The organism is Shewanella sp. SM69 (assembly GCF_025653985.1).
Classification (GTDB): Bacteria; Pseudomonadota; Gammaproteobacteria; order Enterobacterales; family Shewanellaceae; genus Shewanella; species Shewanella oncorhynchi.
Window position 1 is genome coordinate 1 of record NZ_JAKKRV010000007.1, and the last position, 57,671, is coordinate 57,671.

Annotated in this window: 41 protein-coding genes, 1 rRNA gene and 1 pseudogene (1 of these 43 running past the window's edge); 18 read left to right on the forward strand and 25 right to left on the reverse strand. The window is 45.3% G+C overall.

All coding sequences use genetic code 11. From position 1 onward, the window contains the following. Window positions 1–223, reverse strand: a 16S ribosomal RNA gene (locus L5M37_RS11055); the annotation flags it as partial. A gap of 644 nt (window positions 224–867) precedes the next feature. Next, window positions 868–1,416, reverse strand: coding sequence for a D-glycero-beta-D-manno-heptose 1,7-bisphosphate 7-phosphatase (gene gmhB, locus L5M37_RS11060; RefSeq protein WP_263166084.1), 549 nt, complete (start codon window positions 1,414–1,416; stop codon window positions 868–870). Between the two features lie 477 nt (window positions 1,417–1,893). Here gmhB and L5M37_RS11065 point away from each other — a divergent pair, with 477 nt between their 5' ends. Beyond that, entirely contained in the window at window positions 1,894–2,565 is a 672-nt protein-coding gene (locus L5M37_RS11065; RefSeq protein ID WP_028760950.1) for a GntR family transcriptional regulator, read from the forward strand. 91 nt (window positions 2,566–2,656) lie between these two features. Next, window positions 2,657–3,724 (forward strand): ketoacyl-ACP synthase III, encoded by a 1,068-nt coding sequence (locus tag L5M37_RS11070; protein WP_028760951.1) that lies wholly within the window; start codon window positions 2,657–2,659, stop codon window positions 3,722–3,724. 88 nt (window positions 3,725–3,812) lie between these two features. Here L5M37_RS11070 and L5M37_RS11075 read toward each other — a convergent pair whose 3' ends face one another. From L5M37_RS11075 to L5M37_RS11130, 12 genes are all read right to left on the reverse strand, one after another. Continuing rightward, a complete protein-coding gene (locus L5M37_RS11075; protein WP_263200595.1) occupies window positions 3,813–4,406 on the reverse strand; it encodes a lecithin retinol acyltransferase family protein in 594 nt (197 codons plus the stop codon). A gap of 203 nt (window positions 4,407–4,609) precedes the next feature. Further along, window positions 4,610–5,296, reverse strand: coding sequence for an exonuclease domain-containing protein (locus tag L5M37_RS11080; protein ID WP_263200490.1), 687 nt, complete (start codon window positions 5,294–5,296; stop codon window positions 4,610–4,612). Between the two features lies 1 nt (window position 5,297). Continuing rightward, complete coding sequence (locus L5M37_RS11085) at window positions 5,298–7,145, reverse strand: DUF294 nucleotidyltransferase-like domain-containing protein (RefSeq protein ID WP_173244173.1); 1,848 nt, start codon at window positions 7,143–7,145, stop codon at window positions 5,298–5,300. 199 nt (window positions 7,146–7,344) lie between these two features. After that, on the reverse strand, window positions 7,345–9,081 hold the full coding sequence (locus L5M37_RS11090) for a sodium:solute symporter family protein (protein ID WP_028760955.1): 1,737 nt from the start codon (window positions 9,079–9,081) through the stop codon (window positions 7,345–7,347). An 11-nt stretch (window positions 9,082–9,092) separates the two neighbouring features. After that, window positions 9,093–9,359, reverse strand: a complete 267-nt coding sequence (locus L5M37_RS11095; protein ID WP_006082142.1) for a DUF4212 domain-containing protein — start codon at window positions 9,357–9,359, stop codon at window positions 9,093–9,095. 629 nt (window positions 9,360–9,988) lie between these two features. Further along, window positions 9,989–10,609 carry a thiol:disulfide interchange protein DsbA/DsbL gene (locus tag L5M37_RS11100; RefSeq protein ID WP_263200491.1) on the reverse strand — a complete coding sequence of 207 codons (621 nt, stop codon included), beginning with the start codon at window positions 10,607–10,609 and terminating at the stop codon, window positions 9,989–9,991. 121 nt (window positions 10,610–10,730) lie between these two features. Continuing rightward, the gene (locus L5M37_RS11105; protein ID WP_263200493.1) at window positions 10,731–11,594 is read right to left on the reverse strand and encodes an NAD(P)-binding domain-containing protein; all 864 of its coding nucleotides are present in this window, start codon (window positions 11,592–11,594) and stop codon (window positions 10,731–10,733) included. A gap of 56 nt (window positions 11,595–11,650) precedes the next feature. Next, window positions 11,651–12,856, reverse strand: a complete 1,206-nt coding sequence (locus L5M37_RS11110; protein ID WP_263200494.1) for an HD-GYP domain-containing protein — start codon at window positions 12,854–12,856, stop codon at window positions 11,651–11,653. Window positions 12,857–13,078: 222 nt separating this feature from the next. Next, entirely contained in the window at window positions 13,079–13,564 is a 486-nt protein-coding gene (locus tag L5M37_RS11115) for a DUF2919 domain-containing protein (RefSeq protein WP_131523553.1), read from the reverse strand. A gap of 248 nt (window positions 13,565–13,812) precedes the next feature. Beyond that, the gene (ligA, locus tag L5M37_RS11120) at window positions 13,813–15,870 is read right to left on the reverse strand and encodes an NAD-dependent DNA ligase LigA (protein WP_263200496.1); all 2,058 of its coding nucleotides are present in this window, start codon (window positions 15,868–15,870) and stop codon (window positions 13,813–13,815) included. Window positions 15,871–15,973: 103 nt separating this feature from the next. Next, the gene (gene zipA / locus L5M37_RS11125) at window positions 15,974–17,047 is read right to left on the reverse strand and encodes a cell division protein ZipA (RefSeq protein ID WP_263200498.1); all 1,074 of its coding nucleotides are present in this window, start codon (window positions 17,045–17,047) and stop codon (window positions 15,974–15,976) included. Window positions 17,048–17,070: 23 nt separating this feature from the next. Then, window positions 17,071–20,487, reverse strand: coding sequence for a chromosome segregation protein SMC (locus tag L5M37_RS11130; protein ID WP_263200501.1), 3,417 nt, complete (start codon window positions 20,485–20,487; stop codon window positions 17,071–17,073). A gap of 197 nt (window positions 20,488–20,684) precedes the next feature. Here L5M37_RS11130 and cysZ point away from each other — a divergent pair, with 197 nt between their 5' ends. Beyond that, window positions 20,685–21,464: a sulfate transporter CysZ gene (gene cysZ / locus L5M37_RS11135; RefSeq protein ID WP_219234392.1), complete on the forward strand. Its 780-nt coding sequence runs from the start codon at window positions 20,685–20,687 to the stop codon at window positions 21,462–21,464. 144 nt (window positions 21,465–21,608) lie between these two features. Beyond that, window positions 21,609–24,050 carry a carbohydrate binding family 9 domain-containing protein gene (locus L5M37_RS11140; protein ID WP_263200502.1) on the forward strand — a complete coding sequence of 814 codons (2,442 nt, stop codon included), beginning with the start codon at window positions 21,609–21,611 and terminating at the stop codon, window positions 24,048–24,050. A gap of 99 nt (window positions 24,051–24,149) precedes the next feature. On the opposite strand, the gene L5M37_RS11145 is transcribed toward L5M37_RS11140, so the two are convergent. After that, window positions 24,150–25,271 carry a beta-ketoacyl-ACP synthase III gene (locus L5M37_RS11145; protein ID WP_105252150.1) on the reverse strand — a complete coding sequence of 374 codons (1,122 nt, stop codon included), beginning with the start codon at window positions 25,269–25,271 and terminating at the stop codon, window positions 24,150–24,152. Next, window positions 25,268–26,467 (reverse strand): RDD family protein, encoded by a 1,200-nt coding sequence (locus tag L5M37_RS11150; RefSeq protein WP_173497361.1) that lies wholly within the window; start codon window positions 26,465–26,467, stop codon window positions 25,268–25,270. The genes L5M37_RS11145 and L5M37_RS11150 overlap by 4 nt, the downstream gene beginning before the upstream one ends. 250 nt (window positions 26,468–26,717) lie before the next feature. Here L5M37_RS11150 and cysK point away from each other — a divergent pair, with 250 nt between their 5' ends. The 4 genes from cysK (at window position 26,718) to L5M37_RS11170 (ending at window position 33,521) form a co-directional block, all read left to right on the forward strand. Then, a complete protein-coding gene (gene cysK / locus L5M37_RS11155) occupies window positions 26,718–27,686 on the forward strand; it encodes a cysteine synthase A (protein WP_113940761.1) in 969 nt (322 codons plus the stop codon). Between the two features lie 202 nt (window positions 27,687–27,888). Then, window positions 27,889–28,962: a methyltransferase gene (locus L5M37_RS11160; RefSeq protein ID WP_173497362.1), complete on the forward strand. Its 1,074-nt coding sequence runs from the start codon at window positions 27,889–27,891 to the stop codon at window positions 28,960–28,962. 152 nt (window positions 28,963–29,114) lie between these two features. After that, on the forward strand, window positions 29,115–30,113 hold the full coding sequence (locus L5M37_RS11165; protein WP_263200505.1) for a TDT family transporter: 999 nt from the start codon (window positions 29,115–29,117) through the stop codon (window positions 30,111–30,113). 693 nt (window positions 30,114–30,806) lie between these two features. Then, complete coding sequence (locus L5M37_RS11170) at window positions 30,807–33,521, forward strand: TonB-dependent receptor plug domain-containing protein (RefSeq protein ID WP_113940758.1); 2,715 nt, start codon at window positions 30,807–30,809, stop codon at window positions 33,519–33,521. Window positions 33,522–33,699: 178 nt separating this feature from the next. Here the strand turns inward: L5M37_RS11170 and focA are convergent, their stop codons facing one another. Further along, window positions 33,700–34,695, reverse strand: a complete 996-nt coding sequence (gene focA, locus L5M37_RS11175) for a formate transporter FocA (protein WP_263163338.1) — start codon at window positions 34,693–34,695, stop codon at window positions 33,700–33,702. Between the two features lie 1,213 nt (window positions 34,696–35,908). Between focA and pflB the strand changes: the two genes are divergently transcribed. Next, window positions 35,909–38,191, forward strand: a complete 2,283-nt coding sequence (gene pflB, locus L5M37_RS11180; RefSeq protein ID WP_263200507.1) for a formate C-acetyltransferase — start codon at window positions 35,909–35,911, stop codon at window positions 38,189–38,191. Between the two features lie 63 nt (window positions 38,192–38,254). Beyond that, complete coding sequence (gene pflA / locus L5M37_RS11185) at window positions 38,255–38,995, forward strand: pyruvate formate lyase 1-activating protein (protein WP_105252135.1); 741 nt, start codon at window positions 38,255–38,257, stop codon at window positions 38,993–38,995. Between the two features lie 44 nt (window positions 38,996–39,039). Here the strand turns inward: pflA and yfbV are convergent, their stop codons facing one another. Further along, window positions 39,040–39,483, reverse strand: a complete 444-nt coding sequence (gene yfbV, locus L5M37_RS11190; RefSeq protein WP_081729091.1) for a terminus macrodomain insulation protein YfbV — start codon at window positions 39,481–39,483, stop codon at window positions 39,040–39,042. A 141-nt stretch (window positions 39,484–39,624) separates the two neighbouring features. Here yfbV and ackA point away from each other — a divergent pair, with 141 nt between their 5' ends. The 3 genes from ackA (at window position 39,625) to L5M37_RS11205 (ending at window position 44,002) form a co-directional block, all read left to right on the forward strand. Then, complete coding sequence (ackA, locus tag L5M37_RS11195; protein WP_105252134.1) at window positions 39,625–40,824, forward strand: acetate kinase; 1,200 nt, start codon at window positions 39,625–39,627, stop codon at window positions 40,822–40,824. 111 nt (window positions 40,825–40,935) lie between these two features. Further along, entirely contained in the window at window positions 40,936–43,089 is a 2,154-nt protein-coding gene (pta, locus tag L5M37_RS11200; RefSeq protein ID WP_263183528.1) for a phosphate acetyltransferase, read from the forward strand. A gap of 478 nt (window positions 43,090–43,567) precedes the next feature. Further along, window positions 43,568–44,002, forward strand: coding sequence for a hypothetical protein (locus L5M37_RS11205; RefSeq protein WP_028760977.1), 435 nt, complete (start codon window positions 43,568–43,570; stop codon window positions 44,000–44,002). Window positions 44,003–44,802: 800 nt separating this feature from the next. Here L5M37_RS11205 and L5M37_RS11210 read toward each other — a convergent pair. Beyond that, a complete protein-coding gene (locus tag L5M37_RS11210) occupies window positions 44,803–45,720 on the reverse strand; it encodes a class I SAM-dependent methyltransferase (protein ID WP_131523541.1) in 918 nt (305 codons plus the stop codon). Window positions 45,721–45,726: 6 nt separating this feature from the next. Continuing rightward, window positions 45,727–46,836, reverse strand: a complete 1,110-nt coding sequence (locus L5M37_RS11215; protein ID WP_219234382.1) for an AI-2E family transporter — start codon at window positions 46,834–46,836, stop codon at window positions 45,727–45,729. Window positions 46,837–46,934: 98 nt separating this feature from the next. On the opposite strand from L5M37_RS11215, the gene folX reads away from it, so the two are divergent. From folX to gltS, 3 genes and pseudogenes are all read left to right on the forward strand, one after another. Further along, window positions 46,935–47,297 (forward strand): dihydroneopterin triphosphate 2'-epimerase, encoded by a 363-nt coding sequence (gene folX, locus L5M37_RS11220; protein WP_006082167.1) that lies wholly within the window; start codon window positions 46,935–46,937, stop codon window positions 47,295–47,297. A gap of 87 nt (window positions 47,298–47,384) precedes the next feature. Further along, window positions 47,385–48,278, forward strand: a complete 894-nt coding sequence (locus L5M37_RS11225; RefSeq protein WP_263200510.1) for a TIGR01777 family oxidoreductase — start codon at window positions 47,385–47,387, stop codon at window positions 48,276–48,278. 533 nt (window positions 48,279–48,811) lie between these two features. Continuing rightward, a pseudogene (gene gltS / locus L5M37_RS11230) lies at window positions 48,812–50,035 on the forward strand (sodium/glutamate symporter). 75 nt (window positions 50,036–50,110) lie between these two features. Here gltS and lepB read toward each other — a convergent pair. The 3 genes from lepB to L5M37_RS11245 all read right to left on the reverse strand — a co-directional run bounded on the left by lepB (window position 50,111) and on the right by L5M37_RS11245 (window position 54,266). Beyond that, entirely contained in the window at window positions 50,111–50,773 is a 663-nt protein-coding gene (gene lepB / locus L5M37_RS11235; RefSeq protein WP_263200511.1) for a signal peptidase I, read from the reverse strand. Window positions 50,774–51,039: 266 nt separating this feature from the next. Next, the gene (locus L5M37_RS11240) at window positions 51,040–53,535 is read right to left on the reverse strand and encodes an ABC transporter permease (protein ID WP_263200513.1); all 2,496 of its coding nucleotides are present in this window, start codon (window positions 53,533–53,535) and stop codon (window positions 51,040–51,042) included. A 2-nt stretch (window positions 53,536–53,537) separates the two neighbouring features. Further along, a complete protein-coding gene (locus tag L5M37_RS11245) occupies window positions 53,538–54,266 on the reverse strand; it encodes an ABC transporter ATP-binding protein (RefSeq protein WP_263139018.1) in 729 nt (242 codons plus the stop codon). A gap of 52 nt (window positions 54,267–54,318) precedes the next feature. On the opposite strand from L5M37_RS11245, the gene L5M37_RS11250 reads away from it, so the two are divergent. Then, window positions 54,319–54,918, forward strand: coding sequence for an arylesterase (locus tag L5M37_RS11250; RefSeq protein ID WP_028760985.1), 600 nt, complete (start codon window positions 54,319–54,321; stop codon window positions 54,916–54,918). A 145-nt stretch (window positions 54,919–55,063) separates the two neighbouring features. Continuing rightward, a complete protein-coding gene (locus L5M37_RS11255) occupies window positions 55,064–56,131 on the forward strand; it encodes a DUF3083 family protein (protein WP_028760986.1) in 1,068 nt (355 codons plus the stop codon). Window positions 56,132–56,218: 87 nt separating this feature from the next. Here L5M37_RS11255 and sohB read toward each other — a convergent pair whose 3' ends face one another. After that, a complete protein-coding gene (sohB, locus tag L5M37_RS11260; RefSeq protein ID WP_105252126.1) occupies window positions 56,219–57,235 on the reverse strand; it encodes a protease SohB in 1,017 nt (338 codons plus the stop codon). 111 nt (window positions 57,236–57,346) lie between these two features. Beyond that, window positions 57,347–57,671, reverse strand: the final stretch of a protein-coding gene (locus L5M37_RS11265) for a VolA/Pla-1 family phospholipase (protein WP_263200514.1). Its footprint extends 2,159 nt past the window's final position; the window shows 325 of its 2,484 coding nt (coding positions 2,160–2,484); its start codon lies beyond the right edge, outside the window — the gene reads right to left on this strand; its stop codon occupies window positions 57,347–57,349.

The following is a 57,671-nucleotide window of genomic DNA, read 5'->3' on the forward strand; positions in this document are numbered from 1 at the left end:
TCGCGGAAGGCCCGAAGGTCCCCTCCTTTCCCCCGTAGGGCGTATGCGGTATTAGCAGTCGTTTCCAACTGTTATCCCCCTCGACTGGGCAGATCCCTAGGCATTACTCACCCGTCCGCCGCTCGCCACCTCAGGAGTAAACTCCCTTGTGCTGCCGCTCGACTTGCATGTGTTAGGCCTGCCGCCAGCGTTCAATCTGAGCCATGATCAAACTCTTCAATTAAAGTTTTGTTGCTTCCGTCTTGCGACTTCAGCGGCTCAATGAATTCTACTGTTTTGATTCGCTTTGCTCACTAAAAAGCATCACGTTTCAATTCATACATTACTGTATGTACATATTACTATGAACACTCAATCACGCTTCTCGTTGAGGAGAATGACTTGAAAACATTGATTTAAATTTTTTACTGCCAACCCGAAGGCTAAGCAGTTTCGATTAACTCAACACCTGTGAGTGTCCACACAGATTTGCTTGATAAATTGTTAAAGAGCGTGGTTATCAGCTTATTCAGCGTTTAACCCTTGACCCCGCTGGGTCAGTGGATGCGCATTATAGGGATGTCAGATTTTACCGCAACCCCTTTGGCGCGAATAATTACGAAAAAACGATTCAAGCGCACACTTTTTGAACTAAAAGTGTGTTTTTACGCCAATATTATCGAATTTGTGCCGGATTAAGGCAAAAGATGAGGTTAACTCAGCGCTAGAAATGACAAGAGCCAACCTATTGGTTAGCTCTTTATCTCATGCGAGATAGCTTTACTTCTGATTTCTATCGAACAAGAGCGACAGCTGGCACAGCTTATATCGCAACCTTGGTTGACGAATCAGCCCATGATGAACTGATTATAAGTAGTAGAACTCCAACTAACCCACGCTTTTTAAGTAAGCTGGCACATCGGCAATACTGTCGAGTACCACTGTGGCATCACTGTCATCGGCAATAACCTTACCACTGCGCACTAATATACGAGTAGTCACGCCCGCCGCTTTCGCAGCCTGCATATCTTCGGCTTTGTCGCCAACCATGACTGAGTGCGCTAAGTCGATTTTTAAGAATTGCGCCGCATCATTAAGCATACCCGGCTTAGGTTTGCGGCAATCACAATCGACCTTATATTCCCCTATACCTTTTTCGGCATGATGCGGGCAATAGTAAATACCATCGAGCTCGACCCCTTTGTCGGCAAAGTTCCAATCCATCCACTCCGTTAAGCTGTGGAATTGGTCTTCAGTATACATGCCACGGGCAATACCAGATTGATTAGTAACAACAACTAACTTGTAGCCCATTTCCTTTAAAGAGAGGCAAGATTCAAACACACCGTCAATATATTCGAAGTCATCCACTAGGTGGACATAACCATGGTCTTTGTTAATAACACCATCACGGTCTAAAAATACTGCTCGACTCACTGTAATACTCCCAAATCGCCTAAGGCGTTATAGCGCTATTATTCCATTCATTATCAGAAATTGCACCGCGAAGTTATGCTTTTAGCGCTAAATTGCGCGTTAGTGATATTTCGTGGCTGTACAGGCAAATCTCTATGCACAGCTTGTGTCTATGCGAGATAGCAATTGTCCCACCAAATTAGAGTCCCAAAAATCCAGCAGTGAAATGTGTAATTGCACTATTTTAATCAAAATACTCAATTGAAGAAGCTGAACAGCGTTTTTACAAATAATTGCCACCGTTGCCATCGAAGCCATCGAAGCCACTCGCAAGTAATGCGCTTCAAATCGTAAGAGAAAACCACAAATAAACCCCGTCTTTTGGGCATTGTTAGTCTCTTAGGTACTGCACTCAATCAAGCATTTCCCTTTATTTGTGGTGTTTTTAACGGTAATCTTGGGCAAATAACGAGAAAATACCCGAAATAGACGGAAATAATGAGTCGAACTACGCCTATCGTTCACAAAACCCGCACTCAGTTAGTTGTGGAAGTGCTCAGAGAGAGAATTCTTTCAGGTGACATAGCCGCAGGAGAACCCCTCAGACAAAGTGCCTTGGCTGAAGCGTTAAATGTCAGCCGTATTCCGGTGAGAGAAGCGTTATTGCAACTCGAAGCCGAAGGACTCGTTAAGTTTGAGCCCCATAAAGGTGCGACTGCGACCGTGTTATCCGTCGAACAAGTCACCGAACTTTTTGAATTACGTGCAATGATCGAAACCGATCTGCTTGCGAAAGCGATCCCACGACTTCAAGAGGCTGATTTAGAAAAAGCAGAACGTGTACTCGAACAATTGGAGTCGGCCTTCAAACATGAAGATGCCGTCGCCAGTTGGAGCGAGTTGAATACGCAATTTCACACTTGCTTATATCAGGCGGCTAATCGCCCACACACCCTTGAGGTTGTTCACGGCCTCAATACTAATTGTGATAGATACATTCGTTTGCAGTTATTGCTCGCGGGGGGAATTCCTGCCGCAGAGCATGAGCACAGGGCTTTGCTCAACCACTGCAAACTGAGAGAAACAGAAAAAGCGACGGCGCTACTGCGTCATCATATTCTGCATGCCGCAATGACAATTCGAGATCTCGTCGCCAAACAGGTGGTCTAGATCACGGACGGCCATTAGAGTTGCCGATAAGCTTTGTTGTCGATTCAAGGCAGCGCTCAGGTTCTGCCTTTTTTATTTGAGAGAAACCACCATGCAGTACGCCACTATCACAGGTTGGGGCAAATGTGTTCCACCAGCCACGCTGACCAACGATGATCTTGCTACCTTTATCGAGACATCCGACGAATGGATTAAATCTCGCACAGGGATCAGCCAACGCCATATCAGTCATGTAAATACCTCTGAACTTGCTTCAGTTGCAGCACAACGTGCGCTCGCAGCAGCGGGTATTGATGGCAGTGAAATCGACATGATCATTCTGGCCAGTGCCAGCCCAGACACTTTGATCCCAAATATTGCATCCACTGTACAAGCTAATATTGGCGCCAGTTGTGCCGCATTCGATATCAATGCTGCCTGCAGTGGCTTCTTATATGGATTAGGTTTAGCCAGCTCACAAATCAAGAGTGGCCAGAGCAAGAAAGTATTAGTCATTGGTGCTGAACGTTTATCTTTCTATTTAGATTGGTCGCGCCGCGAAACTGCAGTGCTATTTGGTGATGGTGCGGGTGCCGTTGTGGTTGAAGCGACAGATGTTGCCGGTGGCGTGCTCGGTTATGAGCTAAATAACGATCCTGAAGGTCGTGATATTCTGAAAGCAGGCTTTGGCACGGCGATGGACAGATTCTCAGCCGACTCATTGGACTTTTTCATTGAATTCGATGGCCAAGAAATCTTCAAGCGTGCGATTAACGGAATGAATAAATTGAGCACTAAAGTGCTTGAAAAATGTGGTGTTGATAAGGATGAAGTGGATCTCGTGATCCCGCATCAAGCCAACGAACGTATTATTGATACCTTAGTTAGCCGAATGAAAATCCCGAAAGAAAAAGCCTTCGTGAACATCGCTAATTATGGCAATACCTCGGCGGCAACGATTCCAATTGCCATTTGTGATGCGTTAGAACAAGGCATTATCAAGCCGAATCAAACCATACTCTCTTGTGCCTTTGGCGCAGGCTTAACCTCTGCCGCACTCTTGCTACAATGGGGAAATCGCGTCACACCTATCAATATCAGTGATGCCGAGTTACCGCCTTGCGATAAAACAGGCATAGAGTTAGTCAAACGCGCTGTAGATTATTTTTGTAAGCCGTAAACGGTTTCTGCAAAACGATTACATAGTGTTTCACTAAAACATAAAAGCCATCTTAATCGATGGCTTTTTTAGTATATGACTACAGAACTTATTCATTCAGCTTGCTAATGATCATCTCATCCCAATAGATAGCTTGATTAAAATGTTCGGCGAGTTTTTGATTTAACTCGTTAAAGCCTTTAACCACGCCTTCGCTGCCACTAATACAAGACCAGACAAATCGATGGCAATTATTGTCGAATAAATCATATTCCCGATACTGATAAATCGCCTGTTCAGCGCGGGGCAACACAGAGTCGGCAATAAGAGGCTGATGTTGGTGATTACAGGCAAGATAGATTTGGCTACCGGTCCGTCCCGCTAAAAAACGCTTTACCGATACAGCCCGCACCAGCCCTGAGCCATGTAACTCTACGAGGCAATCATCACCAAGCCAAATGCCAGTATGCTCAATCACGCCAAAAACATAACAACAGACGATACTGCCAGGAATTGGCGATACTTGTTTTAATCCCTTTTGCCATTGACTCGGCGGTGCCACCATAGCGCGATTGGCAACGGGGTACTTAGGGGCCTTACCGAGTAATCTGTCACGCTCAAGCTGTTGACGCTGCTCGCGCTCATCGGCCAGCAAAACCGCACCGATTACGGCACCACCCACCCAAAGTAAAGGTAACGGCATCATATTCTCCTACACTCTCAACTTAGTAGAGTGAAGTACAAGTTGGTTGGATTGCCAAGTTAACGGCAGGTTGAATTTGAACAGAGGATTAAATGTCAACTGAGTTTAGCTTGTCAGTGATTAACCTAAGATGAAATCAAAGTGAAATCAATCCATCTCAAATGGATTCACTCACCACAAAGAGTGATTTCTGTTAACACTGACTAAGTCGATTTTTGCAGTAAATCAGCCACAGTAAGCTTTGCTGCACCGCCCATGGCGGCCATTTGCGCGAGTAATAATTCCCCACAAGCTAAGGCATCGGTCAGCGCGCTATGGGCCGCATAAATAGGTAAACCATAACGCTCGCGACAAGCGCCAAGGCTCAAACTCCCCTCTTTAATCACTGAGTGCTCCCGTAGTAAACGGTGCTTTTCAACCATTAAAGTATCAATTGCAGGTAAAACAATGGCTTGATGATAAATCGTCAATAAATCCTGCTGTAAAAAACGACAATCTAAAGGGGCATGATGTGCCACCAGCACGCGTCCATAGGTTTGATTGATAAACCAGCCCATGGCTTCCTCAATGGTGACGGCTTGTACCAAATGATTATCAAGAATGCCGTGGATCGTCGCACTTTGGCCTACACTACCGCGAATTTGCACTAACTTTTGCTCGGCGCGTGCCAACGGGATCTCACCGCGCTCAATCGGCACCAATCCAATGCTGAGAATTTGGTCTTGCTGTGGATTGAGCCCTGTCATCTCCAAATCCATCGCCGTTAACGGCGCTTCGGATAACGGCATTGCCGGCAGAGGCAACAGCGACTGATAATAGCCTTTAAATAAATGATGTTGGCAACGCAGCGCCCGCCAATTGAGCTGAGTTTTCAGCAACAATGTATTCATATCAAAAGCTTCGCATAAATTTCATCTTCATCCCCGCCTGCGCCTCATGTACGACTTTAAAAGCGTCACGTAACTGATGACGAACCAGCGAAGATAAATGCCCAGGCAGCAAATAATTACTCACCTCTACCCCTTGATTATGTTGATAACCTTGGTTCGATAACCGCATATGGGCGATAAACTCGTGGGCATCAGCCAAATTGAGCGCATCTTGTCGATTAAGAATATTCGCATCCATCAAGGCACGAATACGTTTTGCAGTATTCACTTCTTTAATGCCCGCAGACAAGGCATAAACACGGGCAATATCGTTAATCAAAGCATTACCTTTATGCTTCAAATCTATGCCTTTAACTTCGCTACCATCCCGCTCGAGTACAAATTTGCGGAAAAATCCAAGCGGCGGTGACTCCAGCAGCGAATTGCCAGTCATACCCGCGAGGAAAATATCGTTATCGCGGGTTTGAGCTAAGACTTTATCCTGTAAGGCATCAAAAAGGGTTTGTGGACCGTAAACCGATCGCATATCGAAGAAGATGCTGGCGTGCATTAACGCCTTAGGCTCAGGCGTTATGACCCATTTTTCAAATACCTGTTGCCACTGTTTGAGTGACATCCGCCATTGGGGATTTTGCGCCATAATATTGCCGGGACAAAATTCATAACCGCATTGGTCAAGCCCTGCGCACACGGCATGGGTTAAGGCATCAAAATAACCTTTAGCAAAATCATCCATCTCTTCTGCGACTAACAAGCCATTATCTTGATCTGAACACGCAGCCTGATCTTGTCGTCCCTGCGAGCCAAATGCCAACCAGCAAAAGGCCATGGGCGGTTCACCGAGTAATTGCTGATTGAGCACAATTAATCGCCGCGTCAGCGCATCGGTGACAGAGGTTAACACTCGGCCAATTTCTTCAGCTCTGGCATCGGCACTAATAAGATTTTGCAGCAATAGGGGAATTTGCTTACTGACGCCAATTAAACTGGCAAGATCCTGCTGCCGTTCAATCTCACCAATCAACAGTAGCGGTTGTGAGCCCTGCCCGCGCAAGATGTCAGTACTGGTCACCATACCGATAGCTTTATCTTGATCGATAATAGGTAAGTGATGAATGTTATGCTCGCTCATCAGCAGCATAGCTTCAAAAATCAATGCATTGGAGGAAATCGAGATAGGTGAAACCGTCATGGCTTGATGCACAGCAACGCCGCCATCAAGCCCTGCTGCTAACACGCGATTACGCAAATCCTTATCGGTTAAGATGCCAACCAATTTATGATTATCCGTCACCAATAAGGACGATACTCGGCGATTTCGCATCAAGAGTGCCGCCTGAGTCACGCTAGCTTTGGCATCAATAACGATGGGAGTGGAAGACATTAACGTGCTGATCCGACTTGTGGTCGTCAGATCCTTTGCCTTAAAGCGGGCCTCATGGCGTAAACGCTTTGCGAAGGCGCGGGTAAAAAACTTATCGAAGTGACGACTCTCACTCCTAAGACTATCAAATAAGGCTTGGGGCAGATGATAAACTAGACCATCTTCAAGAATAGCGACTTTATTAACGACTTTTTCCCCTGATAACAAAGTAGAAAAGCCAAAAAACTCACCCTCGCCCACTCTATCCACCAACACGCCGTCAGGATCGCGCACTTCAAAGGCGCCGCTTCGCACCATATACAACTTAGGCGAATTCGCGTCGAAATTAACATAACCAGAGGCCTTGCTGTAATACCCAACAGTAACAGCCTTAGCGCAGCGCACAACTACATCCTCAGGTAGAGCATCAAAGGGCACAAGTCCCTGTAGAAATTGCACTACGGGTTGTAACTCACTGGCATTCATAGGCAACACCTTCTTTAGGCGAATTTTTACTGAGATGTCATCACTATAGCCTGCATTGTCGCTACGCTACATTCGACTAAAGTCAGCCGCAAGCATAATAAAGTGACTCCCCACAGAATCATAAAGGCTGGCCAAAAGAGCCATAAAAAAGAGCGCCGAAGCGCTCTCTTGTGTTGGTACTCACCATTACGCAGTAAGGTTAGTGGCCGCTTGCTTCACCCGAACCTTTAGGGAAACGAATCGATTCAACCATCTCCTGAACATGCAGTGGTGTTGCCGCAGTGACTCGACTCACTATCGCTGCCACACCGAAGTTCACTAACATGCCTACCATACCAATACCTTCTGGTGAAATACCCAGGAACCAGTTAGCAGCTATGTTAGCCGTTGGATCAACAAACTTGAAGTAGATGATATAACCAGCAGTAAACAGCAGACCCGTTAACATACCAGCAATCGCACCTTCTTTATTCATTGTCTTAGAGAAAATACCCATAACAATGGCAGGGAACAGTGAGGAAGCCGCTAATCCGAAGGCGAATGCCACCACTGCCGCCACGAAACCAGGAGGGTTCACCCCAAAGTAACCCGCAATCACAATGCCAATACCTGCCGCCAAGCGAGCATATAGCAGCTCTTTTTTATCGGAAAGGTTAGGCATTAAATTCTTTTTCAATAGGTCGTGTGAAACCGACGTTGAAATCACCAATAGCAAGCCTGCAGATGTTGATAACGCAGCTGCTAAACCACCCGCCGCCACAAGGGCGATAACCCAAGCTGGTAAATTAGCGATTTCTGGCGTAGCAAGTACGATAATATCGTTATCAATCTTCATTTCATTTTTGCTAGCGGGATCTTCAATCTTACCTGACGAATAGTAAATTTTACCGTCGCCATTTTTGTCATCCCACTTAATCAAACCGGTTTTTTCCCAGTTCTTAATCCAATCTGGTGCAGACTCATAAGCCACACCTTTAGAATCGGGACCGTTAATAGTTTCAATCATGTTCACGCGGGAGAACGCTGCTAACGCAGGCACTGTGGTGTACATAATCGCAATAAAAACAAGCGACCATCCTGCAGTGATACGTGCATCTTTCACCTTAGGTACAGTGAAGAAACGCACGATAACATGGGGTAAACCCGCAGTACCCACCATCAAGGCACCCGTAATACAGAACACATCTATCATGCTCTTAGAACCGTCGGTGTAAGGTGCAAAGCCGAGCTCAACCGAAACGTTATTGAGTTTTTCTAACAAATACACACCGCTATTATTGCCAGCGGCATCCAGTAACTCAGCACCAAAACCAATTTGCGGAACTAAGTGGCCTGTCATCATCACTGAAAGGAAAATAGCCGGAACCATAAAGGCGAAAATCAGTACGCAGTATTGGGCAACCTGAGTGTAGGTAATCCCTTTCATACCACCGAGTACCGCGTAGAAGAACACGACCGCCATACCGATATATACGCCAGTATCCACCTCCACTTCAAGGAAGCGCGAGAACACAACACCCACACCGCGCATTTGCCCTGCAATATACGTAAAGCAAATAAAGATGGCACAGATAACCGCTACAGTACGTGCCGCCTGTGAGTAATAACGCTCACCGACGAAATCTGGCACAGTAAACTTACCAAATTTACGTAAATACGGTGCCATACAAAGGGCAAGCAATACGTAGCCGCCCGTCCAGCCCATCAAGTACACGCTACCATCGTAACCGACGAAAGACACAATACCCGCTAACGAAATAAATGACGCCGCTGACATCCAATCTGCCGCCGTTGCCATACCGTTCACCACAGGGTGAACACCGCCGCCAGCAACATAGAACTCTTTGGTTGAACCCGCACGGGTCCAGATTGCAATCCCAATGTAGAGCGCAAATGAGAGCCCTACGATAATATATGTGAGTGTTTGAACATCCATCTCAAAGCTCCTTAGTCTTCTTGTACGTTATATTTTTTATCTAAGGCGTTGGCTTTTGCCGCGTAGACAAAGATAAGCGCAACGAATACATACATAGATCCCTGTTGTGCAAACCAGAAACCTAATTTGAATCCCATGAAATGGACTTCATTGAGTACATCAACCAATAAAATGCCGCATCCAAAAGAAACTGCCGCCCAAATGGCTAATAAGCTCAGTACGAGACGAATATTCTCGCGCCAATAACCCTTTGCCTTGTCGTTGTTTTCAAAACCCATAGTGACTCCCCTATGCTGTTTTAATTTTAAGTCATGTTTAATCTAGCAACAGCTGGTGTGAGCACAATCACGACTTTCGTCTAACCCGTGATTCAAAACACTGTCTGCAAATAGCGAATAGAAACAAATTCAAAGAGTTAACAATGATATTACATTTTGATGCGGTTTTAACTTTTTTAACAGGTTAGACCAATGTCGAACATGAATGAGTGGGATGTGAATGGAGAAAGAGGATTTACAACCCATAAATAGAAATAACTTATTGTCTGAACTAGGGAAATTAGAAATTTAAATGACCTTTAATACGGCTCTAGACTGGTTAAAAATCAGATAATTGAGATTTTTAGCCTAGATTATTGAGAGTTTTAATCATGAGTTTCTCAATTAATTAGAGACGTTTCATTTCATCAAACCTAGGTCAGGTCAATTGCTTACCGTTTCATTTCCTCATGTTATTTCGTCAAAATGTTAGGGTTTGACTCACTGCCTCCTTGCAGGTTTACAACAAAAAATAACCCAGCCTATGCTGGGTTACTCAATCTACCTTGAGGAAACGTGACTAAGCGTTACTCGCAAAAAGCTACTTTCATCGCATGGTACATCGCGTGCCGTCCGTCTATAAAATGCCGTTACTTCGCAGCTAAAAACCTCACTAACGCCGCCAATTCTTCTGCGGTATGTGCGGTTGAGGTCAGCATATAACGGCCATTAACCAGTAATGACGGTACCCCCTTGATCCCAGCAAGCTCAGCTTGAGAGTCATAATTCATTAGGGTAAATTTAGCATCGACGGAATTCATCGCGGCATCGACATCATCCACCCTAGCGCCTTGGGCAAGGAAAAAGGCTTTTACTTGCCCAAGGGTGGTAAATTGCTCACCTTTCTCATGAATTTGCTTAAAAATGGCACCATGGGTTTGCTTAGTCATCTTTAATTTTTGCGCCATATAATAGGCAAACTGGCTCAATTCCCAAGCGGGACGACCTGCACCAACGGGTGTACGCTCAAAGGCCACATCTTTGCCAAGCAGCTTTACTGTCGACTCGATGAGCGGTTCTTGCTTATAACAATGTGTGCAGTTATAAGAAAAAAACTCCCGCAGCACTGGCTTTTGTGCTTCGGTAATGCCCGCCACAGTGACGTAATCCTTGCCTTCTTCGAAACTTGCAGCCTGCAGGGCAAAGCTGGCACTCAGCATTAATCCGCACGCAAATACTGCTATAGGTCGAACTCGATTAAACACGCTCATTATATTGTCTCTTTTTATTCGTCATTTGTTTAAATAAGGATTACACATTTGCTCAAGCAAATTTGGAACTCAAAGATAACCTAAAAGTTCAACTTTTACCTTTTACAGTAATGAACCTTTCTCAACATGCCGCTAGCATATCCAGCGGCGAAACATACTGATATCGAAAGCCTAAATCCGTGACAATCGCGTCAGCTTGGATGACTTTACTCGGCATAGATTGTTGATTAAATTCTGGCGCGACTAAACCTATAGATTCAGCAGCAGCTTGATAAAACTCAGCTTTAGTCGGATGTGAAGGTGCGCAAAGATTATAAATCGGCGCCACTGATAATCCAGAATGAGTTGCCGCGAGAATGGCGCTAACGGCGCGCACACAGTCGCTAAGATGGACTAAATTTACCGCGACATTCGCTCCACTCACATCGGTTTTTCCAGCAAGAAAACGCCCAGGATGACGTTTAGGACCGACGAGTCCAGCAAAACGAACGATACAGGTATGGGGCAATGCTTGAAATAAAGCTTCAGCATCTAACAGCACTTGGCTATCGCTTGATTCTGCCATCGCATCGGCTTCTGTCATCAATTTATCTTGGGTCGGATATACGCCCGTAGTGCTGATAAACACAATCCGCTGATATTGCCAGCCTTGAGTTAATGCGATGAGTTGTTGTAATTCTTCAAGATAAGCGGCATTACCACGCTTTAGCCGTGGAGGAATATTGACCACCAGATAATCAGTCTGAAATAAACCGCTTAACGCCTGAGCATCGGGGGCAGATGATGCTTCGTGGCCCAATTGCAGCGGATAGGCTTCAATCCCGACTTCAGTTAATACCGATAATTCTTCGGCACTGCGCTTACAGCCAGTGACTCGATAGCCTTCATGGACAAGTTGCTTTGCCAAAGCAAAACCAAACCAACCACAACCGACCAAAGCAACACTGGATTTTACTGCGCTGTTTTCTGCTTTTACATTCGCCATATTAGCCCTAAGGGAATCACATCAGCGGATAGAATACGGAACTTAGCGCATAAGATTCAAGCTTGTAGCGAACTAAAATAAAAACTAATCCCTTTATCGACTTGTAAGGTACGAATAGCACCCTCGGACAACTCTTCCGCCTTGATGGCTTTTTGTACTGTCACGCCTTCATTACTTAAAAAACGCAGCGATGGCTCACTACCATCCTCTTTGCAGGCCCACACTTGGGGTTGACTCACATCTTTAGTCGTCATCATGACTTTTGCGATACAGCCATCGGAGAGTTTCACTATGGTTCCTGGTGGATAAATACCGAGAATTTTAACCAAAATAGCGATTAAAGATTCAGCATGTTTAGTGGCCCGATTCTTAAACAAATAACCTAAAGCGACTTGAGGGGAAGATATTTGTTGACCACTGAGCTGTTGATCGTAGTCATTTGCCAAACTCACGATCTGCGTAATGATAGGAATTTTATGGTCAGTTAACCCATCAGGGAAACCTGAACCGTCAATAAACTCATGGTGGTGTAGCACAATGTGTAGTACTTCTTTAGGGAATAATCCGGAACGATTGAGCATGTCATAGGCGAAATTAGGGTGCATTTGCAGATAATTTGACTCATGAGGTGTTAAGGCTCCGCGCTTACGGCGAATAACATCAGGTACCTTAAGTTTACCAATATCATGTAACAAACTACCAAGAGCAATATCACGCAATTCCCTTGGGCTTAAATCCAGCGCATGGCCCATCATCATTGCCAACACTGCCACAGACACCCCGTGCTGGGTCACACTGACATCGTTATCATCCATTCCAACCAAAGTGAGGAAAGGTTTTTCAACTTCCTGTAGATGGCTGAGCAAGTCTTCTACCAATGACGCCGACAATCGATAGGCACCTTCGGGATCACTGGCTATCTTGCCAAATACATTTCTGCAGTTATTTACGTTCTCAAGGAAACGTTTTTGGCTTAAACGTATCGCCTTACGGGTATCGGCCTTAAGATCTCGCTCAGGTGGAACTTCAATTTCATCTTCAACATCCTTATCTTCCCTAACTGTCTCCGATCCGCGATTCAATTCAGATAACAAAAAAACATAGGGAACACCTAAGCCACGGATCATTTCGATTTGAGCGGCACTGCTAATATCAACACGGTTAAATAAAAAAGGGTGGTTCGTCCATGACAAAGGCAACTTGACTCTCATGCCAAGTTGAATTTCTGACAGTAACAACTTTTTTTGAGGTACTTTTGCCACGCAATATGACTCCTTTCAAATGTAATGTGGATATAAACAGATGGCCTCATCTGCGTATCCAACAGGGCACATTTAAGCTAAGTACATATAACTATAGATGATTCAAAGCATTCAATGGAGAAATAAGGTAAAAATCCTTATCAAACTGAGGGATAGAACACATCGTCATGCGCCCCACCGCTCAGATCTAAATAAAGTTATTATATAACAATACGATAAAAACTAAGGCTGAAGTTCTTTAGCTTCTTCTTTTGGCCAATCACGGAGGTAATAACTGAGTCGCTTCGATTTAATAAGATAAATACTCGACCAAAATAACATTAAAGCATCTAAAGCAAGACTCCAATGAAACAGAAATTGGCCATGGATCAATCGCTGACCCAACAAAACGCCATCAATAATCAACAGCAACCACAACCCCCATTTTAAATGCACAAAAATCGGTCTTAACCATTGGGGCGAACGTCGACGTTCAGCTATCACCACAAGATAAATCAAAACCGCGCCAAGTCCCGCCCCGAGTGCTAGCAAAAAATCTGACTTTTCAGGGTAAAAAATCCGCACTAACTCAGAACGATCACCCATCTGAGTCAGCGAGGCGATAAAAATACACCAACCACGCGCGAGATAAGCCAAAAGCGCATATAAAAAGATGGGCGGTTTAATGTGGCCTTTATCATCGAGCCAAGTGATGTGACTAAAATTCAAATAGGTTTCCAATCAGCAAAATCTAAAACAGCATATCAAGGAGATGGTGCCAATCGCGGTTAATTCAATAGCCAAAGCAGATAATCTTTCCGCACCTTGATTATTTTCAGACAAAAAAATAGCGCCTTGGGCCAGGCACTATTTAATATCGGCTATTCGGCGGTATTTCCCCCTTGATACAAGGCTGCAGCCGCTACAGCCAGCATTGAATCAACATCAAGCCAACGCCCTCTCTGAAATGACGCCAATCAAGCGTTGGCCGCGAGAAGGGCTAACAACTCATCTTCATCCATCACTTTAACACCAAGCTCCTGCGCTTTAGCCAGTTTTGAACCTGCCGCCTCTCCTGCCACTAAACAATCGGTATTTTTGGAGACACTGCCTGCCACTTTCGCCCCCAGCGCCTGCAACTGAGCTTTAGCATCATTGCGATTGAGCTGATTTAAGGTGCCAGTCAATACCCAAGTTTGGCCTTTAAGCGGCTGAGCATCTGCACTAGGTGCTTGAATGGCGGGCCAATGAACACCAGCAGCAACTAAAGCATCAATAACTTCAAGGTTATGGGGCTGGGCAAAAAAATGGGCCACATGCTGTGCAACAACAGCACCAACATCTTCCACTTCAGTTAACTGCTCCACAGTTGCCACCCGCAGCGCATCTAGACTGGCAAAGTGTGCCGCCAGGTTTGCTGCCGTCGCCTCGCCCACTTCGCGAATACCTAAGCCATATAAGAAACGCGCAAGAGTGGTCGTTTTGGCCGCTTCAATCGCGGCAGCTAAATTGGTTGCCGACTTCATCCCCATGCGGTCAAGCATAGTCATCATGGAAGCGGTGAGCTTAAACAGATCCGCAGGACTTTGAACTAACTCTTTATCAATTAATTGCTCAACGACTTTGTCGCCCATGCCATCGATATCTAAAGCCTTGCGGGATGCAAAATGCTTAATCGCTTCTTTACGCTGCGCCTCACAAAACAAACCGCCGCTGCAGCGAGCCACAGCCTCACCTTCTAGGCGCTCGACTAAACTGCCACACACAGGGCAATTATGCGGAAATACAATGTCTGTCGCCGTTTTAGGGCGTCTTTCGGGCACTATGGCAACAATTTGTGGGATCACATCGCCAGCGCGGCGGATGATCACAGTGTCACCGACTTTAATGCCTAAGCGGGCAATTTCATCGGCATTGTGCAGCGTCGCATTTGATACCGTCACGCCGCCAACAAACACTGGCTTTAAGCGTGCTACTGGTGTCACGGCACCTGTGCGCCCTACTTGAAAATCAACGCCTTCGAGCAGAGTCATTTCTTCCTGTGCAGGGAATTTATAGGCAATCGCCCAGCGGGGAGATTTAGCCACAAAACCTAAACGTTGCTGCTGGGCAATATCGTTAACTTTCATCACTACCCCATCAATTTCAAAGGCTAAATCGCCGCGACGAGTAAGAATGTCTTTGTAGTAATCATAGACTTGGCTTAGTTCAGCGCAGACTTTGATTTCACTACTAACGGGTAAGCCCCACGACTTAAGCTGTTGCAACTGTTCAAAATGGGTTTTAGCTAACGGATGGGAATCCGGCTCCACCACACCGAGCGCATAGGCATAAAAAGCCAATGAACGGGCAGCAGTAATTTTACTGTCGAGTTGACGTAGGCTACCGGCTGCTGCGTTACGCGGATTAACAAAGAGTTTTTCATCCTTGGCGCGTGCTCTATCGTTCAAAGCCTCAAAAGCGGCTTTTGGCATAAAAGCCTCGCCGCGTACTTCAACGAGTTCAGGGAAGTCATTACCACGTAATTTAAGCGGGATCGATTTAATGGTTTTAACATTTTCAGTGATGTCTTCACCCACTGAACCATCGCCGCGCGTCGCCGCACGCTCGAGCACACCATGGCGATACAAGATACTCACGGCAAGGCCATCGAGTTTAGGCTCACAACAAAAGCTCACCTCACCCACTTTATCGGTGACACGCTTATGGAAAGCACTGAAATCCGCCTCATCGAAGGCGTTATCTAGGCTTAACATAGGCTTAAGGTGCGTGATTTGATCAAATTTGGCGAGCGCTAATCCGCCCACCCTTTGAGTCGGTGAATCAGCGACAATCAAATGGGGATACAAGGCTTCTAACTTGAGTAAACGCTGCATCAACCTGTCGTACTCAGAATCGGTAATGCTCGGTGCATCGTCTACATAGTAACGAATGTTGTGCTCGTTCAGCGATTGGCTGAGCGCCTGCATCACCTGCGATGCGTTTTCTGGGGTGACGTCTTTAGACAGAAGTGTATCGAGTTGAATGTCTTGCATATTCTTTATCCAGAATTCTTTAGAACACAAAAAGTAGATCACAAAAAATGAGGCCGCAATCGCGGCCTCATCAATGTATTAACCGCCAAGTTGCGGTGTCGGCTTAAGCGTTAGCGCGAATGCGGTGTAAATAATCTTGCTTAGTGAACTCACCCCAAGGTTGACGTTGTCCGTCAAGCACGACCGCATCGATATCATCCGCGAGTTGACGCGCCGAGTTAAGCATAATCGAAAAGTTCATTAGGGCGTCACCGTAACAAGGCAAAGTCATGAAAAACACCACGCCTTGGGTACTGAACTGCTCCATATTATCCGGATCAAACACACCAGGCTTTAGCATATTCGCTATCGAGAACAATACTTTACCATTGCCAGCATTATCCACATGGCGATGGAAAATATTCATATCACCATATTTAAAATTCAAAGTTAAGAAACAAGGCAGCAATTCGGCGCCGTTAAGCTGTAGGCCATCTTTAGCGACCACGTGTAATACCAGTACGTCGCGTGGTTCACCTAACTCATCTTCAGCGGCTTGTTCGGCAACCTCTTCTTGATAGCTATCTTCTTTATATTCATTTTCGTCAAACAAGGCCGTTTGCTGCGGAGCTGCACTACGTAACGCATGTTCCTGCTCAGCCGCTTTTTGCGCGACGATAGCCGCATGGGATTGACCCATTGGCGGAGTTTGCGTGCTCGCTTGAGTGTTCAAGACGGGCTCTTGACGCGAGACTTTCGGGCCACGGTGTTGCTCTTTTGCCACGGGTGGCTGCAAGCTAAAATCAGGCTGAGCTGTCACTGGCTCGTGTTTAGGGCCAACTTTCAACTCTGGTTTAAATTCTGTTGATTTAAACTCTTGTGGTTTAAATTCAGGCTTAGGTTCTAGCTTTACTTCCTGCTTCAAATAAGGGTTGGCCGCAGGAGTTTCGTTGTTAGGTGCAAGTTCACCGGCTTTGCGCACGCGTACGGCGCCAATACCATCGGCATCAAACCCTTCTGAATCGATCCGCTTCGGACTCGTCTCACCTTTCTCAGCCTGTTTCTTATAAAAGTTGCTCATTGGGCTATCTTTCAATGATTTAGGCTGTTGTCTTCTGATAGACCAAAATCCATGCACCAGCACAGCAACTATGGCTATGGCGCCTAAAACGAACAATACTAGTTGCAAATCTTCCATTGGTTACCCTGTCTTTCTTCTAGTTATCCAGCGTCAGCCATCGCCACCGCTTGCTCTATGTCTACCGCAACTATACGAGACACACCTGGCTCGTGCATAGTCACGCCAATAAGTTGATCCGCCATTTCCATGGTTATTTTGTTATGGCTGATATAAATAAACTGTACGCTCTGTGACATTTCTTTTAGCAATCGACAGAAACGTTCTACGTTGGCATCGTCTAATGGCGCATCCACTTCATCTAACATACAGAAGGGAGCAGGATTCAGCCTAAAAATGGCGAATACCAATGATAAAGCGGTTAAGGCTTTTTCACCACCCGAAAGAAGATGGATTGTGCTGTTCTTCTTCCCCGGTGGTTGGGCCATGATAGTCACGCCCGTTTCTAGCAAATCGTCGTCAGTTAACGCTAAATAAGCTCGGCCGCCACCAAACACTTTCGGAAATAAGCGTCCGAGATCTTCGTTGACTGAATCAAATGTCGTCTTAAAGCGGCTTCGGGTTTCCTTATCTATTTTACGGATCGCTTCCTCTAAGGTTGCAAGCCCTTTATTTAAATCGTCATCTTGATGATCAAGATAAGATTTTCGCTCACTTTGCTGTTCAAATTCTTCGATCGCCGCAAGGTTAATGGCACCTAAACGAACAATTTTCTGCCGTATTTGATCTAAATCACTCTGCCACTTGTCTGGCATCCCCTCTGCGGGCAAGTTTCCAAGGATTTCAGACAGAATGATTTGCTGTTCCTGTAAGGCTTCCAGCTGACTATTCGCTTGGCCTTTTATTCCTTCACGACGTAACTTTAACGTGCTCAGGCTTTGAGTCAAGTCCTCAAGCTTACCAAGCTCTTGTTTTTGCTTTATTCCTATACGGTTTAATGTGTCTGTGAGCACACTTTGCTGCTGACGAACCTCTTTTAAGCCCTGTTGTTGCTCATGTTGTTGCTTTAGTAACTGCGTTAACTGCTCAGTCAGTTGCACACTATTTTGCACCCCACTCAATTGGGCAACTTTGGCAAGTTCTGTTAACACAGACTCGCGGGAGTGGATGAGTTCATTGACACGCACTTGCTGTAATTCAATTTGCTCCGTGCTCACGGCCATGCGCATAGTCACGGCTTGCAAACCCGTCGCAGTGGCTGATAATTGACGTTCTACCTCAGTAATACGCCCTTTTAATGCTTGATGGCGCACACTATCGGCCTGTGTGTCTTGGATGAGTTGCCGCTGAATATCTTCACTAGCCTGCAGCGTCTCATCGAGCTCCATTTCTTGTTCTGCTAATAATTCGCATTGCTCGCTTAAGCGTTCAATATCAATCAAACTCGTACTTAAAGCCGCGTCGAGTTTACTTTGCTGTTCGACGCGCGCCTTCACTTGCTCGATTAAACCACTAAGCTGCATCGACTTAGTCGCTTTGTCTAACTGCAATTGATGCAATTTTTGTGCGCCATCAGTCAGTTGCAGTCTTTGTTGCTGCAAAATAGCCGCAAGATCTGTCATCTTGTCTTGCCGAATCTGCAGGGATTGTTGCAAATCGAGGATATTTTGCGCTAACTGAGCTTGCTCTTTACTGAGTTGCACCAGTGACTGGGCGCCCTCTGTTTTCGTGATTAAAAAACCTTGTCCCAGTAGATAACCGTCGGCAGTGACAATCCGTTGATCGGATGTTAGCTGTGGCAGCAGTTCTTTCGCTGCATGGATATCCTTTGCCCACTTAAGCCCCGCTAACCAAGGGGCGAGATTCACCTTAGCCTGTAAAAATTCACTTTGGCTTGATTGTGACGCTAAGGCTTGAAACCCCATTTCAGTTTCAGTGACGCCAACGGGCAAGGTCAACAAGCCATTAAGGGCGAGTTCCGCCGCAGTTTCCCAACCATTTTCAACGGTTAAACTCTGCCATAACTGCGGTTTATCACTCTGCTGTTCTTGCTTACTCAACCACTGTTCAACCAGCTCATGGCGCGCTTTAGTCGCAGTTAATTGCTGCTGAATTTGCTCAGCGCTATGGCGGGCTTCATCTAAGGCTTGCGTACTTGCACTTACACTTTGTTCTTGCTGATGATTAATTTCATTTTGCAGTGTGAGCGCATCATCCAAAGACTCAATATCTTGCTGCAATGGTGTAATACTCGATGCGAGATCACCGTCCATTAACGCCGAAAGTTGCGCCTGCTGCTCACGACTTTGCTGCTGTTTGTGTTGCAGTAATTGCTGCTGATGCGCTAACTGGCTGCGACGCAGTTCAAGCTGTAACTTATGCTGAGAAACATCCGCTGCCTGTTGGCGCGCCACTTCGGCCTGCTGCTGACTGCGTTCAATGCTCATTTCCCATTGGGATTGCAGCTCATCCATGAGCTCTTGTTGCTCATCATGCTGTGGCCCAAGTTTGGCAAGTTCAAGCTCTAACGCGCTAAGACTCGCTTTATAGCCGTTAAGCTTATCGGTGTTTTGTTGGATCTGCTCTTTGACTTGCGCCAACTGGGTTTCGAGCTGGGCGTCGCGCTGCTTTTGATTCTGTAGCTGTTGCTCTAACTTAGCGATTTCAGTACCAGTCAGATAATAGGCTTCAACGGCTCGCTGCTCTTGCTCCGCCAATTGCGCGAGTTGCACTTGCAATTCAGTGGTCTGTAATTCATCGGTTTGCGCGAGTGACTGCGCCGACGCTTGCTGTACTTCAATAGCACTTATCTGCTCAGATAGACTCGCCATCTGAGCTTGCAACTCTTGATAGCGCATCACAAGGAGTTCAGCATGGGTCTTACGCTCGGCCTGTTTAAGCTCACGATATTGTTTAGCGGCTTTAGCCTGCTGCGCGAGTTTATCTAACTGCTTACCGAGTTCACTGCGAATATCGCCCAAACGCTCGAGGTTTTCGCGGGTATGGCGAATACGGTTTTCAGTTTCGCGCCGACGCTCTTTATAGCGGGAAATCCCAGCGGCTTCCTCAATAAAGGTACGCAAGTCTTGGGGTTTAGATTCAATCAGGCGGGAAATAGTGCCTTGCTCGATAATGGCATAACTGCGCGGGCCAAGACCTGTGCCCATAAACAAGTCGGTAATGTCTTTACGACGACACTTTTGACCATTGAGAAAATACCAAGACTCACCGTCGCGGCTCACTTGACGCTTAACGGCGATTTCTTCATAACTGGCATACTGACCAGCAAGACGGCCCTCTTTGTTTTCAAAAATAAGTTCAACACCCGCCACAGACACAGGTTTTCGCGCGCTTGAACCGTTAAATATCACATCAGCCATAGAATCACCGCGTAGGTGCTTCGCCGAGCTTTCACCGAGCACCCAACGCACGGCATCGATCACGTTCGATTTACCGCAGCCATTTGGGCCAATAATGGCGGTTAATGCCTGTAAAAAAGGAATTTTCGTGGGATCGACAAACGACTTAAAGCCGGCAAGTTTTATCTGTTTTAATCTCATGGTGCCAGTTAGCGCGTCTCTGAAGTCTGGCCCGAAAATGAGCCGAGCGGTGCAAATGCATTCTGCTGGCAACTTTAACAAAGCAGGCAGCATTTTGTAACGCTTTTTATTGAATTCATGCGGCTTTTAGCTTGTCATCTGTCCATGAGTTGATCACAATCGCATATAGCTGTCGCTTAACTTTTTGGAAAAACGATATGACACAGAAAAAAACCTTGCCCTTCCCAGCCAAAAGTGGCGTTAATTATTTTCTCGATGGCTTTGGTTTAATCACACGTAAAGGCCTGCGCACTTTCGTATTTATTCCGCTAATGATTAACCTACTGCTGTTTGCTGGCGTCATTTATGTAGCCATAGGCCAGTTAGATACGCTATTCACTTGGATGAATGCCCAGCTCCCTGAATATTTAAGCTGGCTAAACTTTTTGCTTTGGCCCCTCGCCGTCACCACTATGCTGGTGATGCTTGCTTTTGTATTTAGCTCCGTCATGAACTGGCTCGCCGCCCCCTTTAATGGCCTGTTGGCTGAAAAAGTCGAGCAGCAGTTAACTGGTAAGCAGTTGAATACCGGTTCTGGTATTGATTTAATCAAAGACTTACCGCGTATCCTTGGGCGTGAGTGGATCAAACTCAAATACTATCTGCCCCGTGCACTGGTATTTTTGTTATTGTTTTTAGTGCCTATGGTAGGCCAGACGCTGGCGCCGATTTTATGGTTTCTGTTCAGCGCTTGGATGATGGCGATTCAGTACTGCGATTATCCCTTCGATAACCACAAGGTCAGTTTTAAAGATATGCGCTTTGCCTTGAATCAAACCCGTGGCACCAGTTTTAGCTTTGGCGCCACTGTGACGCTATTTTCGATGATCCCCATAGTCAACTTTATCGTCATGCCAGTGGCGATTTGTGGCGCGACGGCCATGTGGGTCGATAAGTATCGTGATGCGTATCGTAACCATGCCATCGCACCCGAGTAGTAACACCAGCAGTGCTGAGTCATGACTCAGCACTGCTCCCCAATTTTTTTAGCCCCAATAATCCAATCATGTTTCGCCTCGTTAAAATCAACGCAAACCTTGTAACAATTACTCGCTATTGTTAACTTCACGTTTTCTGGCAAAATGCGCGCCACGAATGTGTTATTTGAGTCTTTTTTGTTGAAATCAATCTTAGCCATCATCTTATCTAGTCTTGCTTTTCTACCTGTAACTTGTCTTGCTGGCTATGCCAGCCAATTTCAGTTAGCCATTCCAACACTTAACAGTGCTGCCAATATCGACGGTGAGTTGGACGATGCCATTTGGCAACAAGCCGCAGTCATAGAGCTCAAATACGAAACCCAACCAGGGGAAAACATTGCCGCATTAGTGAAAACCGAGGCGCGAGTCTATGCGACTAAAACCAGTCTTTTTGTGGCATTTACTGCCAAAGATATTAATCCCAAACTCATTCGCGCCACACTCAAGGACAGAGACAAGCTGTGGAGTGATGATTTAGTCGGAATTAAACTCGATACTTTTAATAATGCCCGTTTAGCATACCAATTTTTTATTAATCCCCTTGGCGTGCAATTAGACTCAATTGAAAACGAACTAACGGGTGAAGAAAGCGAAGCATGGGATGGTATTTGGAAATCTGCAGGCAAGATCACCGCCGATGGCTATCAGGTCGAAGTCGAATTACCACTGAGACTGTTCAACTTTGACGACAAGAAAAGCCTGCAAGAATGGGGCTTTGAGTTAATTCGTTATTATCCACGCAATGAAAAACATCGCCTATCGACCCATAAGATTGACCGCAATACGAGTTGTCAACTTTGTCAGTTAGGTGTGGCTTCTGGCTTGGCGGGGGCAGAACAAGGACAGGATGTACAAATCACCCCGACTTTTATCGCCAACCGTAACGAACATAAACAGGCGGATGGCTGGGAAGCTGATAACAATCTCGAACCAGGTGTAGACTTACGCTGGGGCATTAATTCCAGCACCTTACTCAATGCCACCATTAATCCCGATTTTTCCCAAGTGGAATCCGATGCAGGCCAGCTCGATGTGAACAGCACTTTCTCCTTGTTCTATGATGAGAAACGGCCGTTCTTTTTGGATAATAAAGACTATTTCGACACACAGGTTAATCTGCTGCACACCCGCAATATTGTTGCACCAGACTATGGTATCAAACTGACAAGTAAGAGCGATGATCACACCTTAGCTCTGCTAGCGAGTAACGATAGCCAAACCACGTTTTTGGTACCGGGAAATTTAAGCTCAGAGGTTGCCTCGCTTGATCAAGAAAGTTTGAACCTTGCGGGACGTTATCGTTTCGACATGAGCAAAACCTTCTCCATCGGCGGATTACTTACCGCGAAAACAAGCAGTGACAACACTCACAATGGTACAGCAAATAACCCGCACTATGAGATCAACAGCCAACCCGATTACCACAACTATGTCATTAGTCTGGATGCGAAATATCAACCAACACCACAGGACAGTTTCACTGCGCAAGTGGCCCAATCGGATACTCAGTACCCCACGGGAGTCTATCGTCAATTTTGTACTGATACTGAAAATGACCCTAGTAATGGTTTGCCCTGTGGCCAATCTCAGCTTGATTGCGAACTCGGTCACTGCCAACTCAACGAACAAGTATTACGTAGCCAATCTGATAGCCGCTTTGGCGGCAATTTATATCAGTTAACCTTTAAACACGAAGAGCGAAATTGGTTTGCTTACAGTGAATACAACGCAGTTGATCCCGATTTTCGTGCCGATTTAGGCTTTGTCGAAAAAATCGATTACCGCACCTTTGAGGCTGGTGCGGGTTTGATTTGGTATCCTACGGGCACCTTTAACAAGGTGGAATTAGCGGGAGATTGGGATATCACTCATAACCAAGCAGGCGAACGACTTGAAGAAGAGTATGAAGCCTACATCGAAATCCTCGGCGCATTACAAAGCGAAATCACCTTTGGTGTAGAAACCCGTGAACGTGTGGGCCCTCGCCGCAATGCTTCACAGCTCACTATCGCCGGAAATAGTCAACTATATGATGAAACCCAAGTGTGGTTTTATGGCGCAGTAACCCCGTTATCGCCCCTGAGTATGGAGCTTGAAATGTACTACGGCGATGAAATTGATTTTATCAATGATAGGCTGGGCACTAAAACGCAAATGAACCCGAATATCAATTGGAAAATTGCTAATGGACTTTCTATCGATATCTCCCATCTTTATCAGCAAATGGATGTGGAACAAGGTGCGCTTTTTACCGCTAATCTGAGCGATGTACGCCTCAACTGGCAATTCAGTCTACACAGTTTTATTCGCCTTTCTAGCATTTACACCCGGATAAATCGCAATGTGGCGCAGTATTTATATTCGGCGCCTCAGAGTGAGGAAGCGCATTTAGGTAATGAACTCCTCTACGGTTATAAACTCAATCCGCAGAGTGTGTTCTACCTTGGATACTCTGATAGTTTGCAGGCTAATGATGAGTTAAGCCGCCTGACGCGGGACGAGAAAACCTACTTTATGAAGTTAAGTTACGCATGGCTGCTATAAACAATCATTGCCTTAAACAGAAAGCAACTTAGGCAAACAACTGACATAAAAAGCCCACATCTTCCTCGATGTGGGCTTTTTATTATGGCGGTGAGAATCTTAGACCTTCTGCAGAATAACACTGCCAATAGAATATCCTGCGCCAAACGAACTCAATAAACCTAAATCGCCAGTCTTAAAGTCACCGGAAAACTTGTGAAATGCAATAACAGAACCCGCGGAAGCCGTATTGGCGTATTCATCTAGTACCACGGGCGCTTGTTCCGCTGACACATCATCCCCAAGCAACTTTCTCACCACAAACTGATTCATGTTGATGTTCGCTTGATGTAACCACAAACGTTTGAAGGACTGTGGCGTTAACGCTTGTTCGGCCAGATGTTCATCCAAATGTTGGTAAATCATCGGCAACAGCTCTTTAAATACCTTGCGCCCTTGTTGGTGGAATAACTTATCGGCTTGATGGGCCGCACTCGGATCGCAGCGGTTCAAGAAACCGAAATTACTGCGAATATTGTTCGAGTAATCGGTAAAACAGCGGCTTGAGATGATCTTAAACACATGGTCAGACTGGGCTAAGCTTTGTTCTTCCAGTACCAGAGCCGTCGCCACATCACCGAAGATAAAATGGCTGTCACGGTCGCGATAATTCACCTGTGCCGAGCAAATTTCAGGGTTGATCACTAGCACTCTTGAGGCAGAACCCGTAGCAATGGCATTAGCCGCGGCGACAATTGCAAACGTCGCCGATGAACACGCTACCTGCATGTCGTAACCATAACCCCGCGTACCCAGTGCACGTTGAATTTCAATTGCCATAGCAGGATACGCACGCTGAGTATAAGCGCAGGCAACAATCACTAAGTCAATTTGCTCAGCTTTGAGATTGGCATTCTTTAGTGCCATCAAGGCAGCTTCAAGGCCAATCTCAGCCTGCATAGATAATTCGTCACTGCTGCGCTCAGGAATTAGCGGCATCATGACTTCGGGATCCAGAATGCCCTCTTTCACCATCACATATCTGTGCTTGATACCTGAGGCTTTTTCAATAAACTCGCTCGATGAATAGGACAAAGCCGCAACATGGCCTTGCTCAATTAAGCCTGCATTTTCAAGATTAAAAATATCCACATAAGCATTGAAGCTCTCAACTAAGGCTTCATTGGAAATACTGTGGGGCGGCGTAAATAGGCCACTCCCCGAAATGACGACCTGTTTCATAAATGCTCCAAACGGGTACTGGTTGTAAGGTGAGCAGAGGATGCATCATCACTCGTAAGCACAGGTGCTAACTCATTTTGCCCCTGCGCTTGTTGCTCTAATCGTTGCTTTTTATGCATTTGCACTAAGTCTATCACGACTGTTGAAGATATTTTATCTTGGATCCCCTGCCGATTGGCATCCCAAAATATTTGCATAAAGCCAAGTAAGCCAGTAGTAAAGCCTGCGGCATAGCCACCATAACGGCCAAACGCGGCCCATAAACTGATGTTGGCACCATCGAGCTGGATCACCCTAATGCCCAACATCTTCTTACCTAAGGTTTGACCATCAAATCGTGCAGTAAAGACGGTAAAGTAAAACGCTGCCCAACCAAAACCCAACCCCATATCACTCAGAAAGCCTTTCACCCAAGCGACAACACTATGGGTTGTAGCTTCATCAACGGTTCTGAGGCGAGAATATTGCGAAGAGCTCACATTCACTGCATCAGCCGCACTTTGCAGCTGTACATCCGGCGAAATAGCTTGAATAGGCTGAAGTGGCTCAGGCGGAGAATCTGTTGTCGCCAACTCAACAGGAAGTGTAATAACAGGCCATAGGCTGCCATTAAGCACCTCCGCCTGTAACTTTTCACTGTCTACGGCAGGCAAACTACTGTTGGCTATGGTTTCTAGCACCATTTCACGTTGATCATTTTCTGTCATGCCCTTTGATACTGAAGCGCTTTTTATCGCTTCATGTAGGGATTGAACTTGAGTTTTACCACAAGCATAATTATTGCACTGGCTCAACGACATCAATGCTGGTAGTGACGTAATGATTTGTTCACCTAATGCCAATTGTTGCTCTACTCCCTCACTGCTTTTAACGTCTGTTCCATTAAAATCAAACAGATTATTGGCGGTTGTCAGCAACATAAAAACCAACATCAGGGCATAAAGTCCCCACTTTAATAAACGACCAAACTTACGACTGCGCTTTTCAATCCAGATAATACTGACCACCAGCAAGACAAACATCCAATCCATCTGTTCAGCTAACACAGTGATCAGCAAACCATCAATCAGTATGGCTAACATCCGCTTCAACGGTGTCGCCAATGGGGTATATAACACGGCTGCTGCAATGGTAAATGCCTTTGGCGTTACCATCGTTTTTGGATCTTTACCCAGATCCATTTGTTGCTGCTTCATCTTTGCGCTTGTCCGATACGAGTGATAGGCTAGTTTTACGATTGAGACATCAAGAAGTTATCCCTGTTAATGCCACAATCTTTTTTATGTTAGCAAGAGGTTAACACAGTTAAACTGGCTGCCAATCAGGGTTTGCGAATAACAGCACACCCTTTAATAACCAAATCGAATAAAGAAGAACAAACAATCACTTCTAAAAGCGCCACAGCAGATTATGATTCAGTAGTGCCAACATAGGAGCAAGCAATCCATGAGCAAAATTTTCGAAGATAATTCATATACTATTGGTAATACACCACTAGTACGTTTAAACCGTGTTAGCCAAGGTAAAGTGCTGGCCAAAGTCGAAGCCCGTAACCCAAGTTTCAGTGTTAAATGCCGTATCGGTGCCAATATGATTTGGGATGCCGAGAAGAAAGGTCTATTAACAAAAAATCACGAGCTGATTGAGCCGACATCAGGCAACACAGGTATTGCATTAGCGTATGTTGCCGCAGCCCGTGGCTATAAACTGACCCTGACCATGCCAAATACCATGAGTTTAGAGCGTCGTAAGCTACTCAAAGCCCTAGGCGCAACTCTCGTGCTGACTGAAGGCGCGAAAGGCATGAAAGGTGCCATTGATAAAGCGGAAGAAATTCGCCAATCGGCTCCTGAAAAATACATTTTATTGCAGCAGTTTAATAACCCTGCTAACCCAGAAATCCATGAAAAAACCACAGGTCCAGAAATCTGGAATGATACCGATGGTGAAGTGGATGTGTTTGTTGCCGGTGTAGGTACTGGCGGTACAATTACTGGGGTAAGCCGTTACTTGAAAAAAGTGGCCGGTAAAACCATCACCTCAGTTGCGGTTGAGCCAGCAGATTCTCCTGTTATAGCTCAAACCTTAGCGGGTTTACCTGTGCAACCAGGGCCGCATAAAATCCAAGGTATTGGTGCTGGCTTTATCCCAGGTAACTTAGATTTAGAATTGATTGACCGTGTTGAAGCTGTTACTAACGATGAAGCCATCGACATGGCCCGCCGCTTAATGCAAGAAGAAGGCATTTTAGTGGGTATTTCATCGGGTGCCGCCGTTGTCGCCGCCAACCGCATCGCTGAGTTGCCAGAGTTTGCAGGCAAAACCATTGTGGTGATTTTGCCATCGGCTGCCGAGCGTTACCTATCTTCAGTCTTGTTCCAAGGCCAATTCGGCGACGAAGAAAACGTTCAATAAACGACGTTTTATCGTCCTTAAAATACCCAGCTTTGGCTGGGTATTTTTATTTATGGCATTCCATTATTTAGATCTCGATTACAGAGCATAAACAAGTTACTGCTCAAGTTTGGATACAGCTCATAGTTCTTTGTATCTCAACTGGCTTTCACGGCTAACTTGGTTATAAAGAACGGACCCGCTCGCCAATTCATTCCTTTTTATGTCTTTTTACCGAACACCAAGTAACATCAGCGCCTTCAATGCAAAGTTTGAAGCTCAAAAAATTGCCTTTGGCCCCATTAGTTTCCAAGTCGCCCACTGCCTACTCAAATTCGATGTGCTAGCCCAAATAGATAAAGCGGCCGAACATGGGATCACTGCGGCCGAGTTAAGCCAATCCACCCCACTGAGTGAATATGCCTTGGGGGTATTGTTGGATATGGGGCTCAGTATGGGTCTCGTTTGGCAACATGAAAATGGCTATGTGCTCGACAAAACTGGGCACTTTTTACTCCATGACGACATGGCAGCCATCAACCTTAACTTTGTGCAGGATGTTTGCTATCAAGGCCTTTTTAACCTTGATACCGCGCTACTCGAAGGCAAGGCCGCAGGACTTAAGGTGTTCGGTGACTGGAATACCATCTATCCCGCCTTAAAAGATCTACCACCCAAAGCGAAACAGAGCTGGTTTGCCTTCGATCATTACTATTCGGATCATGCCTTTCCACAGCTTCTACCATTAGTGTTTGCCCATAAGCCAATCCATTTAGTGGATATAGGCGGCAATACCGGAAAATGGGCACTGAGCTGCTGTGATTATGACGCAAACGTTGAAGTTACGATTATGGATTTTCCGGGTCAACTAGAGGTAGCCACACAAAATGCACTCGCACGAGGTTTTGCAGCACGCGTGCATACCTTTGCCACCGATCTGCTGGACGACTCACTACCCTTTGTCGAAGGCGCCGATACTTACTGGATGAGTCAATTTCTGGATTGCTTCTCAAAAATCCAAATCCTGAGCATTTTACAACGCACGGCAAAGGCAATGACATCAAGCAGCCAACTCTTTATCGTCGAAACCTTTTGGGATAGACAGCCATCGGCCGCCTCCGCCTATTGCGTAAATGCCACTAGCCTCTATTTCAGCGCCATGGCCAATGGCAATAGCCGCATGTATCACTCTAAGGATTTATTGGCCCTGCTTCACCAAGCGGGACTGTATGTGGATGAAGACACAGACAATCTTGGCCTAGGGCACACGCTACTACGTTGTAAACTCAAACCTTAAGTTTAATAGCAACATCAAAGTAAACAAAACTTATGCAATGAATAAAATTAATCAAATTTATTTATCATTGATACCCGCAGTACACTAAATACATCAAAACAGCGCCCCAAAAAAGCGATGTTAAGCATTGTCAGTATTGAGAGGTATTCAAAATGACTTCAAAACGCAAACGCTGGACATCCCACGCAGCTAAACTTCCCAGCCCTATGGCTGGGTTGGCACTGGCAATTGCCAGCTTAGGTTGGACATGGGAGAACATGACACCTTCACTTAATGGCGCAGGACAACTCACAGGTGCCATCATAGCCTCTGTGTTACTGTTATTGCTCATGGGTAAATTCATGCTTCATCCTAATATTTTAAAGGACGAGCTAAGTCACCCTGTGATTGGTAGTGTGATCCCCACCTTCGCCATGGGCTTGATGGTGGTGTCTAAATCACTCGGCGATTATTTCCCCCATGCAGGCTTAACTCTGTGGCTAGTCGCCATTGGTATCCATGTGATCTTCCTAAGCGCGTTTATCTATTATCGCGCCATTGATTTTAAACTCGAGCACATGGTTCCGAGCTGGTTCGTACCACCGATTGGCATTATCGTCGCGGCAGTGTCTTTCCCTGTGTCTGACTACCAATGGTTAGCAAATGCCATTTTGGTTTTTGGGATGTCAGCCTACTTAATCATGCTGCCTTTGATGCTCTATCGCCTCATTTTCTGTCAGGCGATACCCGATGCCGCTAAACCAACCATTGCCATTCTCGCGGCGCCCGCCAGTTTATCACTTGCAGGTTATCTGACCGTTTGCGAGCAGGCGTCGATTCCCTTAGTCGCCTTACTACTGAGCATCGCCATTCTGATGACCAGCATCATCTACTTGGCCTTCTTTCACCTACTAAAACTGCCCTTTAGCCCAGGCTACGCAGCCTTTACCTTCCCTATGGTGATCGGTGCAACCGCCCTCTTTAAAACCGCTGCTTGGTTAACGCAGTTCAATAACATGGGTGAGTTAGCGATATGGATAAAATACTTAGCAGAATTCGAACTGGTAATCGCCACCTTAGTGGTTGCCTATGTCGCCCTACGTTATTTAGGACACTACTTTCCACTGCAATTTAACGTGGTAGAGCACAAATCAGTTCTAAATAGCAAATAAACAGAACAGCTTTTTGTAAAAATAATTAACCATACAAATGAATTGTTCACTCAAAAAACTAAACAATAAACCGAAAGCGAAGCGAATAGATATTCACTTCGCTTTTATATTTAAACAGTCAAAATTAAATAATCAGAAATAGCATTTGATTAGTTTTTATTCTTTACAACATTTCATTCCATAATTTTACTTCTAGCTTACTGACGCGGTGTAAAAATATCACCATACAAAATTAAACCGCATAAAACCCCTTATTGATAACACTCCTCAATCATCCAATCTAAAATATATGGAATGACAAACCATATCGTTATTAATTTTTACTTTTTCACATAAAATAGTTTCAAACTATTATTGAAAACAACAAAATTAAAACACAATAAAACAAAACATTAGCAACAATAAAAAAACACAAACAACCAATAATAAAAACAAAAAGCCAAATAAAAAACAAAACCTTCAGATTAAAACCTTATCTGCCACCGATTACACACACACCCTACTTATATCTGCATTTTAAAAAGAGAGTAAATAACAAATTTTAAACAAAATTCCAGCATGACCAATGTTGCACTTGTTATTTTCTTGTGGTTATATCCTGAACTCAATTAAATGAGAGCTTAATTCTTTACATAAGTAACCATTTAAGAAAAATAAAAAATAAACATACAACATGTGTTAAGGGAGAATAAAATGCGTGCAAATTCTACATTAGCCAAAGCCGTTCGCTTTGCATTAATAAGCGGAGCAGCTACTGCCGCGTTAACCACTTCGATAGTATATGCAGCTGAAGATGGTGCCAAAGTTGAACGTATTGAAGTAACAGGTTCACGTATTAAGCGTACCGATATGGAAACCGCAACCCCAGTTACAGTACTAAGTGCTGATGATATGGCAAAACAAGGTTTTACTAACGTACAAGATGCATTGCAGAGCCTGACTTCAACAACAGGAGCAATGACAACTCAATCAGTACATGGTTTTACACCAGCTGCGTCATCAATCAGTTTACGTAATGCGGGTGCAAGCAGAACGCTAACATTGATTAACGGTAAACGTCTCAACCAATATCCTAAACCAGCAGGTGGTACAGACAACTTTGTTGATACCGCAAACTTACCAATGGAAGCTGTTGCTCGTATTGAGATATTACAATCTGGTGGTTCAGCAATTTATGGTGCAGATGCTGTTGGTGGCGTAGTAAACATTATTTTAAAAAGAGATTTTGATGGCGTCGCATTAAAATATCGACATGGTGATACTACTGAAGGCGGTGGTGGAAGCGATCGAATTGCGCTATCTCTGGGTTCATCTTCCGAACGTGGTAACGTCTCAACCTTCATCGAATTTACTGATACTGAGCGTTTGAATGCAACTGATAGAGCTGTTTTTGGATTAGATACAGACAAAGTACCTTATAGTAAATATTCACAATACAGCTCATATGGGGCTGGCATTACAGGTAAAAAACCTGCTGGTGGAACGACACCAAAAGGCCAACGTGTCCTCACTGCGAGTGAATGCGAAGCGGGCGGTTTTCTTTGGACAGGTAGCGCATGTGGCTTTGATCGCTCAAAGTGGCGCGATCTATCACCAGAAAGCACCCGTTTTATCAGTTCAACGAACTTTAACTATGAACTTGCAGATAATTTGAACTTTGTAGGACGTCTTGATTTTGCAGAAGCAAAATCAACAACACGTATCGAACCTATGGGTATCGATAACTACACAGTCAATGTTGCAGGAGACAAAGTAACTTTAGGCGTTGATTTAGATGATTCACTGACAAAAACATTCGACAAGAATACAGGTCTTGGTGGAGATTTTAAAAATGCCGAAAATGGTGACTACAACTATATTCGTCGTTTGCACGAATTCGGCAACCGCGCAGGAGAAACAAGTACCCGTAACTATTTCTTCACCGCGGGCTTGGAAGGCGTGATCGCTGATGATTATAGTTGGGATACATCCGTAAATTACGGCCGTACTAATGTGGATGTATTCAATAGTGGCTTTGCGACTGTGGGTGGATTATTTAATTATCTAGCTCAAGGTACTGACGGTAAATCACTGCTTGCGCCTATCAGCACAAATGATGTCAGCGGTATAGCGTACACTCCGTTTGAAAAAGCTCAATCAACTCAAAAAAATATTCAAGCAAATATCACAGGTCCAGCATTTGAACTGCCAGCAGGTTCAGCAGACTTTGCTTTTGGGGCGGAATATACCACTCAAGACTACTCATCAGAATCTGACTCAGAATCTGTTAAAGGCAATATTCTAAGCCGTGGTGGTTCATCAGGTGCTGGTGAGCGTTCATACTGGGCAACCTATATGGAATTAAAGCTTCCAGTTCTTGAGGACTTAACACTTGATGCGGCTTTACGTTATGACCGATATGATGATTTCGGTGGAAATTTGTCGCCGCAATTAACCGTAGAGTATCGTCCACTTGATGAATTATTAGTTCGTGGCTCTATCAGTAAAGTGTTCCGTGCACCAGATATGCATCGCGTATATGGAGATGCAACTAAAGCATATAGCAATATCATTGATTTTAAACAGTGCCAAGCTCTAGGTGGAACTCCATCTCAGAAAAATCCAGATCCAACACTGAACAAAATCTGTAATGAACTCAATATTGATATCACTACTGGTGCTAACAAAGATCTTAGCGCTGAAACAGGCTATACGGCCAACATAGGTGCTGTATATGGTGGCGATAGCTTAAATGCTTCACTCGATATTTGGGAGTGGAAACTGGATGACATGGTAAGTGACATCTCTGCAAGCAAAGCTGCTCGTGAATATGAAACTTATGCAAACATGATCACCCGTGACGCATTAGGTACTATTACTCACATTAATACCGTCGCACAAAACCTTGCTTATCAGAAAGTTCGTGGTATTGACTTAACCACTGGTTACGGATGGGATGTCGCTGACTTTGGTGAGTTAAAACTAAACTTTAATGGTACTTATATTCTTCTTTCTGAAGGACAAACAGATCCTACAGCAGCAATTGATGATGACATCGATGATGGTGGTTTACCGCAATATAAAGCCAATATCATTTTAGGTTGGTATATAAACGATTTTGAAACAACTTTAGGTGCTTACCACACAGCAAGAATGCATGGTGTTGGATATAAATCGTTTAAAAAAGCTGCATTAGATAAAGGTTTGGCATTCGATGAAAGTGCAAACGAAATTGCATCACAAACGAAGTGGAACTTAACATCGGCTTATAACATCACAGACGCAATTAAAGTGACTGGCGGTGTAATGAACTTATTTAATGCTGGACCAAACTTTGATCCAACAGATACAGCCTGGCCACACTATAACCGCTCATCATATGATGCGCGTGGTCGTGAATGGTTTATCGAAGGCGAAGTTAAATTCTAATCTCGCATTTATTAGTTCGAACCTAATCAAAAAACGGCATCTTCGGATGCCGTTTTTATTTACTTCATTATTTACTTCATTATTTACTTCATTATTTACATATCATAGTAAACCGACATAAAAAAGTGCCCAGCTACCTGCTGGGCACTTTCACTTCAGACTGATAATTAAAGACGTTTTAAGAATGTTTAGTCAGCTTAATCTCACTCTGATGCTGAGTTTTTTCAGTATGTGAATGTGGTGCAGAAAAGTGTTCATGATGAGCTTTGTGTGATTCAGCCAAGGTGACTTTACCCTGCTCTATCCACCAATAACCTAAACCAACAATCACACCGCCACCGACAATATTGCCTAAGGTTACAGGTATTAAATTATTGAATATAAAGTTTGCCACGGTTAAATCGGCAAATTGTGCTTGAGTAACCCCTAAAGACACGAAGAACTCTGGGCTGGCGATTGATTGGATCATCATGCCCATAGGCACCATAAACAGGTTAGCGATACTGTGTTCAAAGCCACTACTGACGAACATAGCCACAGGTAAAATTAACAGTAACGATTTCGTCAGCACATCACGGCTGGCAAAGGTCATCCACACACCTAAACACACCAACATGTTACATAAAATGCCTAAACTAAAAGCTTGGACCCAAGTATGGTGCAGTTTGTGCTGTGCCACTTTAAGTGCATTTAATCCCCAATTACCACCATCGAGCTCATACATACCTGCGGCAGTGATCAAGCAAACCATCAACATGGCTCCGACAAAATTGCCGGCATACACGCGGCACCAACATTTGAGTAATTCAGCGCCAGTGACCTGTTTTTGTGCCCAGGCGACGGTACTGAGCACAGAACTGGTGAACAGTTCTCCACCGCAAACAACCACTAAAATTAAACCTAAACTAAAGGCTATTCCGCCAACGAAACGAACTAAACCCCAAGACGCATCGCCTGCGCCAGTGGTTACGGTTAAATAAAAAACAAAGGCTAAAGCGATAAATGCGCCAGCAAACACGGCTAAGCCAAAGGACTGCCAAGGTGCTTTAACCACTTTGCTTGTCCCGTAAATTTCAGCCTGATTGTAACAACTAAAATGAGCTGAAACCTGTGGCGCTTCATGTGCGCTGTTTGTCACAGTTGGAACTGATGACGATGGATTTGGGCTTTTCATTGCATAACTCCAACTTCAGATAAACAAACTTGAACGCGTAGCATAGGTATCTCCAGCAGCGCCATTGCGCAGATAATACGAATCAAAACCGAGATAATGATTTGCTTAAATGATGATTCACTAAAGTCTCGCTTTGTATCATACAACGCGCTTATGCTGTGAAGCAGATATTGCTAAAGCGTGATGCTATTCACACCCAAAATGTGAAAACTTTGAAGCCAAAAACACAAAAGGTTAATTGGTCTTACCATGGTGACACAATTTTCATCGCGTGAATGTGGCTTAATTAAGATGGTATACGATGCATATTCTGCACGTTTCCATCTCATATTTAGCGAACTAACGCTTAAATTAATGCGCTATAGATTCAAGTTAACCTCAGCAATGACACATTAAATGACCAATAGCTTGACGCGTGTATCTCAGTATTCATTAAATTGAACCCATACTTTAGCATTTACAGTTTAGTCCAACAGCAAGTAACAAGTTGCCTGCATCATAGCCAACTACTGTATTTAGCCACTCTTTAACCCTTCCTGAATGATTTAAGCATTGCATGCTTTATTTGATGGCGTTATGACATGCCGTATCCTAAATCGACACTAAGTTAGCAAAGAAAAATAAATTAATACAAATAGCTAACATCAAACTTATTTTTAATATCATAACCACTGCGCCTACTGTGACAGCTCCCATTATCGAGCCGTGACTCCCACCAATCAAAATCAGCCTATACGAGGATAGATTTATCCTCGCTAAAGGTGGACAGTAAATGGTAACAATATAGGCAGGCTGATTTAAGAGATAATGGGGTTCAGATGTCACACCAAGTTAAAAAGCGTGCCGTATTCCCTATTGTGGTAAAAAAATGCTACCTAGCTAGCAAATTTGGGATTAACAGAGCATAAACCAAGCCGTTTAAGATGCGATAGCGACAGACCTATGTTAATATGCTCATGGACAATTGGTCTTACCAATTATAAAGATTTATCAGTAGCCGATAATCAAAGTAAGCGAATATTTGTCATCTTATCGGGTATCAATAGACAGACTTTTGGAGTGACGAGCGCTTCAAAATCCAGTTCCCATCATAGGGCGTCATCATGAAGGGAGCTTTATTTCAGGAATTAGCTATTGGCTTATACTCAGCATTGCTTAACGCTTAACGCTGATCGCCAATAACCTTTTATCTCAACCAGAAGGTATTAGTACGATGACCGACAAAACTGAACTGTTTGCCAACGCATGGGAAGGCTTTACTCCTGGCGATTGGAAATCTGAAGTCAATGTACGTGACTTTATCCAACAAAACTACGCGCCTTTTGAAGGCGACGAGTCCTTCCTCGCCGGTGCCACCGAAGCGACCACAAAATTGTGGGATAAAGTCATGGAAGGCATCAAACAGGAAAACCGTACCCACGCGCCTGTTGATTTCGACACTAAGATGGTTTCAACCATCACTTCCCACGACGCTGGCTATATCAACAAAGAATTAGAAACTATCGTTGGCTTACAAACAGACGCGCCGCTAAAACGCGCTATGTTGCCTAACGGTGGTATTCGTATGGTGGAAAGCTCATGCGCCGCCTACGATCGTGTACTGGATGAAGATGTTAAATACGTTTATTCAGAACTGCGCAAAACCCATAACCAAGGTGTGTTCGATGTTTACACCCCCGAAATTATGGCCTGTCGTAAATCAGGTATTTTAACGGGCTTACCCGATGCTTATGGCCGTGGCCGTATCATTGGTGACTATCGCCGTGTGGCACTTTACGGTATCGATTACCTGATGAAAGATAAGTTTGCCCAATTTAGCTCACTGCAAGCGCAGTTCGAAGCGGGTGAAGAGTTATCTAACGTTATCCAATTACGTGAAGAAATTGCCGAGCAACACCGTGCATTAGGCCAAATGAAGAAAATGGCTGCCAAGTATGGCTTCGATATTTCTCGTCCAGCGACCAATGCACAAGAAGCGGTCCAATGGACTTACTTCGGCTATTTAGCTGCAGTGAAGAGCCAAAACGGCGCTGCCATGTCATTAGGTCGTACCTCTTCATTCCTCGACATCTATATTGAACGAGATCTGAAAAATGGCACCTTAACTGAGCAACAAGCTCAGGAAATGGTTGACCATTTCGTGATGAAATTGCGTATGGTGCGTTTCCTACGTACCCCTGAATACGACGAATTGTTCTCAGGCGACCCAATTTGGGCGACGGAGTCAATCGGCGGTATGGGCTTAGATGGCCGTACGTTAGTGACGAAATCAAGCTTCCGTTTCTTGAACACCCTTTACACTATGGGTCCAAGTCCAGAGCCAAACATCACGGTATTATGGTCAGATAAACTGCCAATCGGTTTCAAAAAATATTGCGCCAAAGTGTCTATCGACACTAGCTCAATCCAATACGAAAACGATGACTTAATGCGTCCAGATTTCCAATCAGACGACTATGCAATCGCCTGTTGTGTGAGCCCTATGGTTGTGGGTAAACACATGCAGTTCTTCGGTGCTCGCGCTAACTTAGCGAAAACCATGCTGTATGCGATTAACGGCGGCGTAGACGAAAAACTGAAAATCCAAATTGCCCCTAAAGCAGACATGATCACAGACGAAGTGCTCCACTTTGATGATGTGATGAATCGCTTAGACGGTTTAATGGATTGGTTAGCGACTCAATATGTCACTGCACTGAACTCAATCCACTACATGCACGATAAGTACTCTTACGAAGCCGCGCTTATGGCGCTGCACGACAGAGACGTACGTCGCACTATGGCTTGTGGTATTGCGGGTTTATCTATCGCAGCCGACTCACTGTCTGCCATCAAATACGCCACAGTAAAACCAGTGCGTGATGAAAACGGCATAGCCGTTGATTTCGATATCAGCGGTGACTATCCAAAATTTGGTAACAACGACCCACGTGTAGATGATATCGCCTGTGACTTAGTTGAACGTTTTATGGCGAAAATTCGTGACCGTAAAATGTATCGCAATGCGATCCCAACGCAGTCAATTCTGACCATCACCTCAAACGTGGTTTATGGTAAGAAAACCGGTAACACACCCGATGGTCGTCGTTCAGGTGCGCCATTTGCACCGGGTGCAAACCCTATGCATGGCCGTGATGAAAAAGGTGCAATCGCTTCTTTAACCTCAGTGGCAAAACTCCCATTTGCCCACGCTCAAGACGGTATTTCTTATACCTTCTCAATCGTGCCAAATGCGCTGGGTAAAGATGATGATGCTCGCCGTACCAACTTAGCGGCATTGATGGACGGATACTTCGACCACAATGACAAAAAAGAAGGTGGCCAACACTTGAACGTCAACGTGATGAACCGCGAGATGCTCGAAGATGCCGTTAAGCATCCAGACAAGTATCCACAGCTGACCATCCGTGTTTCTGGCTATGCAGTGCGCTTCAACTCACTGACGCCAGAACAACAACAAGATGTGATCACGCGTACATTCACAAAAGGTCTGTAAGCTAAATTAGTCAAGGCTGTAGTACACTGTGCTACAGCCTCACTTATTTTAACAGGAGTCACAATGGCAGTTATCGGTCGGATCCACTCGGTGGAATCCTTTGGCACAGTAGATGGTCCCGGCATACGGTTTATCACCTTTATGCAGGGCTGTTTAATGCGCTGCCAATATTGCCACAACCGTGACACTTGGGATCTTGATGGCGGAAAAGAAGTTCTGGTCGATGAGTTAATGAGTCAAATCATCAGCTATCGGCCTTTTCTCGATGCCAGCAATGGTGGTGTTACGGCCAGTGGTGGTGAAGCCATTTTACAGGCCGAATTTGTCGCCGAATTATTCACAGCCTGTCAGCAAGAAGGTATTCATACCTGTTTAGATACCAATGGTTTTGTACGTAAGTACACGCCAGTGATTGATGAGTTGCTCGACCATACTGACTTGGTCCTGCTCGACATCAAGCACATGGACGATGAAAAACATATTGAGTTAACTAAAGTCAGCAACCATAGAACATTACAGTTTGCGCAGTATTTAGCAGAGCGTAATCAAGCGACATGGATACGTTATGTCGTAGTGGGCGGATTTACCGACGATGAAGCATCGGCATTACAACTGGCCGAGTTTATCAAGCCCATGAAAAACATTGAAAAGGTAGAGTTACTACCCTATCACGAATTAGGTAAACATAAGTGGGAAGCCATGGGCGAAAGCTATCAACTCGATGGGATATCCCCCCCGAGTCGAGAAACCATGGAAAAGATCAAAGCGGTATTTGTCCAACAAGGGATTAACGCGATTTATTAATCCACAGTAATAGAAAAGCCAAAACGGATAACCGCGGCAACGGCCTAAAGTTCTTCCCAATAACTGGCATCTAAACGCTCAAAGGCTATTTTTAAAATCAGTGCCATATCGAGGTAACAGGCCTTAGCGCCTAAAGTGTGGCAATTGATACCCATGGATGACAACTTCGCACTCAACTGGTTAATCCAGTCGAACAGCGTTAACGGTAATGGATGGCGAGCTCGCCAGCCTAACCACAGCAGCCCCTGTAACGGTAAGCTGATGAAAAATAAACCGAGAGTGACAGCTTGGGGCAGAAATGCCCAACCGTGAATATACAGCTGGCTCATGCTCACAAAAATCGCCAGCACTGGCATCACCAGTATGGCGAGCTGAGTTGCTCGGACGACCCGATACTCAGGAAAATAAAAACCCAGTTGTCTAACCATAGGCCAAGTCTTCATATACTGATGACCATCACCTAAGGTTTTGAGGATCTTAATGCTCAATCTTAGACACCAACTACAATGGAATACTGCTCTTACCATAGCACAATCTGGCGAATCGCCCCAAGACTGATATGGTAAAAACACCGCAGTTCCTCATTATTTTGAATCGTTATATTAAACACAATGGCAAAGGGTTTACACATGTCAAATAAACTGGTTTTAGTTCTCAATTGCGGTAGCTCTTCTCTCAAATTTGCCGTCATTGACGCGCAAACAGGTGACGACCAAATTTCTGGCTTAGCCGAATGTTTTGGTTTAGAAGACTCTCGCATTAAATGGAAAATCAACGGCGAAAAACATGAAGCAGCCTTAGGTGCATTTACGGCTCACCGTGAAGCAGTTGAATACATTGTTAATAAAATTCTTGCGGAACAACCTGAATTAGCAGCAAAAATTCAAGCCGTTGGCCATCGTATCGTTCACGGTGGTGAGAAATTCACTCGCTCAGTGATCATCGATGAGAGCGTGATCAAAGGTATCGAAGACTGTGCTTCATTAGCCCCACTGCACAATCCTGCTCACCTTATCGGCATCCGCGCGGCAATGGCCTCTTTCCCTAAATTGCCACAGGTTGCTGTATTTGATACCGCTTTCCACCAAAGCATGCCAGACAGAGCTTATGTCTACGCCCTGCCTTACAAGTTATACCGTGAACACGGTATCCGCCGTTATGGCATGCATGGCACGAGTCATTTATTTGTTAGCCGTGAAGCGGCAAAAATGCTCAACAAGCCAATTGAAGAAACGAATGTTATCTGTGCTCACTTAGGCAACGGTGCATCAGTCACTGCCATCAAAGGCGGCAAAAGTGTCGACACTTCTATGGGCTTAACCCCATTAGAAGGTTTAGTGATGGGCACACGTTGTGGCGATATTGACCCTTCAATCATCTATCACTTAGTCCATCAACTGGGTTACACCTTAGAAGAAGTGAATAACCTGATGAACAAGCAAAGTGGTCTGCTGGGTATTTCCGAGCTGACCAACGATTGCCGTGGCATTGAGGAAGGTTACGCCGAGGGCCATAAAGGCGCGACCTTAGCCTTAGAAATCTTCTGCTACCGCTTAGCCAAGTACATCGCCTCTTACACTGTGCCACTGGGCCGTTTAGATGCAGTCGTCTTCACCGGTGGTATTGGTGAAAACTCAGATTTAATCCGTGAAAAAGTGCTCAACATGCTGGAAATATTCAATTTCCATGTCGATAGTGAGCGCAACAAAGCGGCGCGTTTCGGTAAGAAAGGTATCATCACCCAAGATAAAGGCACGATTGCCATGGTGATACCAACGAACGAAGAATGGGTTATCGCCGAAGATTCCATTAAACTTATCAACAAATAAAAAGGCCGAAGCCGTTTGCTCACCCAAACGGCTTTATACCTTACGTAGCCGTACTCACAAGCAAATTTGCAGAAACTATTCTGCCAAAAACCATCGAAACTAGAGGTTTTTATGTCTCGTAATATTATGTTAATCCCCATAGGTACCGGAGTCGGCCTGACCTCCTTAAGCCTTGGGATGGTGCGCGCACTGGAGCGCCACGGGGTTAAGGTTCAGTTCTTTAAGCCTATTTCTCAGCTTCGTCCAAACGATAATGGCCCAGAACGCTCAACCACTATTCTGAGCAAATCGCCAACAGTAAATCCCTTAGAGCCCTTCGACATGACCCATGCCGAAGCCTTAATTCGCGCCGACCAAATCGACGTCTTAATGGAGCAAATCATCGCCCGTGCGGCCGATTGCGCTAGCAACACAGAGACCTTAATTGTCGAAGGTTTAGTGCCAACGCGTAATCATCCCTTCGCCGATGATGTGAACTATGCCATCGCTAAAGCCATGGATGCCGACGTAATTTTTATTGCCACACCAGGCAGTGATACGGCTACAGGGCTAATGAATCGCCTCGAAATCGCCTATAACTCTTGGGGCGGAAAAAAGAACAAACGCCTGATTGGTGCTGTGATCAACAAGATTGGTGCCCCCGTTGACGACGAAGGTCGCGCGCGCCCTGACTTATCTGAAGTCTTTGATCACCAAGGTGTTCAACGCTCAGATGCAGCCAGCATGTTCCAACTGCCGGGTAAGAGCCCACTGCGTATTTTAGGCAGCGTGCCCTACAATCTTGATCTTGTCGCTCCTCGTGCGTCGGATTTAGCGAAACATTTAAGTGCACGCATTCTGAATGCTGGTGAAATGCATACCCGCCGCCTGCGTAAAGTAACGTTTTGTGCCCGCAGTATCCCGAACATGGTCACTCATATTAAGACTGACTCCTTGCTTGTAACCTCAGGCGATCGCTCAGATGTGATCGTATCAGCCTGTCTTGCGGCCATGAACGGCGTCAAAATTGGTGCCCTGTTATTAACTGGTAGCTACGAGCCGGAGCCAGAAATTCTTAAGCTGTGTGAACAGGCCTTTGAAACTGGTTTACCTGTATTCTTGATCGACAGTAACACTTGGCAAACCTCGCTCAACATTCAACGTTTCGACCATGAAGTACCCGTCGATGACGCGGTTCGTATCGATCTGGTGCAGGATTATGTGGCCAGCCACATCGATCAAACGTGGATTGAAAGCGTGACTAAAAACTCACCCCGTGAGCATCGCCTGTCACCACCGGCTTTCCGTTACAAACTCACGGAATTGGCGCGTGCCGCCCACAAGACTGTGGTGCTGCCAGAAGGTGATGAGCCGCGTACCATTAAAGCGGCGGCCATTTGTGCCGAACGCGGTATTGCTCGCTGTGTACTTTTAGGCAAAAAAGATGAAATCCTGCGTATCGCCGCACAGCAAGATGTGGTGCTTGGCGAAGGCGTGATCATTATCGATCCAGAAGAGGTGCGCGACCGTTACGTAGAACCTATGTTGGAACTGCGTCGCAGCAAAGGCTTAACTGAAGTCGTTGCCCGTGAACAGTTAGAAGACAACATGGTGCTCGGCACTATGATGTTGGCGCAAAACGAAGTCGACGGTATCGTTTCTGGCGCGGTTAACACCACAGCCAATACCATTCGCCCACCACTGCAATTGATCAAAACGGCACCGGGCTCAAGCTTAGTTTCATCCATCTTCTTTATGCTGATGCCGGATCAAGTGCTTGTTTACGGTGATTGTGCGATTAACCCAGATCCTAATGCTGAGCAGTTAGCTGATATCGCCATCCAATCGGCAGAATCAGCAAAAGCCTTCGGTATCGAGCCAAGAGTGGCAATGATCAGCTACTCAACTGGCAACTCAGGTACAGGTTCAGATGTGGATAAAGTGCGTGAAGCAACCCGTATTGCCAAAGAAAAACGCCCAGATCTGATTATTGATGGTCCATTGCAATACGATGCGGCGGTTATGCCAAACGTTGCACGCTCTAAGGCACCTAATAGCCCTGTCGCTGGTCAAGCTACTGTTTTCGTGTTCCCAGACCTTAATACAGGCAACACGACTTACAAGGCCGTACAGCGAAGCGCCGATCTGATCAGTATTGGTCCTATGCTGCAAGGTATGCGCAAACCTGTGAACGACTTGTCTCGCGGCGCGTTAGTCGATGACATCGTCTACACTATCGCACTAACGGCAATTCAAGCCGCACAGAACGACGCAGCTAAAGGCTAACAGCATTAAATCTGCATAGCGTTACGCACAAAAAAGCACTGGTTATTATCGGTGCTTTTTTTATGCTCAAATTTAGCGTAAACCATACCGTTGATCGCAAGAATCGCTTAATGGATAAGTCGAAATTGCAAAAGATGAAGAAAAAACGAGAAATATCAAATTATGCAGTGTGAATAAGCTCGGCAAATTGCGAAAAATATCCACAAGTAGAAGTGGAACATAATGGAAAGCAGAAAAGCGTCACTTTTTAACCAGCAAATAAAGCAAGACAATATCAGTGACTTACAAAGTATCACTGAAGTCTTCAACATAGTTTTCCACAGTTTCTGTGGATAACCTTTTTATATGACTCCTAACTATATGCCACACACATGAGGTTTGAGTCAATGCTTTTCACAATAGACAGCGAATCACGACAAGACTTGTACATTACAGCTAAAATCGCGATACTCGGAACAAATTCCAATAACTAAAACTTATGCGAACTCTATTTTTTTTCTCCCTCCTGTTCCTCTTCGGTTGTGGCGATCCCTCAACGCAAGAGCAGCGCCAGTTATCACCGGAAGAAGTGAGCTTAGGCTTTTTTCAAGCGATTTATGTTGATCGTAATGTTGAACAAGCCAAGCAATACGTCGACGATCCCATTAAACAAGTGCTCACCCATTACCACATTGCCGCAGCCGTACAGCGTAATATGCTCGGCCTATCTATGACCAATGTTGAAATGGAAATTGATGATATCGATATCGACTTCTTCCGCAAATTTACCAAAGACGTCATTGTTGTGGTCAAAATGAAAGGTCTTAAAGGTGGTCAACCATGGATTGATGACAGGACCATACGCCTACACAAAATTGGGAGCCAATGGATTATCGTCGAACTTCTGCCTGAAAAGCGCAAAGTTAACGGTTAACCCCCTTTCTTGCCTGCTTTCACCGCGCATACCTTGTCATACAATCATTCTGCTTACTTTCAGCCAAAAAAATAGCAACCTTAGGGTTGCTATTTTTTTGTGCTTGTTCTGTTATTTTCGACTCATAAGTACCGTCAGTTTAATCGCTATCGATTAAGCTTGGATCACTTCTTCTTCGCTTTCAGCAGGTAAAGACGTTAGTACATCGTCTTTCACTTGATAATAAGCATTTTCGTATTCATGAACTTCCATAACAACTCCTGCTTGATTGGGTAAGGTCGCAGAGGCTTGCCATTCTATGCTGACATTTTGCCTATGAGGAAAGGGATACATTCCGTGGGCGGGAGTATAACAAAGCAAAAGCCATAATTACAGAAAACTTTCAGTTTTGTATCACCAAGCATGGCATTTAAGGCTGGTTATCATTTAAATAGCTCACAATCAGTGATTCGACATGAAAGACTTTCACTTTCTACGAGGATATTCAGGCCATGCTGACGCCATTTCATCATTCGCTTTATACACAAAAGCGATTAACAGAAATCGCTTACATAAAATGAATCTAGGGAATGCCATTAGATGTTCAGGGCAGGCTTTATGGTGAAATGTCCACCCTAAAACACTTAGACCAACATCAAGTCAGTAAAGTAATTAAAACCTATGGGCGATCGCAGCTATCTGAGCGATTAAGCTACTGAAGAATAAGTGCTGTGTAATAAGCGACAGTGTAGAAAGCTAAACACTCAACCTAAGCCGACAAAAAAGGCCAGTTAATACTGGCCAGTTAAGCTAAATCAGGCCTAGGCTTGAGTCGATAAGCGGTAGCGAAGCACCTTAAGTGACTTCTCTTCCGACACATCCATAAAGGCTAGCGGATTGGCTAAGCGCTCTATGTATTCGAGTGCAGGTGCAGCTTCCGCTACCTGTTGACGCAGGAAAGCGGTATCGAGTTCAGGTGCATTTAGACACAGTAATACTTCGCCATTCTCGGCAAGCAACTCAGGTAAACGCCTAATTAAACGCACATAATCCTTAGTCGCAACAAAACTGCCCTTCTGATTGCTCGGTGGATCGGCAACAACAATGTCGTAGGGACCGAGCTTTTTCAGTTTGCCCCAAGATTTAAAAATATCATGGCCTAAAAAACGGGCTCCCGCGCTAAAGCCATTCAGCAAATGGTTCTGCTTACCTATGCCTAATGCGCCTTTGCTCATGTCCATATTCACAACTTCATCGGCGCCCCCTTGTAATGCCGCGACCGAGAAACCACAGGTATAAGCGAACAAATTAAGCACCTTTTTATAACGGGCGTTTGCTCTAACCCACTCACGACCATTAGCCATATCGAGGAAGAGTCCGTGGTTTTGTCCGCGCATTAGGTGCACCTGAAACCGTGCACCATTTTCGCTAACGATATGCGGCTCAGGCACTTCACCTTGCAATAATTGGGTAAACGTCTCCCCCGCACTACGGTATTGGTAGACTAAATTCAATTGGCTATCTGGCCGAATAGCTTGCCAGCGCGCTGCAATCGCCTGTTGGCAGAGGGTTAAATCCGTATCCTCCAAGGGAGTAAAGCTGGTCAGCAATAGTACGGGTGCAAACCAATCTAAACATAGGTGCTCACAACCCACGTAATGCCCACCGCGGCCGTGGAATAACCGCACCGCATCATCACCTAACTCAATTGTCGCTAGCGCTTGTATAAAACTTTGCATCTTCTACTACTTACTCTCAGTTGCACTTGTATTGGCTTCATCGCCATTGGGAATTGCATTTTCCGTGTTACTGGCCAAGAACTTATCTTCGATATCGTCCGATAATAAAATGGCTAACCAATTACCACTCTTACTCGATTCGAGGGCAATTTTAACCACCATAGTCAATGGCACTGACAGCAACATGCCCACAGAACCTAATAACCAGCCCCAGAAAATTAATGATAAAAACACCACTAAGGTCGATAACCCCAGACCGCGCCCCATAAATTTAGGCTCAATGATATTGCCCATCACCATGTTGGCACCCACGTACAAAAGTGCAGTCCCCCCCGCAGCCGCAGGGCCAAGCTGAATAAAGGCCAACAGCACCGCTGGAATGGCGGCAATGATAGAACCAATATTGGGAATGTAATTAAACAGGAAAGCAATCACCGCCCATAACATGGCGTAATCCACGCCGATGAAGGTCAACCCCACACCGACGATGATCCCAGTAGCCAAACTCACTAAGGTCTTGATCACCATGTACTGATTCACAGATTGTAAAAAGCGGTCAATCTGCTTTAAGCGCATATCGGGATCGTCCAATGCCAGGTGCAATTTCTTTGGCAGCGACTGAGCTTCAAACAGCATAAAGACGATAGTGAGGATGATCAGAAATAAATTCGCCATCACATTGCCGACACCCGATAGCATATTCGTGGTCATAGACAAGGCCATGCCAGGGTCAAAATAGGCTAATACCTGATCCTTCGAAATCTGAATATTTAATGCCTGTAATTTATGGATAATCCACGAAAACTGCTCCACCAGCTGATCGCGATATTGGGGCAATTGTTTAGAAAACTCATTGACAGAACTGCCGACGACCGAGGCTAACCATAGGCCCATCAACACAATAAAACCCATCAAGAGGATCACTGCCAGCCATTTAGGCACACGGAACTTTGTCATCAAACCGATTGCAGGATTACAAATCACCGCAAGAAAACTGGACAGCACAAACGGCACCACAATCGGGCTCGCCGCCTTAATCCCTGCCAAAATAATCACTACAAAGGCCATAACCGCAAAGCCACGATAAGCAGCAGAGGGCGCATTAGGTCGAGTCATTTATTAAAAATCCTTCTTGATCTTAGATAAAATTGTTAGGCTAACCCTTGAAACCACTTAACCTCAGCAACTTTAGCTTAAGATAGCCATTTGTCATTATGAAACCAGAAACCGCGATTATACGCATTAAAAACTTAAGACTTCGTACTTTTATTGGCATTAAAGAAGATGAAATCCAAAATCGCCAAGACGTGATCATTAATGTCGTGATCCATTATTGTGCCGAACGTGCCCGTAACAGTGACAATGTCGAGGATGCGCTCAATTACCGCACTATCACCAAAAAGATCATTGAACTGATTGAGAATAACCGTTTCTCATTACTCGAAAATCTCACCAGCCAAACGCTGGCCATCGCCAGTGAGCATCCTTGGGTTGAATTTGCCAGTGTCGAAATCGACAAACCCCATGCACTACGCTTTGCCGATTCAGTCTCGATGGAGTTATGTTATCAAAAATAATCTGGCTAAAAATACTCCGACTAAGTGATCGTTGCACACCGCATTTTGGTATATATCCGCAGAGCTTAACCAATTAAGAGAGGTTCCATGAATATACTGATCACCGGCGCAAGCGGCTTTATTGGTCGCCAATTAGTCGAACGACTGGCGCCATATCATCAACTGACGTTATTAACTCGCTCAGTGCAACAAACACAAAAAGTGCTCGGCAATCAGCACCATTACCTCGAGAGTCTCGATGAGCTAAGCGACTTAAATCACATTGATGCCATCGTAAATCTTGCGGGTGAACCCATAGTCGCTAAACGTTGGAGTAAAAATCAGAAGCAACGCATTTGTGATAGTCGCTGGGATATTACGGCAAGATTAACTCAGCTAATACAACAGAGTAGCACTCCTCCTCAGATCATGGTGAGTGGTTCGGCAGTCGGTTATTACGGGCGGCACGATGATAAATTACTCGATGAGTCTAGTGGTGCCCATGTTGAGTTTAGCCATGATATCTGTCGAAAATGGGAGCAAGAGGCGCTAAATGCAACCTCAGAGCACACACGCGTCTGCATTATCCGTATTGGTATCGTGCTAGGTAAAGGTGGTGCCTTAGAGAAAATGTTACCGCCATTTAAACTCGGACTCGGTGGCCCAATTGGCCATGGACGCCAAGGTATGAGCTGGATCCATGTGCAGGATCTCATTTCCCTTATTGATTTTTTACTCACTCAACAACACTGTAAAGGCATATTTAATGCCACTGCACCCAATCCAGTGAGTAACGCTGTGTTTACCAAAGCGCTCGGAAAAGCACTTAATCGCCCAGCGTTAATCACTACCCCACCGCTTGCATTACGCTTAGCGATGGGCGAAATGTCGGAGCTGCTGACGGAAGGGCAATTTGTTTACCCCAAACGTGCCCTCGAAGCGGGTTTTCAGTTTCAATTCAGTGATCTCGATAATGCCTTAACAAACGTGTTAGCCAAATAGGCTAGCACGCTAGAGCCTAAACTCAGCTTAAATATGCTGATAAAATCAGTGGCTAATGCAGGTGGCATCTTAGTACTCAAATCCGCTCAACAACCAGGTATATTGTAACGTCAATCTTGCCATTATTTTAGCAACACTAGAAAAACAAGAATGTAACATCATGATTTATATTATGATTTAGCGACAATCCGTCCATTTTCTGCTAAACTCGCCTCCATTCGGTCATAGGAGGCACGCATTAACCGCCTCAGCCTTGACCACAGATAGACTCAGCAACACCTCATAAATAGACAGTTATTTATGCTCAGGAACAGGCTATTTAATCAGCTGTTCTTGGTCTGTAGACCATAAAACGATACACACTCGCGCCTACTCATCCTTTAAATTTTTTATCGGATTGACACTGATCTGTCCTCGACATCAAGCGCTTAACATCCAGCATTAGCAGGTACTTAATAACAAGATGGGTTACTTCTCATTGGACATTGTGCCCAATGAAACGCCCGCACTTAGACAGTTTGTAAGGAATTTTCATGCACATGACCTATATGATTGGCGAGCTAGAATCATTTTTAATTGCCATTTTCGTGCTGTTTATCGGCCACTCTATCAATCGCCATGTACGTGTCTTCAGGCAATATAATATCCCCGAACCCATAGTGGGTGGCCTTGTTGTCGCCGCGGGAGTCACATTTCTTCACTTTCAAAATATCAGTCTCGACTTCAGCCTATCACTGCAAAATACCTTAATGCTGATGTTTTTTAGCACCATTGGCCTCTCGGCAAACTACAAGCTATTGCTCAGCGGTGGTAAAAAAGTCTTCATCTTTTTAGGTGTGGCCTCAATGTATATTGTGATTCAAAATGCCGTCGGCGTCAGTTTAGCCAGCCTATTGGGGCTCGATCCCATCATGGGACTTATCGCAGGATCAATTACCCTGTCGGGCGGCCATGGTACCGGCGTCGCTTGGTCACAAACCTTTGCTGAGCGCTACGGTATCAACACCTTAGAGTTTGCTATGGCCGCGGCAACCTTTGGTTTGATCATGGGTGGGATCATCGGTGGCCCCGTCGCACAGCGATTAATCGGTAAACATAATCTCGTTTCTCGCTATGGGGTTGGCCGCAAGCATCACAGTGAACATCCGCATTTAGTCACTTATGATCACTAAGAAGAAGACCAAGTCACCGCCAAAACCATATTAGAAACTCTGTTTGTGCTGTTGTTGTGTGTTGCAGGATCAAAATGGCTCACGCTGTGGATCAGCCAATCGGGTATTGCATGGCTAAAGATGCCCGACTTTGTATATGCTCTTTTTCTTGGCGTGCTCATCGCTAATCTCACAGAACTCACCCGCGGTTACAAACCCCATACCGAAAGCATCGATGTGATAGGGACTGTCGCACTGTCACTCTTCCTCTCAATGGCCTTAATGACTTTAAAGTTATGGGAAATTTTTGATTTAGCGATCCCGCTACTGGTGATTTTACTGGTACAAACCGCAGTGTTGGCCATTTTTGCCTATTTCGTGACGTTCAAAGTCATGGGCAGTAATTACGATGCTGCGGTGATCACCGGTGGCCACTGCGGCTTTGGTATGGGCGCTACGCCAACGGCGGTAATGAACATGGGCGCGCTCGTCTCGCGCACAGGGCCATCACCCCAAGCCTTTATGGTAGTACCTATTGTCGGTGCCTTCTTTATCGACATAGTTAACTTAATTGTCTTACAGGGCTATCTGAGCTTTATGAAGTAGTTGTTTATAACTCAATCACTTAAAAAATAGGGCGCCGACTTTGGCGCCCTATTTCATGGTTCAAAATAGTTAAGACTAGAATTCACGCATTAAGCGTTCAGGCCGAGGCAGGTAATAATCATCATAATCAAGGGAGAAAACGACTGAACTTGAACGGCCAACAATCTCATCACGGGGCACGAAGCCAATAACCCGAGAGTCTGCGCTGTTATCACGATTATCACCCAGGGCTAAATAATGCGCATCCGGCACTGTGACAGGTCCAAAATTGGCAAGCCTTGAGGGTACAGGGTTAAGGTGAATACTGTGGACCATACCGAGTAAATTTTCCTGCATTTCTGTCACATCAGCGGGAGCATAAGCACTCAATGCTTGGGATGTGTAGCTAAGCAGTTCGCCGTTTAAATACAAGCGATTATCCTGCATCATCACAGTATCGCCTGGCACAGCTATTACCCGCTTAATCAGTTTTTTATCGGCCTTTTTCGAGTCAAATACCACGATATCGCCGCGAACAGGATCTGCCAGTTTAACTAATGCGATATGCGTAAATGGCACCCTAAGATCATAAGCCATCTTATTAACAAGAATGCGATCACCCTCGACGATAGTCGGCAGCATAGAACCCGATGGCACAGTATTCCAATCGGCCACTGCGCTCCTGAACACTAGCATTAAACTGATAAACAGAAAAAAGGAGCGATTATCCTTAAGCAGTTTTGTTATTCCTTTGAACATAATATTCCCTCTATGGCATATATAAGCTAGTCGCTGTTCTCAGTTAGATAGACCCATTGCGTTGCACTAAGTTCTGTTGCTACCTGCTTAAGCACAGATCAATTTGTAAGCCGATGTAAAAAGCATATTCAATTCAAGTGCAGCAGAATCAACCCCATAACAAAAAAGCACTGAGCTTATGTCGCATCAGTGCTTTTAATGTTGGCTCAGCTTGTTGTCTTAATAAGCTTTATGTTTTAGCCCATCAACAGAGTTCACAAACCGCCCTAGCTCCCAGCCTTTAATAGCTCAGAGCAAGATTGGCTGAGCAATTGTCGACAACGCCAAACCCCTAGTAAGGCGACGATTAAGGCTCCAGAAACAGGGGCAATGCCCCACCAAGGCCAGTGCATGTATACATTAAGTTCAAATACTTGCGTCTTAAGTAGATATAACGCAAATTCGGCCACAATTACGGCTAACACACCCGCAATACCGCCAAGTAAGGCGAACTCTAAACCCGTTGCACTGCGCAATAACCATCCTGAAGCACCAAAGGTACGTAACACCGCCAGTTCACGTTGCCGAGTTGCCATGCCAGCCTCAGTCTGTGCAATCAAGACTAAGGCACTGGCTAATAACACTAAGGCCAGCACTAAAGACAACGACAGCGACACTTGCTCAATTATCTGCCGCAACTGCCCCACCATAGCGCCAACATCGATGATCGATATGGTCGGAAATTGCTGAATAAGCGCAAGGATCACTGCATCCTTAGGCGTACCATCAGCATTCATAGTCTTATCGTTAGTCGCCTGATCATTCAGATAGAAACTCGCCATCGAAGTATAAGCAAAAGGCGCGAGCGCTTCTTGAGTGAAAATCATAAAGAAGTTCGGTTGCAGCGTTTCCCAGTGTACGGCACGAATACTGGCAACTTTAACTGTGAGCTCTTGATTATCAATCACGTAAGTCAGCTTATCGCCAAGACCAATACCTAGACGCTCCGCCACGCCGGACTCCACCGACACTTCATCAGCGGCTTGATTAAAATGCCCCTCTAACAGTTCGTTGTTAGCAGGCAGTGTATTGCGCCACGTTAGGTTTAACTCGCGCGAAATGCCCACTCTTCCCTTTTCACCCGCTTCGGACTGTTCATTCGAAATCAGCGCTTCACCGTTAATTTGAGTTAATCGGCCACGGATCACCGGATAAATGTCCGTCGCCACTATCCCCTTAGCCGTCATGAAATCATTCAAGGGCTTTGCATCATCAGGCGCAATATTGACAAGGAAATAATTAGGCGCATTTTCGGGCAACTGTTTTTGCCATTCGTTAAGTAAATCTTGTCTTAACGCCAAAATAGTCAATAACAGTACCAGTGCAGCGCTAAAGCCAACCAATTGCACCGCATTTTGCCGCGCACGACGCCTTAGCCCCGCCAGCGCTAATTGCAAAGGATTGGTAGTCTTCATACCAACACTGTGTCCTGCTCGTATCATCACAAATCCAAGCAGACTTAACAGCACAGCCAGCAATAGCACAGCCGCGACCACAGTCAGAGTCAAAGTCCAACTTTGGGAATACAAATAGCCCAGTAGTGCCATAGCCCCTAGACTCAGTAGCAAATGCAGCCACATACCAAGCTGTAAGCCTTCTAACTGACGCTGCAACACCCGCAGTGGCGGAATAGCCAGTAAACGCATCAATGGATAAGCCGAAAACATAAAGGCGCTGATGAGCCCAGTGCTGATACCGAGTAATAATGGCCGTGTGAGTGGCGGTGAATAGGCCGCAATTTCGGGTGGCAAGAGATAACTGATCCCAAAATCGAGTAACCCTCCCCCAATAAGGCCTAGACCAATTCCCAGTAGCGTTACCAACAATAAATGAGTACCAAACAACAGGCGAATTTGCTTTGCCGAGGCGCCAAAGGTTTTCAGCATGGCCACCACATCGTAATGGCGCTGACAATAACGCTGGGCGGCAATACCTATCGCCGCGCAGGCCAATGCAATGCCCATCAAACTTGCCAGCAGTAAGAAGCGCTCCGCTCGCTTAACGGCTCCCGCAATCGGCGAGTCACCGGATTGCACATCGACCCAGCGCTGGGTACTATTCAAAAGCGGTTTAACACTTTGTTCAAAGGCCGTAAGCGAGGCTTCATCTCCGGCAAATTGATACAGATAAGTCACGCGACTGCCCGGTTGAATAACACCTGTTTTGGCGACATCCTCCATCCGCATCAATACCACTGGCGATGAAGCAAAAGGATTAAAACCTGCGTCGGGTAAGCGGCTGATCTCATTGCTGAGCACAAATTCGCTGTTACCTAGTTCGATGGATTTGGGATACCCCAAAAGTCCGCCTAAGCGAGTCTCAAACCAAATTTGATCCGCTTGAGGTAACGCCTTTGTTTTACCGCTGGTGAGTTCAATATCGCCCTTAAGCGGGTAACCCGACTCTACGGCGCGTACTGTGACTAACTGAAACTTATCTCCCGAATAGACCATGGAATTAAATTGCATGTTAGTCACATGCTTAAGCCCAAGCGCTTCGGCTTTGGATAAAATCGCCGCATCAATTTTAACCGGCGAATCGATAATACGGTCGGCAGCAATAAACTGTGAAGCTTGACCACTAATTGCCACTTGCAGACGTTCACTCACCCGCGCCAAGCCACTCACAGACAAAACCGCGAGCGTAATAGCGAGGATAATCAATAACAATTGTCCCTGCTGTAACTCGCGTTGAAACAGGCGCCATGCCAGACTTAACTCCATTATTAAGCCTCCTTAACATCAGCTAGCGGTTCTGTTTGAGTGATATCTTCCTGTAAATGGCCGTTATCCATCACTAGTTGACGCTCACACCGCTTGGCCAACTGCAGATCATGGGTAACGAGGACTAAGGTTGTATGGCTTTCTTGATTAAGCTCAAACAACATATCGGCAATCTTATGGCCGTTGACGCTGTCTAAATTGCCAGTTGGTTCATCGGCAAACAAGACTGTAGGCTCACAGATAAAAGCGCGGGCAATCGCCACCCTTTGCTGTTCACCACCCGAGAGCTGTTTGGGTAAATGGGTCAAACGATGGGATAAACCAACCCGCACCAACATGGCCTGCGCTTTTTCCTTAGCATTGCTCACGCCCGCAAGCTCGGCGGGTAACATGACGTTCTCGAGCGCAGTTAAGGTATCAACTAACATAAAGGATTGAAAAATAAAGCTGACCTTCTGTTTACGCAGTGCCGCTTTTTGCTCTTCATTCAGTGGTGATAATGCCACACCATCGAGCCAAATCTCCCCCGACGTAGGCGTATCAAGCGCCGCAAGCAATCCCAATAAGGTGGATTTGCCCGAACCTGATGGGCCGAGAATGGCCACACTCTCACCTTGCTTGACATCTAAGTTAATGCCCTTGAGGATAGTGAGCGTTCCTTCCTGAGTAATCACTGATTTTTCGAGGTTAACAACATTAATGGCACTGTTTTTTAAGATGACGTTAGACATAGGATCCTTCTTATATAAATCGTTCTGGTATCAATCGCTAAGATTAAAATCAATGGCGAAGACCCTAGGGGCATTCATCCTACTGAGTGTACTCATGGTCACGCCCGCTCACGCGGCAAAGATACTGATCCTCGGCGATAGCTTAGGCGCTAGCTACGGCATGGCAGAACAGTCAGGCTGGGTAGCACTACTGCAAAAAAATCTGCCCGAACATCAGTTTACCAATGGCTCAGTGAGCGGCGAAACCACAGCGGGCGGCCTACGCCGATTACCCGCCTTGCTCGATTCTGTTGCTCCCGATCTTGTGGTCGTTGAGCTAGGAGGTAATGATGGTTTACGTGGATTCCCCCCAACGCAACTCGAAAATAATCTAATCCAAATCATTACCCTAGCCAAAGATAGCGGCGCAAAAGTGCTGCTGACCGAGATCATGGTACCGCCTAACTATGGCCCTCGCTATACCCAAAAGTTCACCCAAGTGTATCAAGACATATCTAAAACCCAGGATATAGTGTTGATCCCCTTCTTTATGCAGGATATCGCGCCCCATCCAGAATTAATGCAAAGGGATGGCATTCATCCCAACGAAAAGGCGCAAGCTCAGATTGCGGCTTGGATGCAACCATGGATAGAAAATGCGTTAACCCAATAAAATAGCTGCTATTTTAAGCTAACGAACCGCTTACTTAGCTAAACTCATGTTCAACGGATAAAAACGTGTTCTAACGCAAGATTCACCCTATAGATAAACAGTAAAATTCGTGTTAGCAAATGGTTAACTCAAACAAGGAGTCAATATGTCCCTTAGCCATCAGCAAAAAGTGTACATACCCAAGGAAGCCCGTACCAATCAATACATCACAGCCGAAATCAAGGTGACGGATGAGCTACTCAATCAATATCCCGATTATCAAAGCTGCTATCAAACGTTAAGCCGTTTGATATTTAATTTGGCAGAACAACACGATCTCCGTAATGTTCACGTGATCACTAACGATAAACTGCCAGTAGTGCGTTACCATACCGAAGCGTATTGCTTCCAAACCACTGAACAAATTCTATTTTTTTATAACCCAGCCTACCACGAAGCCCAAAACTTATTCTCGCAAGAAAACTATCGCGCCCGTAAACTGCGCATTGTGTTTCTCGCCACAGGTGACGATATTCGCAGTAATTCCGCCAGTTTCCATATCAAGGTACGTGAGTTGCTCACTGAATTAATGCCCTTAATGCCAATAAGCGATCTTAAGGTTAAGGTCCGCGACCATCAGCATTTATCCTATGATCTGTTCGCAAAAGCTAAGGGCTATAAAGAAACCTATGGTTATAAACTGCGCGCCATCGGCCCAAGATATAAAGCCAGAAAATGTGAGTTACCAGAAAACGTTAGCTCTCTTACCTATGTAACGGTGAGCTTGCCGCTGAGTCGCAAACTCAAACAGGGTTTATTACCTGACTCAGCCACTGACTTTACGCCTTTATATCAGCATCTTGAAGACTGCTTCCTCAAAGCGGCAGCGAATAGACAACTGACACGCCTTGCTATGATAGCGAACGGCTTAACACCGCTTGTGCGTAACAGTAAGTTTGAAAAGCTCGACAGCAAAGCCGAAGTACAAATGATAGGGTTCGATCCTAATGCGACTGAGCAACAAGTTATCCGTCGCTGGGATGCCGATAACTTAGTCGAAGCCGCGCACTTTACCATAGTGGCAGGTACCAAGGATTGTGACGATTCGGGTTTCGGTCGCTTTATGAACAATGTTGAAACAGCTCTGAAGGCCTTCGCAGCGGACATAGGTGTCGATCCGGAGCGTGAAGATCTCATCGTACGCTTCCATCAACATATCAGCTATCAAATCTAACCCACTTCGGTATTAGCCGCGAAAGCTCAGCAAATGAAAACGCCTGCAAATGCAGGCGTTTTTACTTTTATTCACCAATAGACAGAATTACATAGGACGATTTTTTTCTATGAGGCGATTGAAAATAGCGTTCACAGACAAAGAAGCACCGTGGGCAATTTTATCGGCAAGTTTCTTTCTCACCTGATAACGTATCTTGTACACAGTACGCTCTGTGGCGAGTGACATTATCACATCATCGCTGGTCGAAATCGCATCAACTAAACCTAATTCAATGGCTTGCTGACCGTACCAATGCTCGCCAGTAGCGACTTTCACTAAATCCAACTCAGGGCGATACTTACCAACAAACGCTTTAAATAAGACGTGGGTTTCTTCGAGTTCCTCTTGAAACTTCTGTCTTCCCTCATCGGAGTTTTCACCAAACACTGTCAAGGTGCGTTTAAAATTACCGGCGGTATGTTGCTCATAATCAATTTCATGCTTTTTCAGCAGGCGATTAAAGTTAGGCAGTTGAGCAACAACACCAATAGAACCGACAATGGCAAAAGGTGCAGCATAAATTTTATTCGCTACACAGGCCATCATATAGCCACCACTGGCGGCGACTTTATCAACACAGACAGTCAATGGAATATCAGCTTGGCGTAAGCGATCTAACTGGCTGGAGGCTAAACCATAACCATGCACCATACCACCGCCACTCTCTACATTGACAACCACTTCATCGCCTTTTTCTGCGATAGCGATAATTGCACTGATTTCTTCACGCAGTGATGCGACCTCAGCGGCATCAATACTGCCCTTAAAATCAATCACGAACACTTTGCCCGTGCAGGCTTCATCTGCGGCCTTGTCTTTGGCCTTTTCGTCAGCTTTTAATTGCTTTTCATAGGCTTTGAATTGTTTCTTTGACAGAAGTTCTTCTTTTAAGCCATGCTTAAGTTCTTCTAACTCTTCAGACAAGTTAGTGATCCTCAGCTCGCCCTTATCTGACTTGTGTTTTACAGTGGAAGCCAACACCACAATAATAACGGCAACGATTGCGACCACTATTGTGACGGCTTTCGCCAAAAACATTCCATACTCGTATAAAAATTCCAAAGTGTTCTCCGTTAGGGCGTTACATCATTCAATCAATTGCGCGCTATTCTAACAGCCTAAAGGCCCATAAAAAAACCCAGCAAAGGCTGGGTTTTTCCGATTAAGGCAAGATTAGTTAGGACAAGTCGCAATGACCCCACTGTTTGTCACTAAAATCGTCACGTCGTCCTTACCTGCAGTAGCAGCATAGGTTGCCACTTGAGTCTGCATTTCAACCGTGGCAGCCGCGGCCATACCATCCGTTGATTCCTTTTCTTTAGGATCAACAATCGAACTGTGGTGACCTTTAGCGAAACGCACAACGCCATGACCTTTGCTCGTGCTATCGGCACAAGGTAGCCCGATGGCAGCGATCAGCGGCTCAGTGCCCGATAATGGGAAGTTATCGACGCGATTAGGCAGCACTTGATCTGCTAAGTTACCGTTACCATCACCC

What these genes read in the sequence shown, in the direction of transcription:
- pta (WP_263183528.1), top strand. Translation starts at nt 40,936, where the DNA reads ATGTCTCGTAATATTATGTTAATCCCCATAGGTACCGGAGTCGGCCTG.
- L5M37_RS11225 (WP_263200510.1), top strand. Translation starts at nt 47,385, where the DNA reads ATGAATATACTGATCACCGGCGCAAGCGGCTTTATTGGTCGCCAATTA.
- L5M37_RS11250 (WP_028760985.1), top strand. Translation starts at nt 54,319, where the DNA reads ATGGCGAAGACCCTAGGGGCATTCATCCTACTGAGTGTACTCATGGTC.
- L5M37_RS11070 (WP_028760951.1), top strand. Translation starts at nt 2,657, where the DNA reads ATGCAGTACGCCACTATCACAGGTTGGGGCAAATGTGTTCCACCAGCC.
- pflB (WP_263200507.1), top strand. Translation starts at nt 35,909, where the DNA reads ATGACCGACAAAACTGAACTGTTTGCCAACGCATGGGAAGGCTTTACT.
- L5M37_RS11210 (WP_131523541.1), bottom strand. Translation starts at nt 45,720, where the DNA reads ATGCAAAGTTTTATACAAGCGCTAGCGACAATTGAGTTAGGTGATGAT.
- L5M37_RS11065 (WP_028760950.1), top strand. Translation starts at nt 1,894, where the DNA reads ATGAGTCGAACTACGCCTATCGTTCACAAAACCCGCACTCAGTTAGTT.
- L5M37_RS11075 (WP_263200595.1), bottom strand. Translation starts at nt 4,406, where the DNA reads ATGCCGTTACCTTTACTTTGGGTGGGTGGTGCCGTAATCGGTGCGGTT.
- focA (WP_263163338.1), bottom strand. Translation starts at nt 34,695, where the DNA reads ATGAAAAGCCCAAATCCATCGTCATCAGTTCCAACTGTGACAAACAGC.
- L5M37_RS11130 (WP_263200501.1), bottom strand. Translation starts at nt 20,487, where the DNA reads ATGAGATTAAAACAGATAAAACTTGCCGGCTTTAAGTCGTTTGTCGAT.
- L5M37_RS11095 (WP_006082142.1), bottom strand. Translation starts at nt 9,359, where the DNA reads ATGGGTTTTGAAAACAACGACAAGGCAAAGGGTTATTGGCGCGAGAAT.
- L5M37_RS11255 (WP_028760986.1), top strand. Translation starts at nt 55,064, where the DNA reads ATGTCCCTTAGCCATCAGCAAAAAGTGTACATACCCAAGGAAGCCCGT.
- L5M37_RS11085 (WP_173244173.1), bottom strand. Translation starts at nt 7,145, where the DNA reads ATGAATGCCAGTGAGTTACAACCCGTAGTGCAATTTCTACAGGGACTT.
- L5M37_RS11170 (WP_113940758.1), top strand. Translation starts at nt 30,807, where the DNA reads ATGCGTGCAAATTCTACATTAGCCAAAGCCGTTCGCTTTGCATTAATA.
- lepB (WP_263200511.1), bottom strand. Translation starts at nt 50,773, where the DNA reads ATGTTCAAAGGAATAACAAAACTGCTTAAGGATAATCGCTCCTTTTTT.
- cysK (WP_113940761.1), top strand. Translation starts at nt 26,718, where the DNA reads ATGAGCAAAATTTTCGAAGATAATTCATATACTATTGGTAATACACCA.
- L5M37_RS11145 (WP_105252150.1), bottom strand. Translation starts at nt 25,271, where the DNA reads ATGAAACAGGTCGTCATTTCGGGGAGTGGCCTATTTACGCCGCCCCAC.
- L5M37_RS11080 (WP_263200490.1), bottom strand. Translation starts at nt 5,296, where the DNA reads ATGAATACATTGTTGCTGAAAACTCAGCTCAATTGGCGGGCGCTGCGT.
- folX (WP_006082167.1), top strand. Translation starts at nt 46,935, where the DNA reads ATGAAACCAGAAACCGCGATTATACGCATTAAAAACTTAAGACTTCGT.
- L5M37_RS11140 (WP_263200502.1), top strand. Translation starts at nt 21,609, where the DNA reads ATGCGCGCCACGAATGTGTTATTTGAGTCTTTTTTGTTGAAATCAATC.
- pflA (WP_105252135.1), top strand. Translation starts at nt 38,255, where the DNA reads ATGGCAGTTATCGGTCGGATCCACTCGGTGGAATCCTTTGGCACAGTA.
- L5M37_RS11160 (WP_173497362.1), top strand. Translation starts at nt 27,889, where the DNA reads ATGTCTTTTTACCGAACACCAAGTAACATCAGCGCCTTCAATGCAAAG.
- ackA (WP_105252134.1), top strand. Translation starts at nt 39,625, where the DNA reads ATGTCAAATAAACTGGTTTTAGTTCTCAATTGCGGTAGCTCTTCTCTC.
- L5M37_RS11240 (WP_263200513.1), bottom strand. Translation starts at nt 53,535, where the DNA reads ATGGAGTTAAGTCTGGCATGGCGCCTGTTTCAACGCGAGTTACAGCAG.
- L5M37_RS11150 (WP_173497361.1), bottom strand. Translation starts at nt 26,467, where the DNA reads ATGAAGCAGCAACAAATGGATCTGGGTAAAGATCCAAAAACGATGGTA.
- ligA (WP_263200496.1), bottom strand. Translation starts at nt 15,870, where the DNA reads ATGCAAGACATTCAACTCGATACACTTCTGTCTAAAGACGTCACCCCA.
- L5M37_RS11100 (WP_263200491.1), bottom strand. Translation starts at nt 10,609, where the DNA reads ATGAGCGTGTTTAATCGAGTTCGACCTATAGCAGTATTTGCGTGCGGA.
- cysZ (WP_219234392.1), top strand. Translation starts at nt 20,685, where the DNA reads ATGACACAGAAAAAAACCTTGCCCTTCCCAGCCAAAAGTGGCGTTAAT.
- L5M37_RS11205 (WP_028760977.1), top strand. Translation starts at nt 43,568, where the DNA reads ATGCGAACTCTATTTTTTTTCTCCCTCCTGTTCCTCTTCGGTTGTGGC.
- zipA (WP_263200498.1), bottom strand. Translation starts at nt 17,047, where the DNA reads ATGGAAGATTTGCAACTAGTATTGTTCGTTTTAGGCGCCATAGCCATA.
- L5M37_RS11215 (WP_219234382.1), bottom strand. Translation starts at nt 46,836, where the DNA reads ATGACTCGACCTAATGCGCCCTCTGCTGCTTATCGTGGCTTTGCGGTT.
- L5M37_RS11090 (WP_028760955.1), bottom strand. Translation starts at nt 9,081, where the DNA reads ATGGATGTTCAAACACTCACATATATTATCGTAGGGCTCTCATTTGCG.
- L5M37_RS11165 (WP_263200505.1), top strand. Translation starts at nt 29,115, where the DNA reads ATGACTTCAAAACGCAAACGCTGGACATCCCACGCAGCTAAACTTCCC.
- L5M37_RS11105 (WP_263200493.1), bottom strand. Translation starts at nt 11,594, where the DNA reads ATGGCGAATGTAAAAGCAGAAAACAGCGCAGTAAAATCCAGTGTTGCT.
- L5M37_RS11245 (WP_263139018.1), bottom strand. Translation starts at nt 54,266, where the DNA reads ATGTCTAACGTCATCTTAAAAAACAGTGCCATTAATGTTGTTAACCTC.